This window comes from Thalassolituus sp. (assembly GCF_984348125.1).
Genome location: NZ_CFHJLR010000018.1, coordinates 1 through 53,883, shown reverse-complemented (window position 1 = coordinate 53,883; position 53,883 = coordinate 1). Strand labels below are relative to the sequence as shown.

66 protein-coding genes and 1 riboswitch (1 of these 67 only partly in view) are annotated in these 53,883 nt (G+C 52.7%); of the genes, 39 read left to right on the top strand and 27 right to left on the bottom strand.

Annotated features, from left to right (window positions below; all coding sequences use genetic code 11):
- The 3 genes in view from AC5E51_RS12855 to trxC are tightly spaced (at most 46 nt apart) and all read left to right on the top strand, a layout consistent with a single transcriptional unit that may run on beyond the window.
- On the top strand, window positions 1–792 hold the 3' portion of the coding sequence (locus AC5E51_RS12855) for a polyprenyl synthetase family protein (RefSeq protein ID WP_297533118.1). Its footprint begins 177 nt before the window's first position; 792 of the gene's 969 nt are visible here — the last part of the coding sequence; its start codon lies beyond the left edge, outside the window; it ends in the stop codon at window positions 790–792.
- 16 nt (window positions 793–808) lie between these two features.
- Window positions 809–2,566: a protein-disulfide reductase DsbD gene (dsbD, locus tag AC5E51_RS12850; protein WP_491778669.1), complete on the top strand. Its 1,758-nt coding sequence runs from the start codon at window positions 809–811 to the stop codon at window positions 2,564–2,566.
- 46 nt (window positions 2,567–2,612) lie between these two features.
- Window positions 2,613–3,047 (top strand): thioredoxin TrxC, encoded by a 435-nt coding sequence (trxC, locus tag AC5E51_RS12845; protein ID WP_068444444.1) that lies wholly within the window; start codon window positions 2,613–2,615, stop codon window positions 3,045–3,047.
- 23 nt (window positions 3,048–3,070) lie between these two features.
- Here the strand turns inward: trxC and AC5E51_RS12840 are convergent, their stop codons facing one another.
- A complete protein-coding gene (locus tag AC5E51_RS12840; RefSeq protein WP_491778668.1) occupies window positions 3,071–3,775 on the bottom strand; it encodes a hypothetical protein in 705 nt (234 codons plus the stop codon).
- Between the two features lie 211 nt (window positions 3,776–3,986).
- Between AC5E51_RS12840 and AC5E51_RS12835 the strand changes: the two genes are divergently transcribed.
- On the top strand, window positions 3,987–4,226 hold the full coding sequence (locus AC5E51_RS12835; RefSeq protein ID WP_297533122.1) for an HP1242/YdcH family protein: 240 nt from the start codon (window positions 3,987–3,989) through the stop codon (window positions 4,224–4,226).
- A 49-nt stretch (window positions 4,227–4,275) separates the two neighbouring features.
- On the opposite strand, the gene lipA is transcribed toward AC5E51_RS12835, so the two are convergent.
- The 5 genes from lipA to AC5E51_RS12810 form a co-directional block, all read right to left on the bottom strand.
- On the bottom strand, window positions 4,276–5,247 hold the full coding sequence (gene lipA, locus AC5E51_RS12830) for a lipoyl synthase (RefSeq protein ID WP_068444438.1): 972 nt from the start codon (window positions 5,245–5,247) through the stop codon (window positions 4,276–4,278).
- Window positions 5,248–5,250: 3 nt separating this feature from the next.
- Window positions 5,251–5,889: a lipoyl(octanoyl) transferase LipB gene (lipB, locus tag AC5E51_RS12825; RefSeq protein ID WP_068436311.1), complete on the bottom strand. Its 639-nt coding sequence runs from the start codon at window positions 5,887–5,889 to the stop codon at window positions 5,251–5,253.
- Window positions 5,889–6,161: an HP0495 family protein gene (locus AC5E51_RS12820; protein WP_068444435.1), complete on the bottom strand. Its 273-nt coding sequence runs from the start codon at window positions 6,159–6,161 to the stop codon at window positions 5,889–5,891. The genes lipB and AC5E51_RS12820 overlap by 1 nt, the downstream gene beginning before the upstream one ends.
- Before the next feature lie 125 nt (window positions 6,162–6,286).
- Window positions 6,287–7,435 (bottom strand): D-alanyl-D-alanine carboxypeptidase family protein, encoded by a 1,149-nt coding sequence (locus tag AC5E51_RS12815; protein WP_301388547.1) that lies wholly within the window; start codon window positions 7,433–7,435, stop codon window positions 6,287–6,289.
- Window positions 7,436–7,582: 147 nt separating this feature from the next.
- Window positions 7,583–8,698 (bottom strand): hypothetical protein, encoded by a 1,116-nt coding sequence (locus AC5E51_RS12810; RefSeq protein WP_139325700.1) that lies wholly within the window; start codon window positions 8,696–8,698, stop codon window positions 7,583–7,585.
- A gap of 103 nt (window positions 8,699–8,801) precedes the next feature.
- Between AC5E51_RS12810 and AC5E51_RS12805 the strand changes: the two genes are divergently transcribed.
- Complete coding sequence (locus AC5E51_RS12805; RefSeq protein WP_068444427.1) at window positions 8,802–9,077, top strand: hypothetical protein; 276 nt, start codon at window positions 8,802–8,804, stop codon at window positions 9,075–9,077.
- Window positions 9,078–9,126: 49 nt separating this feature from the next.
- Here AC5E51_RS12805 and AC5E51_RS12800 read toward each other — a convergent pair whose 3' ends face one another.
- Entirely contained in the window at window positions 9,127–9,591 is a 465-nt protein-coding gene (locus AC5E51_RS12800) for a YchJ family protein (protein ID WP_076513178.1), read from the bottom strand.
- Window positions 9,588–10,610, bottom strand: a complete 1,023-nt coding sequence (locus tag AC5E51_RS12795) for a DUF3549 family protein (protein ID WP_491778667.1) — start codon at window positions 10,608–10,610, stop codon at window positions 9,588–9,590. The genes AC5E51_RS12800 and AC5E51_RS12795 overlap by 4 nt, the downstream gene beginning before the upstream one ends.
- Window positions 10,611–10,697: 87 nt before the next feature.
- Here AC5E51_RS12795 and AC5E51_RS12790 point away from each other — a divergent pair, with 87 nt between their 5' ends.
- The gene (locus tag AC5E51_RS12790) at window positions 10,698–10,958 is read left to right on the top strand and encodes a DUF1761 domain-containing protein (RefSeq protein WP_076513174.1); all 261 of its coding nucleotides are present in this window, start codon (window positions 10,698–10,700) and stop codon (window positions 10,956–10,958) included.
- Here the strand turns inward: AC5E51_RS12790 and AC5E51_RS12785 are convergent, their stop codons facing one another.
- Window positions 10,959–11,549 carry a DedA family protein gene (locus AC5E51_RS12785; protein ID WP_297533125.1) on the bottom strand — a complete coding sequence of 197 codons (591 nt, stop codon included), beginning with the start codon at window positions 11,547–11,549 and terminating at the stop codon, window positions 10,959–10,961.
- A 202-nt stretch (window positions 11,550–11,751) separates the two neighbouring features.
- On the opposite strand from AC5E51_RS12785, the gene AC5E51_RS12780 reads away from it, so the two are divergent.
- On the top strand, window positions 11,752–12,609 hold the full coding sequence (locus AC5E51_RS12780; RefSeq protein ID WP_068444418.1) for a class I SAM-dependent methyltransferase: 858 nt from the start codon (window positions 11,752–11,754) through the stop codon (window positions 12,607–12,609).
- Here the strand turns inward: AC5E51_RS12780 and AC5E51_RS12775 are convergent.
- Both AC5E51_RS12775 and AC5E51_RS12770 read right to left on the bottom strand, forming a co-directional pair.
- The gene (locus AC5E51_RS12775; protein ID WP_068439149.1) at window positions 12,599–13,591 is read right to left on the bottom strand and encodes a diguanylate cyclase domain-containing protein; all 993 of its coding nucleotides are present in this window, start codon (window positions 13,589–13,591) and stop codon (window positions 12,599–12,601) included. The two genes, AC5E51_RS12780 and AC5E51_RS12775, sit on opposite strands and share 11 nt — an antisense overlap.
- Complete coding sequence (locus tag AC5E51_RS12770; protein WP_068444416.1) at window positions 13,578–14,516, bottom strand: GGDEF domain-containing protein; 939 nt, start codon at window positions 14,514–14,516, stop codon at window positions 13,578–13,580. Before AC5E51_RS12770 ends, AC5E51_RS12775 begins: the two co-directional genes overlap by 14 nt.
- Before the next feature lie 114 nt (window positions 14,517–14,630).
- Here AC5E51_RS12770 and AC5E51_RS12765 point away from each other — a divergent pair, with 114 nt between their 5' ends.
- Genes AC5E51_RS12765 through AC5E51_RS12730 form a run of 8 tightly spaced genes read left to right on the top strand, consistent with a single transcriptional unit; the run spans window position 14,631 to window position 22,135 of the window.
- Window positions 14,631–15,887, top strand: a complete 1,257-nt coding sequence (locus tag AC5E51_RS12765) for a glutamate-5-semialdehyde dehydrogenase (RefSeq protein WP_297533144.1) — start codon at window positions 14,631–14,633, stop codon at window positions 15,885–15,887.
- Complete coding sequence (gene nadD / locus AC5E51_RS12760) at window positions 15,871–16,515, top strand: nicotinate (nicotinamide) nucleotide adenylyltransferase (protein ID WP_297533126.1); 645 nt, start codon at window positions 15,871–15,873, stop codon at window positions 16,513–16,515. The genes AC5E51_RS12765 and nadD overlap by 17 nt, the downstream gene beginning before the upstream one ends.
- Window positions 16,516–16,533: 18 nt before the next feature.
- On the top strand, window positions 16,534–16,890 hold the full coding sequence (rsfS, locus tag AC5E51_RS12755) for a ribosome silencing factor (RefSeq protein ID WP_068444159.1): 357 nt from the start codon (window positions 16,534–16,536) through the stop codon (window positions 16,888–16,890).
- Window positions 16,887–17,354 (top strand): 23S rRNA (pseudouridine(1915)-N(3))-methyltransferase RlmH, encoded by a 468-nt coding sequence (rlmH, locus tag AC5E51_RS12750; RefSeq protein WP_301378219.1) that lies wholly within the window; start codon window positions 16,887–16,889, stop codon window positions 17,352–17,354. The genes rsfS and rlmH overlap by 4 nt, the downstream gene beginning before the upstream one ends.
- Window positions 17,355–17,363: 9 nt before the next feature.
- A complete protein-coding gene (gene mrdA / locus AC5E51_RS12745) occupies window positions 17,364–19,217 on the top strand; it encodes a penicillin-binding protein 2 (RefSeq protein WP_491778666.1) in 1,854 nt (617 codons plus the stop codon).
- Complete coding sequence (rodA, locus tag AC5E51_RS12740; protein ID WP_491778665.1) at window positions 19,217–20,368, top strand: rod shape-determining protein RodA; 1,152 nt, start codon at window positions 19,217–19,219, stop codon at window positions 20,366–20,368. The genes mrdA and rodA overlap by 1 nt, the downstream gene beginning before the upstream one ends.
- A gap of 13 nt (window positions 20,369–20,381) precedes the next feature.
- Window positions 20,382–21,353, top strand: a complete 972-nt coding sequence (mltB, locus tag AC5E51_RS12735) for a lytic murein transglycosylase B (RefSeq protein ID WP_068444403.1) — start codon at window positions 20,382–20,384, stop codon at window positions 21,351–21,353.
- On the top strand, window positions 21,350–22,135 hold the full coding sequence (locus AC5E51_RS12730; RefSeq protein ID WP_301378217.1) for a septal ring lytic transglycosylase RlpA family protein: 786 nt from the start codon (window positions 21,350–21,352) through the stop codon (window positions 22,133–22,135). Before mltB ends, AC5E51_RS12730 begins: the two co-directional genes overlap by 4 nt.
- 12 nt (window positions 22,136–22,147) lie before the next feature.
- Here the strand turns inward: AC5E51_RS12730 and ccoM are convergent, their stop codons facing one another.
- The 8 genes from ccoM to AC5E51_RS12690 all read right to left on the bottom strand — a co-directional run bounded on the left by ccoM (window position 22,148) and on the right by AC5E51_RS12690 (window position 26,768).
- Window positions 22,148–22,267, bottom strand: a complete 120-nt coding sequence (gene ccoM, locus AC5E51_RS12725; RefSeq protein ID WP_281251162.1) for a cytochrome c oxidase subunit CcoM — start codon at window positions 22,265–22,267, stop codon at window positions 22,148–22,150.
- A gap of 248 nt (window positions 22,268–22,515) precedes the next feature.
- Entirely contained in the window at window positions 22,516–22,830 is a 315-nt protein-coding gene (locus AC5E51_RS12720; RefSeq protein WP_301378216.1) for a hypothetical protein, read from the bottom strand.
- Between the two features lie 27 nt (window positions 22,831–22,857).
- A complete protein-coding gene (locus AC5E51_RS12715) occupies window positions 22,858–24,024 on the bottom strand; it encodes a glycosyltransferase family 4 protein (RefSeq protein ID WP_297533131.1) in 1,167 nt (388 codons plus the stop codon).
- Between the two features lie 61 nt (window positions 24,025–24,085).
- On the bottom strand, window positions 24,086–24,790 hold the full coding sequence (locus AC5E51_RS12710) for a helix-turn-helix domain-containing protein (RefSeq protein ID WP_068436726.1): 705 nt from the start codon (window positions 24,788–24,790) through the stop codon (window positions 24,086–24,088).
- A 317-nt stretch (window positions 24,791–25,107) separates the two neighbouring features.
- Window positions 25,108–25,542 carry a CBS domain-containing protein gene (locus AC5E51_RS12705; RefSeq protein ID WP_068439412.1) on the bottom strand — a complete coding sequence of 145 codons (435 nt, stop codon included), beginning with the start codon at window positions 25,540–25,542 and terminating at the stop codon, window positions 25,108–25,110.
- A 12-nt stretch (window positions 25,543–25,554) separates the two neighbouring features.
- Window positions 25,555–25,812, bottom strand: coding sequence for a DUF4404 family protein (locus AC5E51_RS12700; protein ID WP_273090929.1), 258 nt, complete (start codon window positions 25,810–25,812; stop codon window positions 25,555–25,557).
- A gap of 130 nt (window positions 25,813–25,942) precedes the next feature.
- On the bottom strand, window positions 25,943–26,443 hold the full coding sequence (locus AC5E51_RS12695; protein WP_301388076.1) for a hypothetical protein: 501 nt from the start codon (window positions 26,441–26,443) through the stop codon (window positions 25,943–25,945).
- A gap of 124 nt (window positions 26,444–26,567) precedes the next feature.
- Window positions 26,568–26,768, bottom strand: coding sequence for a DUF2788 domain-containing protein (locus tag AC5E51_RS12690; protein ID WP_068436625.1), 201 nt, complete (start codon window positions 26,766–26,768; stop codon window positions 26,568–26,570).
- Window positions 26,769–26,982: 214 nt separating this feature from the next.
- On the opposite strand from AC5E51_RS12690, the gene AC5E51_RS12685 reads away from it, so the two are divergent.
- From AC5E51_RS12685 to AC5E51_RS12675, 3 genes are all read left to right on the top strand, one after another.
- On the top strand, window positions 26,983–27,984 hold the full coding sequence (locus tag AC5E51_RS12685) for a putative solute-binding protein (protein WP_068439428.1): 1,002 nt from the start codon (window positions 26,983–26,985) through the stop codon (window positions 27,982–27,984).
- Between the two features lie 3 nt (window positions 27,985–27,987).
- A complete protein-coding gene (locus AC5E51_RS12680; protein ID WP_068439410.1) occupies window positions 27,988–29,103 on the top strand; it encodes an NAD(P)/FAD-dependent oxidoreductase in 1,116 nt (371 codons plus the stop codon).
- Window positions 29,104–29,191: 88 nt separating this feature from the next.
- On the top strand, window positions 29,192–29,530 hold the full coding sequence (locus tag AC5E51_RS12675; RefSeq protein ID WP_139325699.1) for a hypothetical protein: 339 nt from the start codon (window positions 29,192–29,194) through the stop codon (window positions 29,528–29,530).
- A 20-nt stretch (window positions 29,531–29,550) separates the two neighbouring features.
- On the opposite strand, the gene AC5E51_RS12670 is transcribed toward AC5E51_RS12675, so the two are convergent.
- Window positions 29,551–30,261: a TetR/AcrR family transcriptional regulator gene (locus AC5E51_RS12670; protein ID WP_068439406.1), complete on the bottom strand. Its 711-nt coding sequence runs from the start codon at window positions 30,259–30,261 to the stop codon at window positions 29,551–29,553.
- A 214-nt stretch (window positions 30,262–30,475) separates the two neighbouring features.
- Between AC5E51_RS12670 and AC5E51_RS12665 the strand changes: the two genes are divergently transcribed.
- A complete protein-coding gene (locus AC5E51_RS12665; protein WP_068439405.1) occupies window positions 30,476–30,943 on the top strand; it encodes a hypothetical protein in 468 nt (155 codons plus the stop codon).
- A gap of 53 nt (window positions 30,944–30,996) precedes the next feature.
- Entirely contained in the window at window positions 30,997–31,740 is a 744-nt protein-coding gene (locus AC5E51_RS12660) for a DUF481 domain-containing protein (protein WP_273090573.1), read from the top strand.
- Between the two features lie 48 nt (window positions 31,741–31,788).
- Here AC5E51_RS12660 and AC5E51_RS12655 read toward each other — a convergent pair whose 3' ends face one another.
- Complete coding sequence (locus tag AC5E51_RS12655; RefSeq protein ID WP_076513149.1) at window positions 31,789–32,241, bottom strand: flavodoxin domain-containing protein; 453 nt, start codon at window positions 32,239–32,241, stop codon at window positions 31,789–31,791.
- A 94-nt stretch (window positions 32,242–32,335) separates the two neighbouring features.
- Between AC5E51_RS12655 and AC5E51_RS12650 the strand changes: the two genes are divergently transcribed.
- The 4 genes from AC5E51_RS12650 (at window position 32,336) to AC5E51_RS12635 (ending at window position 36,253) form a co-directional block, all read left to right on the top strand.
- On the top strand, window positions 32,336–33,193 hold the full coding sequence (locus AC5E51_RS12650; RefSeq protein ID WP_491778664.1) for a DUF6685 family protein: 858 nt from the start codon (window positions 32,336–32,338) through the stop codon (window positions 33,191–33,193).
- Window positions 33,194–33,348: 155 nt separating this feature from the next.
- Window positions 33,349–34,377 (top strand): AraC family transcriptional regulator, encoded by a 1,029-nt coding sequence (locus AC5E51_RS12645; protein ID WP_297533138.1) that lies wholly within the window; start codon window positions 33,349–33,351, stop codon window positions 34,375–34,377.
- 126 nt (window positions 34,378–34,503) lie between these two features.
- Window positions 34,504–35,733, top strand: a complete 1,230-nt coding sequence (locus tag AC5E51_RS12640) for a glycosyltransferase family 4 protein (RefSeq protein WP_488046181.1) — start codon at window positions 34,504–34,506, stop codon at window positions 35,731–35,733.
- The gene (locus tag AC5E51_RS12635; RefSeq protein WP_068439396.1) at window positions 35,669–36,253 is read left to right on the top strand and encodes a phosphatase PAP2 family protein; all 585 of its coding nucleotides are present in this window, start codon (window positions 35,669–35,671) and stop codon (window positions 36,251–36,253) included. Before AC5E51_RS12640 ends, AC5E51_RS12635 begins: the two co-directional genes overlap by 65 nt.
- Window positions 36,254–36,289: 36 nt before the next feature.
- Here the strand turns inward: AC5E51_RS12635 and AC5E51_RS12630 are convergent, their stop codons facing one another.
- The 4 genes from AC5E51_RS12630 to dinB all read right to left on the bottom strand — a co-directional run bounded on the left by AC5E51_RS12630 (window position 36,290) and on the right by dinB (window position 40,987).
- Window positions 36,290–37,555 carry a hypothetical protein gene (locus AC5E51_RS12630; protein ID WP_491778663.1) on the bottom strand — a complete coding sequence of 422 codons (1,266 nt, stop codon included), beginning with the start codon at window positions 37,553–37,555 and terminating at the stop codon, window positions 36,290–36,292.
- Window positions 37,556–37,594: 39 nt separating this feature from the next.
- Entirely contained in the window at window positions 37,595–38,749 is a 1,155-nt protein-coding gene (locus AC5E51_RS12625; RefSeq protein ID WP_491778662.1) for an MbnH family di-heme enzyme, read from the bottom strand.
- Window positions 38,750–38,781: 32 nt separating this feature from the next.
- Window positions 38,782–39,825 carry an MbnP family copper-binding protein gene (locus AC5E51_RS12620; protein WP_488046184.1) on the bottom strand — a complete coding sequence of 348 codons (1,044 nt, stop codon included), beginning with the start codon at window positions 39,823–39,825 and terminating at the stop codon, window positions 38,782–38,784.
- 118 nt (window positions 39,826–39,943) lie between these two features.
- Window positions 39,944–40,987 carry a DNA polymerase IV gene (gene dinB / locus AC5E51_RS12615; protein ID WP_068439394.1) on the bottom strand — a complete coding sequence of 348 codons (1,044 nt, stop codon included), beginning with the start codon at window positions 40,985–40,987 and terminating at the stop codon, window positions 39,944–39,946.
- 406 nt (window positions 40,988–41,393) lie between these two features.
- Between dinB and AC5E51_RS12610 the strand changes: the two genes are divergently transcribed.
- The 12 genes from AC5E51_RS12610 to AC5E51_RS12555 all read left to right on the top strand — a co-directional run bounded on the left by AC5E51_RS12610 (window position 41,394) and on the right by AC5E51_RS12555 (window position 48,970).
- Window positions 41,394–41,672, top strand: a complete 279-nt coding sequence (locus AC5E51_RS12610) for a type II toxin-antitoxin system RelE/ParE family toxin (protein WP_068436755.1) — start codon at window positions 41,394–41,396, stop codon at window positions 41,670–41,672.
- On the top strand, window positions 41,672–41,965 hold the full coding sequence (locus AC5E51_RS12605) for a HigA family addiction module antitoxin (RefSeq protein WP_068436756.1): 294 nt from the start codon (window positions 41,672–41,674) through the stop codon (window positions 41,963–41,965). Before AC5E51_RS12610 ends, AC5E51_RS12605 begins: the two co-directional genes overlap by 1 nt.
- 81 nt (window positions 41,966–42,046) lie before the next feature.
- A complete protein-coding gene (locus AC5E51_RS12600; RefSeq protein ID WP_068439392.1) occupies window positions 42,047–42,343 on the top strand; it encodes a hypothetical protein in 297 nt (98 codons plus the stop codon).
- 969 nt (window positions 42,344–43,312) lie between these two features.
- A complete protein-coding gene (locus AC5E51_RS12595) occupies window positions 43,313–43,948 on the top strand; it encodes a hypothetical protein (RefSeq protein ID WP_068439389.1) in 636 nt (211 codons plus the stop codon).
- Between the two features lie 109 nt (window positions 43,949–44,057).
- Window positions 44,058–44,213 (top strand): hypothetical protein, encoded by a 156-nt coding sequence (locus AC5E51_RS12590; protein WP_297533792.1) that lies wholly within the window; start codon window positions 44,058–44,060, stop codon window positions 44,211–44,213.
- A gap of 93 nt (window positions 44,214–44,306) precedes the next feature.
- Window positions 44,307–44,921, top strand: a complete 615-nt coding sequence (locus AC5E51_RS12585) for a MarC family protein (RefSeq protein WP_301388742.1) — start codon at window positions 44,307–44,309, stop codon at window positions 44,919–44,921.
- Between the two features lie 144 nt (window positions 44,922–45,065).
- A complete protein-coding gene (locus tag AC5E51_RS12580; protein WP_491778661.1) occupies window positions 45,066–46,424 on the top strand; it encodes an esterase in 1,359 nt (452 codons plus the stop codon).
- Window positions 46,425–46,467: 43 nt separating this feature from the next.
- Window positions 46,468–47,022 (top strand): YbhB/YbcL family Raf kinase inhibitor-like protein, encoded by a 555-nt coding sequence (locus tag AC5E51_RS12575; RefSeq protein WP_301378201.1) that lies wholly within the window; start codon window positions 46,468–46,470, stop codon window positions 47,020–47,022.
- 33 nt (window positions 47,023–47,055) lie between these two features.
- Window positions 47,056–47,514 (top strand): NlpC/P60 family protein, encoded by a 459-nt coding sequence (locus AC5E51_RS12570; protein ID WP_491778660.1) that lies wholly within the window; start codon window positions 47,056–47,058, stop codon window positions 47,512–47,514.
- A gap of 102 nt (window positions 47,515–47,616) precedes the next feature.
- Complete coding sequence (locus AC5E51_RS12565) at window positions 47,617–47,970, top strand: HopJ type III effector protein (protein WP_068439383.1); 354 nt, start codon at window positions 47,617–47,619, stop codon at window positions 47,968–47,970.
- A complete protein-coding gene (locus AC5E51_RS12560; RefSeq protein WP_297533800.1) occupies window positions 47,967–48,479 on the top strand; it encodes a paraquat-inducible protein A in 513 nt (170 codons plus the stop codon). The genes AC5E51_RS12565 and AC5E51_RS12560 overlap by 4 nt, the downstream gene beginning before the upstream one ends.
- A gap of 89 nt (window positions 48,480–48,568) precedes the next feature.
- A complete protein-coding gene (locus AC5E51_RS12555; protein WP_488046185.1) occupies window positions 48,569–48,970 on the top strand; it encodes a peptidylprolyl isomerase in 402 nt (133 codons plus the stop codon).
- Here AC5E51_RS12555 and AC5E51_RS12550 read toward each other — a convergent pair.
- Window positions 48,967–49,314 carry a hypothetical protein gene (locus AC5E51_RS12550; protein WP_488046186.1) on the bottom strand — a complete coding sequence of 116 codons (348 nt, stop codon included), beginning with the start codon at window positions 49,312–49,314 and terminating at the stop codon, window positions 48,967–48,969. The genes AC5E51_RS12555 and AC5E51_RS12550 overlap by 4 nt on opposite strands.
- 32 nt (window positions 49,315–49,346) lie before the next feature.
- Window positions 49,347–50,408: a zinc-binding metallopeptidase family protein gene (locus tag AC5E51_RS12545; RefSeq protein WP_297533803.1), complete on the bottom strand. Its 1,062-nt coding sequence runs from the start codon at window positions 50,406–50,408 to the stop codon at window positions 49,347–49,349.
- Between the two features lie 117 nt (window positions 50,409–50,525).
- Window positions 50,526–50,641: riboswitch (yybP-ykoY riboswitch) on the top strand.
- 81 nt (window positions 50,642–50,722) lie between these two features.
- Here AC5E51_RS12545 and AC5E51_RS12540 point away from each other — a divergent pair.
- The 3 genes from AC5E51_RS12540 to AC5E51_RS12530 all read left to right on the top strand — a co-directional run bounded on the left by AC5E51_RS12540 (window position 50,723) and on the right by AC5E51_RS12530 (window position 53,791).
- Complete coding sequence (locus AC5E51_RS12540; protein ID WP_301378199.1) at window positions 50,723–51,316, top strand: TMEM165/GDT1 family protein; 594 nt, start codon at window positions 50,723–50,725, stop codon at window positions 51,314–51,316.
- 88 nt (window positions 51,317–51,404) lie between these two features.
- Entirely contained in the window at window positions 51,405–52,064 is a 660-nt protein-coding gene (locus tag AC5E51_RS12535; protein ID WP_301378198.1) for a 2OG-Fe(II) oxygenase, read from the top strand.
- 98 nt (window positions 52,065–52,162) lie between these two features.
- The gene (locus tag AC5E51_RS12530) at window positions 52,163–53,791 is read left to right on the top strand and encodes a methyl-accepting chemotaxis protein (RefSeq protein ID WP_488046188.1); all 1,629 of its coding nucleotides are present in this window, start codon (window positions 52,163–52,165) and stop codon (window positions 53,789–53,791) included.
- Window positions 53,792–53,883: the final 92 nt, after the last annotated feature.

The following is a 53,883-nucleotide window of genomic DNA, read 5'->3' as shown; positions in this document are numbered from 1 at the left end:
GATCGTGCCGATGCTGACGCAGTGAAACTCGCCACTGTGATTGAGTTCCTGCATACCGCGACATTGCTTCATGATGACGTCGTTGACACGTCTGATATGCGCCGTGGAAACCCAACTGCCAATGCCCGCTGGGGCAACGCTCCCAGCGTTCTGGTCGGTGACTTTCTATACAGCCGCGCTTTCGAAATGATGGTCGAGCTACGCTCTATGCCCGTCATGAAGATACTTTCTAACGCCACCTGCGTCATTGCAGAAGGCGAAGTTATGCAGCTCACCAACGTCAAAAACCCCGACACTACCGAAGCTCAGTACATGGAAGTCATCCACGGCAAAACCGCCATGTTGTTCGAAGCTTCTACCCATTCAGCGGCGGCACTGCTCGAATTAAGTGACGCGGATCGCACTGCCCTTAAAGAGTACGGTAAAGAACTGGGTATGGCTTTTCAGCTGGTCGATGATGTGCTCGACTACGAAGGTGATGCTGAAGAGATGGGTAAGAACGTCGGTGACGATCTCGCCGAGGGGAAAGCCACTCTGCCTCTGATTCATGCCATGGCACATGCGAATGAAGACGACCGACAGCTTATCCGCAACGCTATCCGTAAGGGCGGACTGGATGACATGAACGAAGTCCTGCGTGTTGTGAAAAGCTGTGGATCTCTCGACTATACGCGCCAGCAGGCTAATGCATGTCGCGACCGTGCTCAGAAGCACCTGGAAAACTTACCAGCATCAGTCGCACGCGATGCTCTCGCAGCACTGGCAGCCATCGCAGTAGAACGAACCACCTGACGGAGTAACAGATCACATGATGCGCGCAGGACTTTGGCTCTTGTTGTTTATTACCAGCATCCCGGCGCATTCCGGTCTGCTGGACGGCCTTGGCGGTTCGGATGATTTCCTGCCTGTCGAACAGGCTTTTCCGCTAGAAACATATACAGAGCCCGGCCAGATTACTGCACACTGGCAGAATGCCGACGGCTACTACCTTTATGAGCACCGTATCTATCTGACTCAGGGGGCGGTAAGAATTGACCCTGCCACCTGGTCTAAAGACGGCAAAGAAAAATACGATGAAGCCTTTGGTGACATCGTCGCCTATTACGGTCAACTGGAAGTCTCTTTTGACACCGCCAGCCTGACACCCGGAACCGCGACTCTCCATTATCAGGGCTGCGCCGATGCGGGCTTGTGTTACCCACCTCAGACCAGTGAAGTCGTCATTACTGAACCCGTCGCCAACCCAATCACTGATGCAGCCAGCACCGGCGATAGTGCGATTTCCAGCAGCCAGTCATCCGCCAGCAGCGACGACTCTTTCTTTTCTGGCCGCTCGCTACCCACGGTCATTGGTATCTTCTTTCTGCTCGGTCTGGGCCTGACATTCACCCCCTGTGTATTGCCTATGGTTCCCATCCTGACCAGTGTTGTACTGGGTGGAGGCCAGACCAGCGCAGGCCGGGGCTTCTGGCTCTCGTTTCTATACGTCACCGGCATGGCCATTACGTATGCCGCAGCAGGCCTGACCGTTGGTCTGCTTGGCGCTGGTGCCAACGTACAGGCTATGATGCAGAGTCCACCTGTATTAATCGGTTTTGCGATCTTTTTTATCGTGCTCTCGATGTCCATGTTTGGTGTGTATGAGCTGCAATTACCTTCGGGCATACGTAATCGCCTGAATGCGGCCAGCCAGAAACAGAGCGGTGGTCAGGCTGGTAGCGTTTTTATTATCGGCGTTCTGTCAGCACTGGTTGCCTCGCCTTGCGTCTCTGCACCTTTAGCCGGTGCACTCGCCTATCTGAGTACCACAGGTGACGCCACAAGCGGAGCGCTTGCCCTGTTGGCGCTCGGCTTCGGCATGGGAACGCCATTGATTGTCCTGGGCACTACCGGAGCCAGCGTTTTACCAAAAGCCGGAATGTGGATGGAGCGTATTAAGTATCTGTTCGGCATCATGCTGATTGGTGTGGCGATCTGGTTGGTCAGCCGATTATTACCCGGATATATCGTACTGGGCTTATGGGGTGCGCTCGCCGTCGGCGCAGGTGTTTCCGCTGGTGCACTGAATACCGCCAATGAAGGACCACAGCGCCTGATAAAGCCGGTTGCAGTGGGTGTTTTTGCTTACGGTATCATCGCGCTTGCAGGTGCTGTCAGCGGCCGTTCAGACCCTCTGAATCCACTCGGTCACGCTGAAGACGTTCATGTCAGCCCGTTTTACCAGACAGAGTCAGTTGCAGAAGTAAAAGGTCTGATCGCCGATGCAAACACACCCGTCATGCTCGATCTGTACGCAGACTGGTGCATTTCATGCAAAATTATTGACAAAGAAATCTTCGCGACTGACGAAGCGCAACAACGTCTGAGCCATGTACAGTGGATACAGCTGGATGTCACCGACAACACTGACGAGCATCAGACCTTTATGAAAGCTCAGGCAGTCTTTGGCCCGCCCACAGTGTTGTTTTTCGAGCCCGGTGCTGACAACGCCAGCGGCCGGATTATTGGTGAACGTGAAAAAGATGACTTCCTGCAGGAAGCACTCAATATTTCACCGGCCCCTTGAAATACATAACTGTCGCCTCATATAGGTAAAACAACAGGAGACAGTTATGCATATTACTTGCCCGGACTGCGGAGCCATCAACCGCATCCCAGACGAAAAACAGAATCAGCCCGGACAGTGCGGCAAATGTAAAAGTCCGCTATTCACGGGCTCAGTCACAGACCTGAGTGACGCGAGCTTCCAACGCTTTATTACAAAGAATGATTTGCCCGTTGTCGTCGACTTCTGGGCAAGTTGGTGTGGCCCTTGCCAGATGATGGCACCGATATTCAAGGATGTTGCCGCGGCTATGCCTTATCAGGCCCGCTTCGCTAAGGTGAATACGGAACACGCGCAGCTGACCGCTGGCCAGTTTTCGATACGCAGCATTCCCACACTGATGGTGTTCAAAAACGGTAAGGTGATCGACCAGATGGCAGGCGCCCTACCTGCTCAGCAGTTGAAGCAATGGATACATCAGGCTCTGGTTAAAGCCAGCTGATTCTGTGGCTGACGCGGTGAGTATCAGGCTGATTGCTCACCGCCACTGACAACAAACTCAATCGCCTGCATGACCGGCTCGAGATCTTCCTGCCAATCCATAGCCTCGTTGTAGAGACCCTCGAGGCTCTTCAGAAAATCCATCACCAGACTCAACATGCGCTCTTCATGCAGACCGAGAGTCAGGAGCTCCTCGCGCAGCTCAAGCTTAACGTCGTCCCGCTCATTCGCTGCACGAATCTTCATTTCATCCTGACGCTTCTGAACATCCAGCAGCGTGTGTTTAACATCAGACACAACATCAAGAAGACGATCTTTCTGACGCAGACGCTCTTCCATATTCAGGCTGCTCACGCGAGCGTCGGTAGCGCTAAGCACCACGGCCAGATGGTCTTTAATGCGCCCAAACCGCGCTTCGTCTTCATAGGGTACGTTTTTTATAAGAAGTGCCGTGCGCGGATAATTCACCAACATCCGGCGGCCGAACTCCATGATACGACCACCACCGTGACCGGACTGCATCAGATCTTGTTCAAGTGGAGAAGCCGCTCCCGAATGCGAAAAATAGTGAGGCCATTCATCACCTTCGAGCCAGCACGAAAAAACGGCATTCAGACCAAAACGCGAGAGCAGATTCAGTAGTGCCTGTGCCAGCTCATCAAGTTTCTGGCACATAGAGATCTGCTCCATGTAGCGCACGATTTCGCCCTGTTCCGCAGAGTGCGTCATGGCTTCAAAAGCGGCTTGCTTGGCATTTTCTTCCTCGTGGCTGAATAAACTACTTACTAATTGAGTTACCTATAAATAATGACCACAACCTGAAATTAGTCCAGACACAATGTATGGAATAGTACATCTGAGGAACTCATCTACCTGACACAGGTCAATGCCGTTACGTGCAACAGGGGTAATCTGAGATTATCCCAACAGGAGGAAACTTATGAACGTCGAACATCATGATTTACACCACGACTTCCCAGACATGGCTGACCAGATCCACGAGCTGAAAATGAAGGACCGGCATTTCGCCCGCCTCTTCGATGAGTACCACGAGCTGGACAAAGAAGTACGTAAGATTGAAGAAGACACCACACCCGCTTCGGATGACACCCTCGACGCTTTACGACTGAAGCGTGTACACCTGAAAGATGACTTGTACTCGATGCTGAAACAGGCCTGAATATAAGCGGAGCCTGTCGTGCCCCGCTTATAACGTGCCGGTCAGTTATTCAGCTGACGGGCACGCCGCTGACATCGATGCCTTCGGCCTGCTGATCAGCGTGATAGGAAGAGCGCACAAGCGGCCCGCTGGTCACACGAATAAAGCCCATCTCTTTTGCGATATCACCTAATTCTTTGAACTCTTCCGGTGTAACGAAGCGCTTCACTGGTGAGTGATCGCGACTTGGCTGAAGGTATTGGCCAAGGGTGATGTGATCGATGTTGTGCGCGCGCATGTCACGCATCACATCAACCACTTCTTCATTCGTCTCACCCAATCCAAGCATCAGACCTGACTTGGTGATGATCTCAGGATTACGGGCTTTGTATTCCTTCAGCAACGTCAGAGACCACTCATAGTTGGAACCCGGACGACACTCCTTGTACAAACGCGGTACCGTCTCAAGATTGTGGTTAAACACGTCAGGTTGAGTTTCCGTCAGGATATCGAGTGCGACCTCCATGCGACCACGGAAATCAGGCACCAGAACCTCCAACTGAATACCCGGACTATGCTCACGGGTCAGGCGAATGCAGTCGGCAAAATGCTGGGCGCCACCATCACGCAGATCATCACGGTCGACCGAGGTGATCACCACATACTTCAGGCCCATATCAGCAATCGCGGTCGCCAGGTTGACTGGCTCTTCGGTATCCAGAGGATTAGGACGGCCGTGGCCAACGTCACAGAACGGGCAGCGACGTGTACAGATGTCGCCCATGATCATAAAGGTTGCGGTACCGCCGCCGAAACACTCTCCCAGATTAGGACAACTGGCTTCCTCGCAAACGGTATGCAGCTTATGCTTACGCAGTTTCTGCTTAATCTCATTGATCTTCGGAGTCGCTGGAATGCGCACGCGGATCCAGTCTGGTTTACGCGGTATTTCTTCGGTCGGAATGACTTTAATCGGGATGCGGGCGACTTTATCTGCACCTCGCAGTTTTTCGCCCTGCACTACTTTGCGTCGTTCTGACATCAATTACTCCGGAGTCGTTTCATCAGTACCTGAACCGTCATTGGCTAGCAGGCGCTGTAAATGATAGTCGAGACGGTCGGTCACTGCGTCGAAACTCACTGCGCTGTCAGTTTCGGCAGTCATCTGCGTCATCTCCATCCCCGCATACCCACAGGGGTTAATCCGGCGGAAGGGTTCAAGATCCATGTCTATATTCAACGCCAGCCCATGAAATGAGCGCCCATGGCGTATTCTTAAGCCCAGCGAGGCAATTTTCCGTTCGCCCGTGTAAACACCTGGCGCGTCGCTGCGCGGCGAGGCTTCGATATTCCACTCTGCCAGAGTATCAACGATGGCCTGTTCAATAGCACTGACTAACTGTCGAGGCCCCCAACCGCGGCGGGCGATGTCGATCATCAGATACACCACCAGCTGACCAGGACCATGGTAAGTTACCTGACCACCACGATCGGTCTGCACGACCGGGATATCACCGGGAAACAGAACGTGCTCAGCTTTACCGGCCTGCCCCTGAGTAAACACAGGAGGATGCTGAAGGTACCAGAGCTCATCTGGAGTTTCGTCATTGCGTCCTTCGGTGAAGGCCGTCATGTCATCATAGACCGTCTGATAATCTGCCAACCCCAGCATGCGGGTCTGCATCAGATCACCATGCGTACGTTAGCGTGGGCCATCAGGTCTTTGTGGATATTAACCAACTGATCTTTACCCGTCGCGGTGATATAGAGGGTCACGGAACGGAAACGTCCATTCGAACTCTCCTGAATGCGGATTCGCTCCATGTCACAGTCTTCCGCATGAACACGGACAATTTCGACGATCACCTCTTCGTAGTTTTCCATCGCCTCGCCGACCACTTTGATCGGATAGTTCTCACAGGGAAACTCAATTTTAGGGGCTTCAGGTTGGCTCACGGCGGTATCTCAGAAGATAAACAGAACAATGGTTACATTTATGGATGCTGCCGCCTGAATTTTCAAGCGGCAGACATGAAAAGTGTGCTGCCAGTACGGTCAGCGGCAGCCTAGTGGCACCAGCTTCAGGCGAAGAGGCGCACGAAGAAAAGTTTGATGGATCCGATCAGACGTCCAAAGAAGCCCGACTCTTCAATATCCGTCGCTGCAACAAGATCATGCTTGCCCAGTTCTTCCTCACCCATCTTCAGCGTCAGCGTGCCAACACCCTGCCCGGCCGACAGCGGAGCTTCTGGATAATCAGGGCTAACGACTTCTGCGACTAACTCATCCCGCGAGCCACGCGGCAGGGTCATGTAAATGTCTTCAGCAACCACCAGGTCGATGGTGTCCTGCTTCGCCAGCCAGACTTTCTCAGTCGCCAGCACATCGCCCTTGCTGTAGAGCTTGTGCGTTTCAAAATAGCGGAAACCGTAGCCCAGAAGTTTCTGAGTCTCACGTGCACGCGCTTCTTCGCTGCGTGTCCCCATCACAACGGCAATAAGGCGAGTGTCATCACGCTTAGCTGATGCCGCGAGACAGTATCCAGCTTCTTCCGTATGGCCGGTTTTCAGGCCATCCACGCTCGGATCACGCCACAGCAGTTTATTGCGGTTTGGCTGGCGGATGTCGTTGTATTCGAAATACTTTTCAGCGTAAAGACTGTAATAAGTCGGGTGGTCTTTAATAATGTGCTTCGCCAACAAAGCAAGATCACGTGCCGTTGTCAGGTGGCCTTCAGCGGGCCAGCCTGTCGCATTCTCGAAGTTGGTGTCGAACATACCAAACTCCTGCGCGTACTGGTTCATCCACCCTGCAAACGCACTCTCAGACCCGGCAAAATACTCAGCGACTGCGATGGACGCGTCGTTACCTGACTGCACAATAATACCGCGCAGCAAGTCGATCATTTTCACTTCAGTGCCTTCACGGACCCACATCTTAGAGCCGCCTTTTTTCCAGGCGGTCACACTGATCGGCACCATGGTGTCTTCGGTCACATTGCCTTCAACCATTTCGTGAACAGCAATGTAGCTGGTCATCATCTTGGTCATACTCGCAGGCGGCAAACGCTCACCCGAGTTGTGCTCAACCAGAACTTCGCCGCTATCTGCATCCATCAGGATATAGGCTGTGGCGTCCAGGACAGGAGGTTTAGGGATAATGACAGCAGCAAGAGTCAGAGAAGAAAAGGAAAAGAGTAACGCAGAAATAAACAGACGGAATAAGTACATGGTTCGCTATCAGTATTGGCTGAATTAAAACAATAATGGCCCGGATTGTATCACGGCTGACGCGCTTGTCAGCGCTATCCGCTCATACGACCCGAGCCACAGGTATTGGTTCCACCCGAGGGAACCACGACCGGCATTTCCGACGGCTTACTGACCGACCTGCTTAAGCAGAGAAGAATCGCGCGGTGGGTGCAGCGCCACGATCGCAGACTCCCCAACGGCAACTGGCTGATAGCTGTGGCGCAGGCGGTATCCACGGTCAATGCGACGTGCGCAGAGAGTCAGGCGTACAGCCAACCAACGATAATCCGACTTACTGGCCGAATGAACAACCACCGAAGCGTCTTCGTCCACCATCTTCTGGCAGATATCGCCCATTTTTTCGGCAATAGCACGGTCTTTAGACTGGAGTGCCTGAGGTGGCACCGTATATTCAGCAATAGCGTCGCTCTCTTCTTTCGCCTGGGCCCAGAGTCGCGTGGACTGAGCCGTCGGTGTCTTCGCAGCGGCCTTCGGCGCCGCCAGACGTGGCTTAGGCGCAGGTGCCGGAGCAACAGGGTCCAAAGCAATATCATCGAGATCGATCGGTGAATTCAATACTGGCGACGAACTTGAGGCCTTCTGCTTGGCCGCGGCTGCAGCGGCAATCTGGCGCTGACGCTCCTGTTCTGCGCGACGCTGACGTTCCTGCTCTGCTCTACGCGCCTTTTCGGCGGCTTCGCGACGTCGTTTTTCTGCGGCTTCGGCAGCGGCTATCTTGCGTTGCTTCTCAGCTTCAATACGTAAACGTTCTTTTTCTTTCTCAGCTGCCGCAGCCAGCTCACGCTGACGGGCCTGTTCTTCGGCGTCGGCTTTTTCTTTCGCGGCGACGGCGCGGGTATCGACGCCAGAGCTTGCCTTAGCCTGATCCAGAGCACGCTGCTCATCTTCAAGGCCCGGCGTCAAAGCGGCTACTTTCCAGACGTTATCCAGATACCCCTGAGCTTTGCTCAACTGGCCCTTCTCACGCGCCTGCGCAGACAAGGCCACGTACGCCTCACCCCAGTCATAAGCGAGCGGCACCACGCGATAATCGAAAGGCGCTTCACTGCGGAACTGAGTTATTTTTTCCAGCGCATTGTTGCCTTCCGGTGACGAAAGACGTTTCGCTGATATGTCGTTTTTGATCTGCTGCAGCAGCTGATCCAATTGCTCAGGCGTTGCAGACCAGGCATTCGACACCGCGAGAAATGCGGACAAAACAAGCAAAGAAATCTTTTTCATGAAACACTTATTATCGTTGTGGTGAACCAGCAGTGAGGGGTAAGATGCAGACTTCTTATAACTTCTGTCAAGTTTCCTTTCTGCGTTTAGAGAGATTGCGCACATGCTGACGCGTTACGGCTCCCTGTTATTCGCCCTTCCTGCGATTACCCTGATTGTTGCCTTCGGCTTTGAATTAATGTCAGCCGGTCAATGTACCGATGCCGGGCTGCACTATGACTATACCAGTGGTGCCTGTTCAGAAGAAGCAGTTCCCCAGCTAAGCTACTACCAGCGCAACACCGTCTTTATTAACGTGATGTTATTGCTTTCTATGGCCGGTGCATTAGCCATGACCTGGGGCATGCTACTCAAAGGCATGCAGCCCTCAGATAAATAAGCAGCCCTCAAATCTTCAGAAAAGGCTGCTGTCAAAAATCAGAAGCGACTCAGCCGCAGCACTTTTTCCACTTTTTCCCCGAGCCGCACAGGCAGGGGTCATTCCGGCCGACATCGGGCGAGCGAAAATCGGTTTCTCCGGCAAGGTAATACCATCGCCCACCCAGCCGTTCAAAACGCGACTTTTCTTCAAGCAGAAGCCACTCACCATCTTCGTTAAAGGTGGCAATAAAATGAACCGTGCCTGTGTCTCCGTCGCTGCCTTCCTCCAGAATATCGAGCCCTGTCCACCGGGTATCGGCGGCGAACTCCAGGGTTTGCGGGCGATAGTCCTTATGCCAGGTAGCTAACAGATAATCGGCATTTTCCAGAGCGAAGGCCGAGTAGCGAGAGCGCATCAGTGCCGTAGGCGTCGGTGCGACTTCACCCTCATGGTACAAACCACAACAAACTCTGTAGTCTTTACCACTGTTGCAGGGGCACAAGGTTCCCGGTTGGGCCTCATTCAGACTCATTGCACACCACTGCGGGCTGCGCTCATCAGCACACCAATAGCAGCTCCCAGCTCATCGCTGCGCTGCGGATTACGGAAGGCTTCTAAAATCTGTTTACGCTTGCCCGGTAAAGTCATCAGATCGGCCACCAGAGCAAGGAATACATCCTGTCCTGCCTGAGCAAGTTTCTCGAGATACAGGCTCAGCGTGTCTCCTTCGAGGTCATTCCAGCAGCGACTTCCGACAGCACTGAGAATCTCGACTTCACTCGCCAATGGATGCTGCAACACCAGCTGCAAAACCTCCCGACGGTGGTTAACGCTGACACTCTGCGACATCGCGCGGCAATAGAGCGCGAGTGCTGTGGCGTCGGGCTGGCCTTTCATAGCTTCAGCCAGCGAGTCTATCAGGGCAATGGTCAGATTCACATCAGGTTCGGCATTCTCAAGAAAGCCCAACAGAACATTGCGCGGAACACTCGCACCAGCGTTATCCATTTCGGGTAGTGCCTTCTGCAACAGCTCGCTGTTATTACTTTCATCCAACCTGGCGACAACTTCAGCAATCCCTTGCAGCCCCAACTGCTGCCAGTTCTGCCAGCCAGTATCGCCGCTGAAATAAGCGCGTGCCGTCGCGTAGTACTGCGTCTCTGGCTGCTTCAGGGTTTTCAGAGCAATAGAGTGGAAGTAAGACATACGGTTGCCATCGGGCTTAAACGCACAAGGCGCCTCACCGTGATCTTTATCCGGATGCTGTACGACACGGAGCCAGTGCTGCAGAAACTGATCACGCGGTCCCGGCTGCAGGATATTCTGCTCATCCAACGGCAACTTCAGAAACCAGATATTGTGTTGCCCCGGTTCATCCGGGTTCCAGCTGAGAATACCGACCCAGGCATGACGTAGATAAGGTGTTGGATAAGGTCGGGCCAGATCCTCAATCGCTTCAAACTCGCTCAGGCCGATTTTTGCTATTCGACGTCCAAGATCAAACACGCGCATACGGGCGCCTGTGCTGGCAACAAACTGAGTGATAGACACAACCTTCTCCTACAGTAATTCAGGTGCGCATGGTATCAGGTTTTCGTTATCATTGAGTCTCAATCAAGACACCCTGAGGACCATAAAATGATGTTAATTGCAGCCATTATTGCCAGCTTCGTATTAGGAGCCGCGCTGACTGCATCCGTTCTGGGTAAGCGCTGGAAAAGCGCCGTCAATGAAGCACAGCAGGAACTGGAAGGTATGGCTGAGCGTTACAAAGCCCATGAGCAGGAGAACCGCGAACTACGCCAGAAGAACGCCGACCTCGAATACCAGATGGGTTCGCTTAAGAAAGACCTCGCGTATGAGCGCAGCCGCCATTCCGACGACTCTGCCAGTCATTGATCAGCGATGACGCTGATTAACCAGCACACTGACCACCAGTGCAATCAGGGTGGCAAAAGCGAGCAGTGAAGCAATAACGGGGAGGTCAAACGTATCGCGGAATGCCTCACCCAACCAGTACATGGTCGCCAGATACGCCATGCCCCAGGCAGGCGAGGAGATGGCATTGGCAAACCAGAACTGACGCGGTGACATACGCATAGCACCCGCTACCAGCGGCACCACAGGACGAATAGGCCCGATAAAGCGACCTGTCATAATGCTCCATATGCCCCAACGCTGAAAGAAAGCTTCACCGCGTGTCAGCCAGTGCGGGTGACGCTGAAAGAACCGCCAGCGGTGAACAGCAGGACCGGCGCGCTGCCCGAGCAGGAAGCTGACGCCGTCCCCGAGAAAAGCCCCAGCAGTGCCACATGCGACCCATAACCAGAGAGGGATATCCCCCGCGGCCGCGGCCAGAGTCAGGGCCAGCAACAGGCCGATTCCCGGCACCAGTAAACCCACCACAGCCAGTGACTCCACCATTGAAATACTGAAGACGGCGAGTAACAGCAGACCCGCGCCCCACTCAGAAACATTTATTTCGCCCAAAAATCCTCCAACGCGTACTTTCCGGCCAACACCTGTCCATTACGCAGGCTTTCGTCGATTTTGCATAGCATTTGCACGATTATTGACAGGTAAATGCATTGCGCCCCACGTAGATATACAGTTAACCTTCGTCCCACCAATATAAACAATAAGGAATGGCGTGCGATGAGCCCCGGCTCACGACACTCCCCCGGATACTACAATGAAGTCAGCGTCTACAGACACCTCGCGAATCAGCGTCAGTGCCCATTACACCGGTTACATCTGGTACAAACACGGCCTCTCAGCACGAGGGTTTGTCACCCGAGCCGGACAGTTTGCAAACGCGACTCTGGCTCCCGTCAATGCTCTGTTACGAGCACTCGCTGGCGCCGACATTGATATCTTCCTGCTACAACGCCACTCGGTCATTGATCATCAGGTCAAAGAACTGATTGAAAAAGAGGGCGTGACCCAGGTGGTCGAACTCGCGTGTGGCCTTTCGCCCCGTGGCTACCGTCTGAAACAAGCCTACCCGCAATTGCGCTACATTGAAGGTGACCTTCCTGGTATGGCAGCTCGCAAAAAAGCGCTTCTTGAAGAAGTAGGACTGGTCGAAGGACATGAAGTTCGCGAGTGCAACATCCTCAATGCAGACGGCCCCGCTTCGATCGGCGCCCTCCTGAGCGACCTGGATCCTACGCAGCCAACATTGATCATCACCGAAGGGCTGGTGAACTACTTTGAGCTGGATGAAATCCGTGAAGTCTGGTCGCGTATGGCGAGCGGATTGAAAGCTTTTCCGAAGGGATGGTACGTAACGGATTTATACCCTGACTTTGCCGAACATCCGTCTTATCGCTACGTAAAATTTGCGCAGAAGCTCGTCGGTCTTTTTACTCGTGGGCAATGGCCATTGCACTACCCTTCCGATACCGCCATCAAAGAAGGCTTTCAGGAAGACGGTTTTGACGACGTTGAGGTCCACGACCCGGCAAGCTTTTACGGCAAGCTGAGTCACTTGCCGGAAGTAAAAATTCAGACGCTGGTGCGCATCATTAAAGCGGGCATCAGTCGCTGAAAGCCGCCAACTGAAGACTGGTTTTCTGCTGTTTATTGAGCCGCTTAAGTAAGCGTTTTTCAATGGATTCGCTGTCTTCATCAGCATTGCGCGTTACCGCAGCGATGCTGATGGATACTTCAGCAAATGGTTTCCAGGATTGCTCCTGCACTTTGCGCTTAATCCGTTCCATCAGAACGATTGCGCCCTCTTCACCGCAATTGGGCAGAACCAACATAATCAGGTCATCTTCGAGCCTGAATATATCGTCTTCGCCACGAATCAACTGACGGATCTTTTTTACGAACTGCGGCATAAACTGAACCACAGAACGATTACCGTGCAAGTCTATTAACTGGCGATAATCATCAAGCACAATGCCGATCATGCTGACGCTCTGCCGCGTCGCTTCGCCCCGCGCCAACTCCCGCTCAAGAAGATGATAAAAGTGCTCCCGGTTATAGGCGCCTGACACCTGATCGGTCAGCGCCAGCCGCTGCAGAGACGCACCCTTCAACAGCGTCAGATAGGAAAAACACCAGGTCGAGAGCACCAGCAGAGAAAAATTAGTGGTGTAACGCACGGCGGTCTGGACATCCACCTTACCCCAGAGAATCACCCCCATCGCGCTGGCAACGAGAACATTCACCACAGTGGCATGCTGCATGGGTAAGCAGAAGTACGTAAACATCGGCATCGCGAACAGGTAGTGGATCATAAGATCGGGATACCTTGGTAATTGCAGCAGAGCTAACCCAGCAAGCGCTGCCACTAAGGGATAGTTCACCCACAGAAAAGAATCGCGATCACGATTGATATAGATGTACGCCGCACTGAACAGAAACGCCGGAATCGAAATCGCATTCGCCAGTACCAAAGAATACAGCCCCTGACGGTACTGATCGTAAATCAACAACAGCAAGGCGAAGGCCACCAGCGAATAAACGATAACCTGCAATCGGGGCAGCAGTTGCTCCTGCGGCGGCGTATTAAAGCTGATCATTGAGCTTTCTCTCTATCCGTTCTATCAGTACATCAACATCATCTTCCGGGCTGTACACATCGCGGTGCAGCCGGATATCGGCGAGCCCTTCGAAACGACCACTGCCTTCAAGATCATCCATCAGGTTCTCACACAACGCGTCTACAACGTTTTCGGTACTGTGTGGCAGCAATACAACAAAGACATCAGAATCCAGGCGGTAACAGGTATCAAAACGACGCAGGCAGCGCTTGAGGCGTTTGCTCAGATAGCCCAGGCGGCTTTCGTATTCCTCGGTTTTCAATACCTGCCAGCTGGCCGGTACCGCAATGCCAACCAGACTGAGCAGGTCAATCTGGCGGTCAGCACGGGTCATTTCCTTGGAAAGGTCGAGCCCCAATTGGTACTGGTTGTACACCTGCGTCACCGGATCGGTATTCACAATGGCGCTCAGACCATGATTGTGGCGATCATTGATCAGCGCATACATAACTGCGAAGGCGTAGCAGGCGCCGTAGGTGAACAGAATCTGCAGACGCAGATAACTGTCGAACTCGCTGATTACCATAAGCACCATGGCGGTGCTGTAAATCAGGGCAAAGTAGCTGGCAACATGAAAGGGAAATAAGAAGTAAATATAGCCGGGGACGAAGTAGACCCAGTGCACCACATCTTCGCTGCGCTGCATGCCGAACAAAGTAAACAGACACAACCCAAAAATCATCAACCATTCGGTCACGGGCGATGATCGCTGCTGACCTCGTAACAGAAGAATCAGTGCATACAACAACAGAGCAAGAGCAAATCCAGCAGCAACCGCCGCGAAGACAGTACGTGCTTCGACCAGATCCAGCACAGCGATGATGCTCAACGCCAGTGCTGCAAACAGACAATAAATAACCTTAACCTGCAGCACTACCAGACTGTGAAAGCGTGCTTTTTCCATGAATAACGGGTTCCTGACAAACTCTGACCTCTCGGCCTCCGCTAAACAGTGTAGTAGTTCGTGTATACTATCGCACACTCTGACTTACAGACTTTCCGTTTTAAGGTATTCCAGATGAACGTTGCTGACTATATGCAGACCCTTGGCCAGCAGGCCCGGACTGCATCCCGCGCTATGGCCCGGGCGTCCACCAATGACAAAAACCGCGCATTGCTCGCCATTGCTGACGAAATCAGCAATAGCCGCGACGCTCTGCGTGCCGCAAATGCAGAAGACATGGCACGCGGCGCAGAAAACGGCCTGGATGCAGCCTTGCTGGACCGCCTTGAGCTGACTGACGCGCGCATCGACACCATGATCGAAGGCCTGCATCAAGTCGCTGCTCTGCCTGATCCCGTGGGTGAAATCACCGACATGAAGTACCGTCCGAGCGGTATTCAGATTGGTAAAATGCGCGTTCCGCTGGGCGTTATCGGTATCATTTACGAAAGCCGTCCGAACGTGACCATTGAAGCAGCCAGCCTGTGCCTGAAGTCGGGTAACGCCGCTATTCTGCGTGGCGGCTCTGAGGCCATTGCCTCGAACAAGGCGCTGGCTGAATGTATTACTTCTGCACTGAACGCTGTCGGTCTGCCAGAAGCCTGCGTTCAGGTCGTTGAAACCACCGACCGAGAAGCCGTCGGTCAACTGATCACTATGCCGGAATACGTGGATGTCATTGTACCGCGCGGTGGTAAAGGCCTGATCGAACGCATCAGCCGTGACGCACGCGTTGCTGTGATTAAGCACCTTGATGGTATCTGCCACGTTTATATCGATCGCGAAGCGGATCGCAGTAAAGCAATCAACATCGCGATCAATGCCAAAACGCACCGTTACGGCACCTGCAACACCATGGAAACTCTGCTGGTTCACGCAGACATTGCCGGGACCATTCTGCCTGAGCTGGCCGAAGCCTATGAGCAACTGGGTGTAGAACTGCGAGGCTGTGAACAGGCGCGTGTAATTGTCTCCGATATGGTTCCTGCGACAGAAGACGACTGGCACGAAGAATACCTGGCACCCATCCTGGCTGTGAAAATTGTCAAAGATATGGACGAAGCCATCGACCATATCAACACCTATGGCTCTCACCATACCGACAGCATCATCAGCGAGAACTACACACTGGCTCGTCAGTTCCTGACTGAAGTAGATAGCTCATCTGTGATGGTGAATGCATCTACGCGCTTTGCCGACGGTTTCGAGTATGGCCTGGGTGCAGAAATTGGTATCTCCACCGATAAGATCCACGCTCGTGGTCCGGTCGGCCTCGATGGTCTTACCTCTCAGAAATACATAGTGCTGGGTAACGGTGAAATCCGTAAGTAACAACGCCTCTATTGCCATACTGGGCGGGACCTTTGATCCCGTCCATATTGGTCACCTGCGGATCGCAATACGTCTGCGTGATGCAGGTTTCGATCAGGTGTTACTGATTCCTAATTGTGTCCCCCCTCATCGTGATCAGCCTCTGGCAACAGGAGAACAACGCCTGCGTATGCTGGAGCTCGCGGTCGCAGAACTGAACGGTATTGCACCCAGTGATATCGAGTTGAGTCAGGGTGACACCAGCTATTCAGCTCGCACGGTCGCCCTGCTCAAGGAACAATACCCTCAAGCCAACCTCACCTGGGTTATGGGCACCGATGCCTGGAATGGTTTTGATCGCTGGAAAACACCCGAAGACATTCTGGCCCGGGCCAATGTACTGGTGATTTCGCGCCCCGGAGACCAGGCTCGCACTGATGGCTGGCTTGGGCAGATTCTCGACAAAAACCGCTGCCAGCTCAGTGAGTTACACGAGACTCAGCACGGAGGCGTCTGCCATCAGGCCTGGCCAGAGCTGGATATATCTGCATCCGACTTGCGTCAGGCACTCAAGCAAGGCGACAATATCGCCTTTCTGACACCCCAGCCGGTGTTGGACTACATAAAAGAACACCAACTGTACCGATAACTTTACCGACAGGTCTGCATGCAAACTGAGCAAATCAAAGAGCTCGTCATCGACGCTCTGGAAGACATGAAAGCACATAACATCACTGTGCTGGACGTACGTGGGCGCACGTCCGTCACCGATTGGATGATCATCGCCAACGGTACCTCTAACCGCCACGTCACTGCCGTTGCAGGCAATGTCGAAGAAAAAGCAAAACACGCAGGCCTGAAACCGAACGGCACAGAAGGCCGTGCTGCTGCTGACTGGGTACTCATCGACCTGATCGATGTGGTTGTGCATGTTATGACTGAACAAGCCCGCCACTTCTATGATCTCGAACGTCTCTGGGGAGAAACACCCGACGCTGGGCAGGCAGGACAGAAGGACGCATGAAGATACGGCTGCTGGCCGTTGGCAATAAAATGCCTGCGTGGGTAGAACAGGGTTATCAGGAATACGCGAAGCGCCTGCCACGTGATTGCAGCCTTGAGCTGGTCGAAATTTCTCCCGGCCACCGCGGAAAAAACGCCAGCTCCGACAAAGCCATGCAACAGGAAGCTGATGCACTCAAAAAAGCGATCCGACCGGGCGAGCATGTCGTCGCATTAGCTGTCGAAGGCAAACCCTGGTCGACCGAGCGTTTAGCAAAAGAGCTGGAAGGCTGGCGCAACCAGGGTGGCGATGTTGCCCTGTTAGTCGGCGGTCCTGACGGTATGACGGACGACGTACTGAGGCTGGCCAAGCAACGCTGGTCTTTATCCCCCCTGACACTGCCCCACCCGCTGGTCAGGGTGTTATTGTCAGAACAGATTTATCGCGCCTGGACGATTCTCCAGGGTCACCCGTACCACAAGTAAGGCTGGAGTATGTGGGAACAGTCGATCAGGGATAAGGCCTACGAGCGCAGACTCTTCCGCGCACGAGCCATCGTCGCTGCTGTTCTTGTCGTATCGGCGCTACTGACCCTCGCCTGGCGCATGACCTACCTGCAGGTCACACTGCACGAAAAATATCAGGACCTTTCTGAAAACAACCGGGTAAAAATACGCCCTATCGCACCTAATCGCGGACTGATCTACGACCGCAACGGTGTGCTTCTCGCTGAAAACATTCCTGCCTACAGCCTGACTCTGGTGCCCGAGAAAGTAGATAACCTCCAGGAGACTCTCGCCTTTCTTGATGAGCTGGTTGGCGTGTCTGAGCGGGATCTGGAACAGTTTGAGAAACGCTCGAGTTACCGGCGCCGTCCATACGAACCTGTGGTACTGCGTCAGCGGCTGAGCGAAGAAGAAATTGCCGCCATCATGGTTAACCGTTTCTATCTGCCCGGCGTTGATGTTGAGGCGCAGCTTATTCGTCACTATCCGCACGGCGATGCCTTTGCACACGTGCTGGGTTACGTCGGCCGGATTAACCAGCGGGATCAGGAACGCATTGAGGACGATGAAGAAAGCCAGCGCCGCTACAGCGCGACCTCCCATATAGGTAAAACCGGTATCGAAAGACGCTACGAAGATATTCTCCATGGTGACGTAGGTTATGAGCGTATTGAGACTAACGCCCGCGGACGCCTGCTCAGAACCATGCAGCGGGAAAACCCGAAACCGGGCACCGATCTGACGTTGCATCTCGACAGCCGGCTCCAGTTGCTTGCCGCAGAATTACTTGAAGGGCGCCGCGGTGCCGTTGTTGCTATCGAAGTGGAAACCGGCGGCATTCTCACGCTATACAGTAACCCCGGTTACGACCCGAACGCCTTTGTTACAGGGATTTCCTTCGATGATTACGAAGCGCTGACCAGCAGTCTCGACAAGCCACTCTTCGATCGGGCGACGCGTGGTACTTACCCACCCGCCTCGACCCTGAAACCTTTTGTCGGTCTTGCCGCTCTGGAAGCTGGCAGTACCACCTGGAACTATAAAGTGCGCGATCCGGGCTGGTTCCAGCTTGAAAATGATGACCGCTTTTATCGGGACTGGAAGCGCGAAGGACACGGCGTCGTCGATCTTGAAATGGCCGTGGTGGAATCCTGCGATACCTACTTCTACGACGTTGCCGTCAAAACAGGCATCGATGATCTCACGCCATTCCTCGGCCAGTTTGGCTTCGGCCGGGATATGTCGATTGATGTCATCTCGGCAGTATCCGGGATTCTGCCAGACCGTGAATGGAAGCGAGCCACCGGTCGTGGCCCATGGTATCCGGGGGATACAGTCAATCTCGGCATTGGTCAGGGCTTTATGGCCGTGACGCCATTACAGCTCGCAACAGCGACCGCTGTTCTGGCCAATAAAGGCAAATGGGAAGTTCCAAGACTGCTGGCTGCCGAAGACAATGTCCCGACGGAGTTTCCTCACGGCGATATTCCCGACATCACACTCAAAGATCCGTCCGACTGGGATCGCATGTTCACAGCCATGGATCACGTGATTACGGGTCGCCACGGTACTGCCCGCGCGTTGCGCGCCAACCTGGACTTCCCGATTGCTGGCAAAACCGGGACAGCACAGGTTGTGGGTATTGAACAGGATGCCGAATACGATTCGGAAGCCCTTCAGGAGCGTCTACGCGACCATGCCTGGTTTATGGCGTTCTCTCCGATAGAGAAACCACAGATCGCCATTGCCGTCATCGTTGAAAATGGCGAATCGTCCGGGCGCACGGCGGCTCCGATCGCACAGTCCATCATCAATGAATACCTGGGAGGCGCAGAGGGCTGATGGCCAGTACAGATTTCAGTCGCACGGTCTCCACGCCGTCACAGCATCATACCTTCGACCGCAGCGGTGCCTTTTTCGCGCGATTGCACATCGACCTGATACTTCTACTGCTACTTATTGCACTCGCCACCACCGGGCTGGCTATCCTTTACAGTGGCAGCGGTCAGGAAATCGGCATGGTGAAACGTCAGGCTGTGCACTTTGGTATCGGCACCTTACTGCTATTCATTACTGCCCAGATTCCACCGCGCCTCTACCAACTTATCGCGCCTTGGGCGTTAGCCGTAGGTACTTTACTATTGGTCGGCGTATTGGTTGCGGGGGTCGGCGCAAAAGGCGCTCAGCGCTGGCTGGACTTACCCGGGCCATTACCCCGCTTTCAGCCGTCTGAGCTGGTGAAGCTGGCGCTACCATTAGCGGTCGCCTGGTTTATGGCCAAACGGCCCGTACCGCCTCGCTTCCGGGATCTGCTTCAGGCTCTGGTGATTATTTTTATTCCGACGGTACTGATTCTTAAACAACCGGATCTGGGTACCTCGATCCTCATCAGCACGTCTGGCCTGCTGGTATTATTTTTCGCTGGCATGTCATGGCTGCTGATTTTTTCCATGATCGGCATAGTCGCGGCGATGGCGCCGGTTATGTGGTTCTTCGTAATGCACGCTTATCAGAAGCAACGTGTTCTTACGTTCCTGAACCCCGAGTCCGATCCGCTCGGCTCAGGCTGGAATATAATTCAATCGAAAACGGCGATCGGCTCGGGCGGTATTCATGGCAAGGGTTACCTTCAGGGGACTCAATCCCAGCTCGAATTTCTACCAGAGAGCCATACCGACTTCATCATTGCCGTCCTGGCAGAGGAGCATGGATTAATTGGCGTCTGCCTGCTATTAGCACTCTACGCCTTAATTATTCTGCGCTGCCTTTACATTTCCAGCCGGTGCGAAACTCTTTTCGGTCGACTGCTGTCTGGTAGCATGTCAGTCACGTTTTTTATCTATGTCTTCGTGAATATAGGCATGGTCAGCGGCATTCTTCCGGTCGTAGGCGTACCCCTACCACTGGTGAGTTACGGCGGAACGTCTGTCGTCAGTCTGCTTCTGGGCTTTGGCCTGATTATGTCGATGTACACTCATCGGCAAAGGAAATAACAGGGTTATTACTATGTTGAAACATGTGTTAGCTGCAATCACCTTGGCAGCTTCTGCGCCCTTCGCAGGCGCAGCCTACGACCAGCACGAACGTACCGACGAGTTCGTCGCCGAAGTGGAAAAGGAATACGGCATTCCGGCAGAAGAAGTACGCAACTGGCTGAAACAGGCTGAAAAGATGGATTCAGTGCTCGAAGCCATTCAGCGTCCTGCCGAACGCACCATGAACTGGGCGCGGTATCAGGATATTTTTCTGACAGAAAAACGGATCAGTGCAGGTAAGAACTTTCTCGAAAGCCAGGCTGATATTCTCGCCGAAGCTGAAAAGAAATACGGCGTACCGCCGGAAATTATTGCAGCTATCATTGGCGTAGAAACCTTTTACGGCACCCGCCAGGGTGGATACAGAGTGTTGGACTCGCTCTCAACACTCGCTTTCGATTACCCGAAACGTCCACTGTTCTGGCGCGAGCTGAAAGCCATGTTCGCCCTCGCCCGTGAAGAAGGCGTCGACCCGGGTACCATCAAGGGCTCTTATGCGGGCGCCATGGGCTATGGGCAATTTATCCCCACCAGCTATCTGCACTACGCTGTCGACGGTGATGGCGATGGCAAACGTGATCTGTGGGGCAACCCAGTGGATGCCATCCACAGTGTGGCTAACTATTTCTCAGAGCACGGCTGGAAAACAGACGAGCCTGTGACGCACAGAGTCACCGTCAGTGGCGATAAGTACGAACCGCTGGTCAATGTCAGCCGCAAACCACAGCACACGGTTGCAGACCTGACAGCCGCAGGTGTTGAGTTGCCAGTCGATATCGAGAGCGAGAAGCCAGCCAACCTGATGCGCCTCGAAGGTAAAGAAGGCGATGAATACTGGCTTGGTGAATATAACTTCTACGTTATAACTCAATACAACCACAGTAAGCTGTACGCCATGGCGGTGTATCAGCTCAGCCAGGCTCTGAGTGAGGACAAGCAATGATGCGTGGGCTGGCCGTTCTGGTCAGTCTTGTTCTGCTTCATGGCTGCGCAACGTCCCGTTATCAGCACGCGAACGATTTTACGCCGGCGCCAATCGCTGACATCAAGGCAATTGCTGATCCCGTACCGGTATCCGAACCGCGCAGCAGTCTGGGCAATCCGTCGCGCTATCGCGTGCTGGGTAAGGACTATAACGTTATGAAGGATGCGGAGGGCTTCACGCAGGAAGGCATCGCTTCATGGTACGGAATGAAATTTCACGGTCACGACACCTCAAACGGCGAAACCTTCGATGTCTACAAAATGACCGCAGCACACAAAACGCTCCCACTGCCGTCGTATGTAAAAGTTACCCGCAAAGATACCGGCCAGTCGGTCATCGTCCGGGTGAACGACCGAGGGCCATTTCACGAAGGCAGGATTATTGATCTGTCGTACGCAGCGGCCGTAAAACTGAATATTCATAACGACGGCACGGCACCAGTAAAGATCGAAGTATTAAAAGCACCATTATCTGAAGCCGTGCTATGGATTCAGGCGGGTGCGCTAAGTAACCCGAACTCAGCAGAGCGTCTGCGTAAGAAATTATCCGGGATTACTGCCAACGTAGGAGCAGGCGACTGGACAGTCGGTATCTACCCGAAAGAAAAAGACGACATCACCCTTCACAGGGTGCGCATAGGGCCTGTTCCTGAATCGGAAGTCCCCGCGTTAATCGAAGCCCTCAACGATGAAGGCATCACTCAGCCGGTTCTGCTCTCTCAGCATCAACTGGAACGCTGAGAGATCAGTTTTTTATTCGCCCGTACCGTGCTTTTTAATGTCTTTCTTCACCGCAATATAGACGCCGACAAAAAAAGCACAGGTAAGACCGACAATCGCAAGACCAGAGAATACAACTTCGTCCATAAACATAATAAGCACCTCGCATTGAGAAGAGACATCAGTGTTGTTTCAGTCTCAATATAGCGAGGCTGGTATAACCAGAATTGACCTGTATCAAATATGCTTACACAGGAATAGAGGACTCTCCAGCAGCTTGACCCAAGTCAGTATTCTTATCAGAACACCCGACTGAGCCCGTTACTTAATTGACGGAAATGCGGCAACCTTTGCACCGTTTTATGACACAAAAGCTGCCTTCGCACTATTACGGAACAGATTTAGGCTTCAACGAGTTGCCCACGATACATTTTCTGTTTCGCCTGTCGCACCCGTGACGAGTCGTCCATAAGAATTTCACTGCCACGATACACCTTCCGGCTTTCCTGCATCTGTGGCTCAACCGGTGGTGCCTGACTGGGCAAAAAGTCTTCGACCAACGCGAGAAGCTCAGCACTGACGCCGCTTCGCACCAGTACCCGCAAATCATTTTCGAGAGTATTTGAATCAAAGTGAATTTCGCAACCCACTTCGTCTTTAGCGATTTTTTTTATTTTTCGGAGTAACGCAATACTACGGCGGTTGAATTCCACCATAACTTCTTCCCCCTACAGATATACTTATCAAGAAGTCATTTGCAAGGGGTGTACCACTCCACGTGATTCGCAATGAGTCGCTAATAAAGCTTCTACGCGGCGCTCAAATTGCCGCGCAACCATATCCCAGGAAAGCTGTTCGGCCTGACTCCGGGCATCCAGCCCCATCAGGGTAGAATCAAAGCGTAAGGCAACACGAAGCGCATCAGTAAATGCCTCATCCGTTTCATCAGACGCAAGAGAGCCATCGACACCTGTCCGAACAAATTCTCTGGCTGCGGCCATGTCATACGCGACCACAGGTAACCCACTGGCCATCGCCTCGAGAGTCACCAGACCAAAGGTCTCCGTCTGACTGGGCATTAAAAAGAGATCAGCAGACGCGAAGCACTCAGACAACGCCTGACCGGTTTTCACGCCAGTGAACACCGCTTCAGAAAACTCCTCGGACAGAGTTTCACGTAGTGGGCCATCACCGACAATCACAGGTCGTATCTGGCGTCCTTCCCGACGCATTTGTCTCACGGCTTTAAGGGCCACGATCAGATTTTTTTCCGCTGCGACGCGCCCGACACAAAGCGCCACCTGCTCACCAGATTCAACGCCCCATTCCTCTCTCAAGGTCGCAGATCGATGTGCAGGATTAAAACGACGACAGTCTACGCCGTGAGGCAACCACTCAACGCGTTGCATACCTTCACTGGTCAACTCATTCACCATAGAACGTGATGGCACCAGGGTAACGTGCGTCCGGTTATGGAAGCGGCGCATCCAGGCCATAATCATGCGACGCATAACACCGAGGCCATAATAGCCACTGTAACGATGAAAATTAGTGTGAAACGCGCTGATGACAGGCAAGTTATATTCGCGGGCCATCGCGACCGCAGAAGCACCAAGCAAACCTTCCGTTGCAACATAAACCAGATCAGGCGGGTTGGCTTTCCAGTGAGACCTCAGAGCCGTCTTTGAAGGCAGGCCTAACTGAAGGTCTGGATACTGCGGAATGCTGATACCTTTTACCCAGACTTCATTATCCGGTACTTCCATGTCGACCCTAGGAGCTGGTCGTACAATGGTGACCTGATAAAGATCAGGATTAAGGTGAGTGAACAGGTGCTGCAGAGAATTCGCAACACCATTCACTTCAGGAAGATACGTTTCTGTAACGACACATATGTGACGAATGCTCATGTCATACCCGGCAATAACTACTCATAAGAGCTAGTTTGCCGGGCAATCAATGACAGTTTAATTACGCCTCAGCAGCTTCTTCGCTGAGTTTCGAAAGGCGGTAACGCAGCTGGCGTGGCGTCAGTCCAAGTACTTTGGCCGCCATCGTCTTGTTGCCGTTGCACTTATCAATAGCCGCGTGAATATCATCCAGCTCATTTTCCTGAACCCGCTGATAAGGACGCGCATAAAGTGTTTTGAAATTCGGCACAACTTGAGTCGCAAGAATGGTCGCAATCTGAGCACCAATAAAGCGGATCTCCGCAAGGTCAAGGGTGCCCGCATCATGTCCGCGCAGATCAACCACCATAACTGCCATGACAGACTGACGAATAGTCAGCGGGACCAGCAGACAACGCATAGAGCCAGAAAGAGATTCAAGCTGTGGATCAAAGTGCTCTGGGCGCTCACTGTTATCACCAATCGTCAACCACTCACGGCTTTCAAACTGACGGCACAGAGCATGCTGAACTGCAAAGCTGTAAACGCCGTTGCTGATGCCTGTCGAACAATACTGAGCTTTAAAACGGCTCGGAGAATCCGGTACGGCGATTGAGATATTGCTAAGACCTGTCACCTGAGTCGCTAGCATCAGCAACTGCTGAATAGCTTCATCATCGTGGTAACGACTTTCCAATACATTGGCTACTTCATTCACCCACGCTGATGGGGATGACTTGATGCCGCTGTCTTTACGGTATTCCTGGATATCTGCGATTTTGTACATAGGCTGCTCCTCCTGAATGCTTATGCTGTCGCAAAACCCGTACCAGCTTAATCGGGTCGAATTAAATTAGGCAAAAGACGCATAAATGAGCCTCGATAACCACGCACTGCAGCATTGCGATAGCCGACGCTGCAGCCTAACTTGTTGATGATGAAAGAATTTTTTCAGTGATGTGACAATCAGAAAAAAAACGCGACAACCACCTATTCCGTCAAGCGTTTGTGACACCCGGATAATTACTGCTTCATCCAGATGCAAAAAAAGAGCTTAACGCCCTTTTTTAATGCAGAAAATGATTTTATTCAGCCGGACACCTGTCAGGCGCACCCCGGATCATCGGTAGGTAAATAGGTTTTCTTTAACCAGGCCGAAAAACCTTTCGCAGCATCTTCCAGAGTGAATATTCCTGCAAGACGGTCACCTTTCATAATCAACACCGCATCAAAGTCATCCTGAACCATCCGATCAAGAACAACATCGAGGCGGGTATGGAGGTCTATGGCGGGAATCTCCCGGCGGCACATATCTAAGGCCGTCAGTTCGCTGATATCACTGGCTGGGTGCCCAGGGCTTCGTGCGAGTTCGATATCAGCCCACGTAAGAAGTCCCGTGACTTCATGGTGATTCATGACAGGGACGTGATGACAATGATGGACCTCCATCACGCGGGCGGCTTCTGCCAGGCTCGTGCTCTCTTCGACATGAGCCGGAAACGCCGTCATGAGTTCGGTAATGGTCGGCATATGACGCATTTGGGATGCTCCTTAGACGCCAATGCGCCCCAGAGTGTCGGTCAGTTGCCGAAGTATAGCCGAGATCGCCGGATGTTCATGTTCAAAGCGGATGACCTGCTCCTGTACCGCATCGCTCAATTCAGGTGAGCCTGCTTCATTACTCTCCAGCTTGGCGATGTCATCAGCAATTTTGAGCAACAGCTCGTGGGTTTCAGAGTCGAGTTCTGGGCTTTCTTTGAGGGTACGATGAAGGGATTCGAGCTGCTCGTTGAGAACCTGTTTGACCATAACCTTCTCCTTTTACTGGAAATGACAATGCTTTGATAATTTCAGCATTACTCAGTTCCAGTCTACTCCGTGAAAATAGTTTTCACACTATATAAGAAGTAAGGTAATGGCGCTGGTGGACGGACTCAGATCAATAAAACGCCTGAAAGCAGAACTTCATTCCGCATTTCTCGGCGAGCTGCTGCAGCACTTCCCTCAGCCCAGCATCGCCCACGTAGAGAAGCGTCATATCCCTGAGGCGACTGTCAGACTTAGACGGTAACACCTGTTTCAGGGCACTGATCAAAAGACTGGCATTCGCGGCAACAGGCATCCAGACAAGGCGTTCTCCTTCATGCTGCTGCAGAAAGTCCGTCAGTTGAGCATCGTCATTGGCTTTTTTATCTGCGAAATCGCAATGCAACATGAAGAGAGGGCTGGATTCGTATTCGGGATAGCGACTCAGAGCGTGCAATGCCAGAGGAAGTAAATCTGACACCTGTTCTTCTACACATTGCACTGTTTTGGCGCCGGGGTACTGCAACACAGAGACTGGCCGACCTTTTAGTGTGCGTTCAGAAATCGCTCCGTGCGTCGCTGTTTCTGTGATTCCGTTGTCTGCGCCCGGCAGAGTCGCGCTGTATGCGGTCATTCTCTTGGCTCCTGCAGGGAAACTGTGTCCCTTGCAAATGTAGTGATACATAAGCGTTACAAGGACTGTGCCACTTCAGACCAGACTGGACACTTCCAGCCAGAATACAGGAAAAGACGTTAAATCAGTTCTCCAGCACGTACTGCAGAATCACCTTAATCAGGTATCCCGCCATGCCTACGCCCAGACCCAGAAGGAGAATCATGGTTCCAAATTTACCAGCACCCGAGCGCCGACCAAGATCAAAAATGATAAAGAACATAAACGCAATCAGACCACCCACACCCAGGGTCATACCAATCTGCTCAAGTAACGCTGTGTCCATCCGGCAATCCCGACAAAAATAAAATTGGGCCCAATGGTACTTAAACTACGCCAGTAATGCAGCCCAGGCGTGCATGCTTGGCGGCATCAGGCCTTTTTTTTGCCCCGCAGATATGCGTATCATTGGCCGCAACAATCACACAGCTCTGATTACTTCGGTGAATATCCTGAAACTAAGCAGAGCGAATAACAATAAAATCATTGGGGATACTAAGATGCGCTTGATCGCAGTCGCACTGACGCTGTTCAGTTTTGCCTTCGCTGCGGAGGGAAAGGAGCTTCCAGAAAAAACGTTTTGTATTTTTGATCCGGTGGGTGCGAATGGCCCTATTTTTACCCGGATGCAGGACTTCCGCACAGCAGCTCTTGAATGGGGCATTGAAGCTGAACTCAAAGCGTACACCAACGAAGCCGTTGCTCTGGCGGACTTCCAGTCTGGTGTTTGCGACGGCTCACTGATCACCGGCACACGTATTCGCCCGTTCAACGTTTTCACTGGTAGCCTGGAGGCCGTCGGCGGTCTGACCAGTTATCAGCAGCTGCGAGAACTGATCAATATGCTGGCCCGCCCTCAGGCAGCCAAATATATGGTGGATGGCCGTTACGAAGTGTCTGGAATTATTCCGGGTGGTTCGGTTTATGTCTTCGTTCGCGACCGCGCCATCGATTCTGTTGAAGCAGCGGCTGGCCGCAAAGTAGCAACACTGGATTACGACCTCGCGTCTAAAAAGGTCGTCGAACACATCGGCGCTACCATGGTCCCGGCTACGGTCGCCACCTTCGCTCCGCGCTTTAACAATGGCGACGTAGACATCGCCTATGCGCCAGCTGTCGCCTATGAGCCGTTCGAAATGTACAAAGGTCTGGGACAGGCGGGCGGTATCTACCGCTTCTCTTTCGCACAGATGAATTTCCAGTTAATTACCTACAAAGACCGTCTGCCTGACGGCTTTGGCCAGGCTTCGCGGGAGTTTTTCGCCGAGCACTTTGACCAGGGGATGGAACACATCCTCACGGCGGAGCGCGGCATTCAGGAGAATTACTGGATCGACCTTCCTGACGAACAGGAGCTCGAATACCTCGATATGCTGGCCGGTATCCGTGACGAGCTGGCCGCTCAGGGCGTGTACGACACACAAATGATGAAGCTGATGAAGAAGCTTCGTTGCCGTGCAAACCCAATGCACCACGAGTGCGCTACCGACCTGCTCTTCTGAGCTATGCCCGCCGACTTTGACGTAACTATCATTGGCGGCGGGGTTATCGGGCTGGCGTGCGCACACGCGCTGTCTGCCGAACGTTCAGTACTCTTAGTCGAACAACACGACCTGTTTGGCAGCGAAACCAGTAGTCGTAATAGCGAAGTCATACACGCAGGGCTCTACTACCCTCCCGGGTCGCTCAAAGAATCACTATGCATTGCCGGTCGAAAGCAACTCTATGCATTCTGTGAGCAACACGACGTGCCTTATCGTAGAACCGGTAAGCTTATTGTCGCTCCTTCCCCTGATCACCCTGAACTGAATCGGCTGGAACAGAAAGCTCAATCGCTCAATATTCCGACAGAACGCCTGACACGGCAGGAAATTAACGAGCGTGAACCCCATGTGCGTGCCGAAGCGGCTCTGTTCTCACCGGAGACCGGCATCCTCGATAGCCACACCTACATGCTGCGTCTCCAACAGGAAGCAGAACGTCAGGGTGCGTTGTTAATGAAGCGTACCCGCTATCTTTCGGGTAAAGCAGAAAACGGCCTGTGGAATATCAGTTTACAGACCAGCGACGGTGAATTCAGAGTCACGTCAGAGCGAATGATAAATGCGGCCGGACTTCACTCCCATGATGTGGCCGCCCGCTCTGGCACAGATACATCACTGTTACCGACACTGCATTATTGTCGCGGCCACTACTTTTCGTATCAGGGGTCAGCCCCCTTCCGTCACCTTATATACCCGTTACCAGAGAAAGACCTCGCTGGGCTCGGTATACACGCGACTCTGGACCTCGGAGGGCAAGTACGATTTGGTCCGGACACCGAGTTTATGAGTGACCACAGCAGGGTTTATGAGGTCTCCCCCACCCTTAAAACCAAGTTCTGCCGAGCAATTTCATCGTATTTTCCAAATGTTGACGTTTCTCAGTTACAGCCCGCTTACGCAGGTATTCGCCCAAAACTCAGCGGTCCGGGCGAACCAGCCCAGGATTTTGTCATATTTCGTGACAATCGGGCGGAAGCCGCGTCATTACTGCATTTGCTTGGGATAGAGAGTCCGGGTTTAACCAGTTCTCTGGCGCTGGCCGATAAAATCACCGCCAGACTTTCAACGGAAACATGACTTTTGTGTAACATTGTGTGGCGAGTTCTTACATTGCGACTACACTCTTATTAATCGCAGCGAAATGCCGACGGTATGGGGTTTACATTTGTTCACCATAAATGACATGGCGGACACCGGAAGCCAGGGAGTAGCTGCTAATCTGAAAGTACGTTCAGAAAACGAAACCAATAAAGGGCGAACCATGACTCAAGCGATGCGAGTGACTGCAGACAACAATAACGATATCAGCACTATCCTATCGGAACGTGTACTGATTCCTGTTGGTTGTGATCACTGCGACAAGGAAACGGAAGTCAGTCTGGAGACTCTCAAGAGCACCAGTACTGTGATGTGTGAACACTGCTGCCATGTACGGCCATTCAGCAACGCTGAAATGAACATGCTCCTGGCGGTACTCGGTCGTGCGGGATACCGGGTACCCTAACGAATCTGAGCTCTGAGAGATCAGAGCTCTGGCTGCACCAGCATAGGAAGCAGCATACTCAGATAGCGCCGGAGAATCCTCTCTGGTGCATCACTGTCCCCCTCATCAAGCAATAACTGATACTCAACAGAATGCAGGATGGCCATCACGATGGCGGTGTCTTCCTCAACCATCTGAGATCCCATCAGCATGGTGATTTCCCGAACGGCCTCTGTCAGAGCCTTACGATGCATCAAGGCGAGACGTCGCACTCTGTCTTCGACAAATACCTCATAACGGAACGCCTGCTCGCTGATCAACATTCGCGTGTCCTCGGCAAGCTTACCCCTCGAGAAGCCGCTGAGGCTGGTCACTAAGCGCTCAATCGCCTCAAGCTGCTGTCGCGGGTCCGTCATGTCGTATCCGCGGATATCTCTCGCGGTGTCACGGAATTCCGAAGCAAACTTCTGCACGTACGCAAGCGCCCACTCGGTATACAGAGTAAAGGCATCCGCAATCAGCTCATGAATGTCTTTGAAATAGTAGGTCGTCGCAGCCAGTGGAACTTCTGCTTCAGCGGCTACTGCTCTGTGCCGGACACCCCTGACGCCATCACGAACAATGATGCGCATCGTCGCTTCAAGAATCTGCCGACGTCGCTGTTCGCTTTTTTCGCGACTGGTTCGTCGCCCCCGATATTTAAGCTCGGCCTTCCCATCTGGGGCAGGGCGGCTGTCATTATTATTATTCATTATTGTCCCTCGCTGAGGGCTATTATGGGGAATTACCAAGGGCGAATGAAGCACCGAAGCGGCAAGACATACGCTAAATTTCCGTCAGTAGCGGCAAGATTCGACGAAAACCACTCTTAGAGTCATCCACGATAGCGCTAAAAGTCTATATTTATCAGGCAGTTACATTCTTGGCACAGCCCATGCTATCTCCTATCAGAACAGGAGAATTAACATGTTGCTTAACGCGCTCACTAACTATCTGCAGAACCAGCCCGCCAGTTCCGACCTGCAAAGCCAGCAGGCCCAGGCGCCTTCCGGTGTATCCGAGCGCGCAGAAACCGGCTCTGACGATACCTCTCCTGCGCTATACACCGTCTCTGACCGCGCTGTGATGATGAGCGCTGTCGCTATGGAGTTTGATATCCACGCGCTGGCACCAGAGCAACTCGGGCAGTTTCAGAACCGCCTGCAGGAATACGGCCTGATTGATAACCAGGGTATTCAGGCACTGAGTATTGTGCACACTGCCCGCCTCAACAGTGAAGACGACGGCGCTGTTGATGCAAAAGCCATCATAGATAAGGCGTACCAGCAGACTCAGGAACCGGGAACGACCTACAGCCAACGCAAGCAGATTCACCAACTGCACACGCTCTTCAGTAACCTCGATTCGGCAACTCCGCAGCAAAAAGCTTCATAATTCATCAAGGATGGTACACTGGATCTCCCATTTTTAACGGAGACCCGTAACGTATGTTTCGTCCGCTTCTCGTGCTGACCCTGATTCCCCTCCAGACTTTTGCTATCACCAATATTGAAGAAAAACGCCGCGCCGCGGATGCCGACGGCTGGCAAAGCAGTGCCACTGTAGGGCTGGATGCACAATCAGGAAACACCAAAGAACGGGAATGGAATCTCGGACTGAACACCAGCTGGCAGAATGCAGAGCACCGCGCCTTTGGCTGGTATACCAGAACCTATGAGTCTGTTAATGACGAACGTACCAGCGACAATACCTTCGCGCACCTACGTTACGTACATGACTTCCGTGCGACAGTCGGTCAGGAAACCTTCCTGCAATACGAGCGCGATCCGTTCGCTGAACTGCAATATCGTTTTCTCGCCGGTGCCGGCGTACGCTTTCAGAAAACCTGGAAAGAAGACCAGCTGATTCGTCAGGGCGTTGGGGCTTTCCATGAGTCGATTAAAGAAGATAACGGCGCAGGCGATGAAGAAGCTCAGCTTACGCGTCTGAACCTATACACCCATGGTGAAACACCGCTGGGCTACAGCCATATACTGGGTACCGTGTACTTCCAACCGTCTGTTGACGATACCGATGATGTTCGAGCGCTGGCGCGCTTTAAAATGCGTTTGCCGTTAGCCAGCAACACCGATCTCAACTGGCAGTGGCAGACCCGCTGGGACAGCCGTCCGCCGGAAGGCGCTGAAGAACTGAACCATCAGACTCAGCTATCGGTCGCTGTGCGCTTCTGATCCTCACGCATGAAGGCCCGTGACGTTTATACGACGGGCCTTCATTCATCAGAGCGCTTCTTCCATCCACTCTTTCAGCCAGAACAGTGCATCGTCGTCTGGCGTCTGAGTTTCTGTCGCATCAATGGTCACACGCGGTACAGGCGCCTTGCCCTGCAACTCAATGAAACGTGCTTCCATCAAAGCGCCCGCCTGACAGAAGGTCATATCATAAGAGCTGTCTCCCAGGCAGATCACACCAAACGGACGACCATTCTGACCTGGAGCCTGTTCTTCCAGAGCAATATAGAATGGTGACAGGTTGCTTGGGATATCCCCCCGACCTGTCGTTGCAGTAACCACCAGAACCGCATCCCAATCACCACTATTTAATGCACCAATACTCGCTTCTGTATCGACCTGGGCCTGATGCCCTTCTGTACGCAATGCGGCAGCACATGCCTCGGCCACCGCTTTTGCTGTACCGCTGACCGTACCCACAGGAATATAAACTCTGGCCATAACACCTCCCGAAAAGCGCGGAGTATACCAGCTCCTGCAGATCTCTCAGTCGTCTGCTTTACTTATATAAGTGGCATGTCTTGAGTGAGGCACTATGCAGGATACATTAATCAACCGCATCGAATCGGCAGTCAACTCGCTGCTGGTACGCTTCGCGCCCGTCTGGTACGCAACCCAGTCGGTCCAGAACATGACACTGCCAGACTATGCGCCGCTCAATCCACTCAGCACGGACGCAAAGACCTGGTTTGACCTGCCTCCGGCACTGATGCAAACAAGTATTCTGCTGGTTGATGAAGCCCATGGCTGGCAAGGCCTGGGGAAAGAACTGGAGCACCTGGCCGTCCAGAAGCAGGTTCACCGGCCACTCTCAATTACCCGATTAACTGGCGCCAGAGAGCTGCCTTCCAGCGACGCTATCACCCAGGCACAGACACTACGGGACGCTGCACTGACTGATCAGGAGCTGGAAGCGCCAGAAAACGAAGAAACCTTTGATCAGCAGATGCGTGAATTGCCACGCACACTGACGGCCACTCACCGTGAGTGGGACGGACGCCTGCTGCTCACTTCTCACGAGCTGCTACCTCAACTGCTGCCGCTGATTCGCTATGCCGGCGCACGACAGCGGGATGCCATGGTGCCAGCGACGGTCACCATCGAAGGCATACGCCAGGAAGCCCTCGAACGCATAAGAAACAAGTATTGGTGGTTTCTGATGCACCCGCAGAGCGCCGAGGCGCTGGTTGTACTGTTGAGGCAATGTGGCTTCTCTGCAATCTCATCCGGGCCATTGGGTAAAGACGGAAAACACGCCTTCTTTTTCTGCAACAAGTCCTCACAAGGCCTGAATAAGGTCATCCTGCACCTGATGTCGTCCAAGCGCAGCGCCCAGCTGTCAGAGTTTGGGCGATTTCTGAGCAAGCACCGCCACCGCTTCCGCACGCCGTGATAAATTTGGTTACATTGCCGTATGGCGTTAAATGCCCTCTTTATAGTAAGGTATGGCGTCATCGAACACGTTAAAATTCGGCCAGTGATTAAAAACCACCGAATCGAACAACGTAACGCCCTGTGCGACAGGCATAACAATAAGACGGATATCCCATGATCAGAGGCACCTGGAGTCTGACGGACCCACTGGTACCGGTGAACATTCCGGCCACCATGCTGAAAGTCGGCGAAGATAAAGGCGTCAGCCGTGACGACCTTCTTAAAAATACAGGCATCAGCGCTGAAGTGCTGGATGACCCATCTGCACGCCTGACCTATCAGCAGCTGTTATTTCTGGCTGAGAACCTGATCCGTAACTATCCGGACGACAGTGTCGGCCTTGATCTCGGTGCAGCCATTAACATCAACCAGTTCGGTATGCTGGGCTACGCCATTCTCAGCTGTGCTGATCTGCGCAGTGCACTGCAACTGGGTATTAAGTACCACACTCTGGTCGACCCGGCGTTCACGTTTGAAGTAATGAACCTCGGCGATACTTCGGCTGTACGCCTCACCAGTCACATTCCATTCGATCATATCTACCGCATGATCTGTGATGTGTTTGTGGCGTCGTTCTCGACGCTGGCCCGCTTCCTCACCGGACGCTACGACGCTCAGCCGATTGAGGTACACCTCAACCACCCAGAGCCTGAGTACGCCGCACGTTACAGAGAATTCTTCGACTGCACGGTAAAGTTTGATCAACCTCGTACTGAGTTCATCATTGATAACACGGTACTCGACTTCAAACTGGTCATGGCCGACAAGGCAACAGCCGCCATGGCTGAAAGCCAGTGCGAAGAGATCCTTGCACGTATGGGCCCGAAAGAAGGCGTCATTGCCAAAGTACGCCGCATACTGCTGAGCAACCCCGGGCACTTCCCACCGGTCGACGACGTCGCCAGCCAGCTTGCTACTTCAACCCGGACACTCAGCCGTAGCCTGCAGGATGTAGGTACGTCGTATCAGCGTATTCTCGATGAAGTGCGTAAAGAGATGGCGATTGAATACCTGCGCAGCTCTAACCTGCCGATTGAAGAGATCGCAGCCTTGGTAGGTTACAGTGATCCATCCAACTTCCGTAAAGCGTTCCGCCGTTGGACACAGAACGCACCTTCGTATTATCGCGAAGGTAAATCCTGATATTTCAGTGCCCCTTCACCGGGGCACAAACCTTTTTAATCCCCGATAAAACAACCTTTCCTTTCGTCATCATAGCTTCACCGAGCTGAAACCTTTCTGTCATATCGCAATTGCAAAGTAGTGTATATGCACGAAGAACAGGCAAATGCGATGACACCAGAGCTATCAAGAATCACCATTGTGACCGAAACTTACGCCCCGGAAGTGAACGGCGTAGCGCACACACTGGCGACTCTGGTAACCGGCATGCGAGCGCGCGGGATTGAAGTTCAGATCATTCGTCCACGCCAGAATAAACACGACCACGGCGACGAGTATTCACTGACTCTGCCGGGCCTGCCAATCCCGGGTTATCCGGAACTGAAGTTCGGTCTGCCATACTACCGCCGTGTTCTTTCAGCGCTGCAGAAATTTAATCCTCAGGCCATTTACGTGGCGACCGAAGGGCCTCTCGGCTGGGCCGCCTGTAAGGCAGCAGAGAAGCTGGGTACAGGCGTTGTCAGCGGCTTCCATACGAACTTCCACCAGTATGGCAAACACTACCGCCTCGGCCTGATAGAAAACCTTGGCTACCGCTACATGCGCTGGTTTCACAACAATACAGCCGCCACTCTGGTACCCACACAGGCACAGGCCGATGAATTAAACAGCCACGGCTTCGAGCGTGTCAGTGTGATGGCACGCGGGGTAAACAGCGAACAATTCTCGCCTGAACATCGCAGCCAGGAATTGCGGGCCAGCTGGGGCGTTAACGATGACACGCCGGTACTTTTATACGTGGGTCGTATCGCTGCCGAGAAAAATCTTCAGCTTGTCGTGCGTACCTACGAAGAACTGAAAAATCAGGACAACAGCATTCGTCTGGTACTGGTCGGCGATGGCCCTGAATTAGAGAGCATTCGTCAGCGCCACCCAGAAATTATCTGTGCAGGCATCCGTCGCGGAGAAGAACTCTCCCGCTATTACGCCAGTGGCGATATTTTCCTGTTTCCTAGCCTTACCGACACCTTTGGCAACGTCGTCACCGAAGCACTCGCCAGCCAGCTTGGCGTCGTGAGCTTCGATTACGCCGCCGCCCACGAGCATACAAAGGACGAAGACAGCGCAATGCTGGCTCCGTTTGGCGATGAACAGGCATTTATCCGCGCCGCCCTATCGCTCAGTGAGCGTCCGAACCTGCTCAAACATATTCGTAAAAACGCCCGTGATATTGCTCAAGGCATTTCATGGGACAGCATTATCAGTGAGTTTCTGCAGCAACTGACTGCAGCTCAGAAAGAGGTAACATCGAATGGACATTATCAAGCAACGCGAAGCAAGAGCCGAGTTTCTGTTCCGCAGAGCGGATCACTTTGAACTGAGCCTCTGCCAGCGCCTCAATCGAATGGGGCACATGCGGGCAATCCGGCTGTTTTTTAAAGGCGTCAGTCGCCTCGGCGATGGAGTGTTCTGGTATTCACTGGCATTAGCACTGCCACTGCTGGCGGGCATGGAAGGCCTCGCAAAACTTGGCCATATTACCGTCGCTGGGCTGGTGTGCATTCTGGTCTACAGTCAGCTTAAAAATCGCCTGGTTCGTAAGCGCCCGTTTATTTCATTTCCGGACATTCACGCACACACAGCGCCGCTGGATAAATACAGCTTTCCATCTGGCCATACCATGAATGCTGTGAATTTTGCGGTACTGTTTACCTGGGCGTATCCACCACTCGCCTATATCGTTATTCCGTTCGCATTTCTGGTTGCACTGTCTCGCGTTATCCTGGGTATGCACTACCCCACTGACGTTGTTGTCGGTGCCGCACTGGGGATTATCCTGAGCTGGACATCACTGCTGCTGTTTCCGCTGGGGATGTTTGCGAACGTTCTTAATTAAGAGAAATAACACGAGAAGATCAGTCAGCTCGATGTACTATTCAGAGCTGACTGAATTAAAGAAACTTCCCTGCCATACCACACCTACCGCATAACGATTCTGACCATCAGCAAACGTCTGGTCTGAGATATATTCAGTACGGAACTGCACCTGAGGCCGCAACTGATACAACCAGGCCGCAGTAAAACGCTCGGGCGTATGACCCTCTTCACTTAACGCGCCCGCACCTTCACCAAGAGTCTCCGCAGCCGCACCGGTAAGCGTATTGTCCGTGACGAAACGTTCAGCCCGCAGAGCAATCGTGTGTTTGTTTAATGTCAGATACGGCTGTACCCAGACGGCATACTGATCGGCCGTGACGTCAGCTTCGCGGCTACCTGAATCGTGGAGAATACCTTCCATGTTCAACTGCGCCCAGGCGCCTTTTATGCCAACACGAGCAGAGGCTCCAACGCCGATACTGGCCCCTGCATGAACGCCCGTCAGATCGAGATCACCGGTGTAACGCACATCCGGAAATTGCACCGCCTGCTCACCCGGCGCCGCCACCGGTGTATGTTGATGCCCACCACCGTAACGGTGGTCTGCCCGCGAACTGGCCTGCGCCCGGTAATGCCAGGCGCCGATATTGGCATCGACAGAACCAACAGAAAACGAGTAGCGCGCAAAGGCATCCCACGCGCCGCCATCAGTACCATCAGTTGCAGGGAAGGCTTTTCCCTGCCAGATCTCTGCTCCAGCAGACCAGCCAGCCGTTTCGTGCAGCCAGATACGTATTCCCTGATCGTGAAAATGACGGCCAAAAAATACATCGGCAATTAACGAAGGTTCAGTAAATTTCGACGTCGACCTGTGCGCCAGCAGTTCGGGCGAAAATGCTGCCGACATCCGGCCGACTTCAACGACCCAGGGGCCTTTCACATCGCAGCAGACAAATCCAATACTTGCGTGTTCGATACCCACACTCTGATGACCATCGCTGCCATCGTGTGTGCTGACTCCCAGCTTAACGAAGGTATTTTCGTCGAGGCGTTTCGCTGCCATCACGGATACTTCATCCAGGCTTACACCCTGTGATACTGGCCATGCATCGCCGCCCATAAAGGCGCCCGGAATTTGCCAGAACTCATACTGATCGACCGGTGACGCAGAACGCCATGTCGTCATCACCGTGCCATGCACCTGCGTGGGCTCGCCCTCCGCTGGAATGTAATGGGCATACACCTGAGACGGTAAAGCCAACACGAGAGACACCCCCGCCGCACTGGCCAGACGCTTAGCAGGAGTCTTGGTTATCTTCATACAATATAATTCCAGCGAATCATTAACATTATCTGGCGCTTAGTCAGCGCGCCACGGATTGGAAAATCGAGGATCTGTGAGAAAGGCGTCGTCGGTCAGAGATTCAAGAAATGCCACCAGATCGCTGACCTCTGCATCTGTAATCTGAAAGGATACCAACACGCCATCTTTATACGGGCTGATACGTCCATCACCCGCATTATCACCTGAGGCAATCACCCGGCCGCCTGCGGCATAATTGCGGATAACGTCTTCCAGCGTCGCCACTGACCCATCGTGATTATAAGGTGCTGTGACCGCGACATTTCGCAAGGATGGCGTACGGAACTGCCCTATATGATCCGGGTTACCCGTGACTTCGTGGCGCCCGGTATTCGGGTCTGGGTAAGCGCCCATACCGTCAATGTTATAGAGGCCGGTATTGTGAAACAGCGGTTCGAGGAAAGTGACACCACGGTCTATGGTGGCATCACTGAAGTTATAGCCATCGTGGCAATGAAAGCACTCAAGACGCTCGCTATTAAACAGGGCTTCGCCGCGCTTCGCAGATTCGCTCATTTCGCCGCGATCAAATACGCTGTCGAACGACGTCATCCCTCGTACAAATGACGCAATGGCTTTGACAGAATTATCCCAGGCCAGCTCACCCAGTAACGGCTCCTCCTGCTCAGGAAAAGCTGCGGCATACATACGCAGGTAGGTTTCGTCTGCCTGAATCGACATCAGAATCTGTTCGAAATTACTCTCGTTAATGCCATGCTCAATGGGCGATTCGCCAAACAAGGGCAGCATGACCTGCTGCTCGATTGTGGCCAGAGCTGGGTTGCCCCACGTAAGATTATTAAAATACGCCGCGTTGGTCAGCGACTGGCTGTTGCGCGGATGCACCTCGCCAGTTGCGCCCAGCGGGTGCTGAACACCATCGCTGAACGCACGCGCTTGCTCGTGACAACTGGAGCAACTGATTTCACCATTAACCGATAAACGCGCATCGTAAAAAAGATGACGCCCGAGCTGGAATTTTTCTTCCGTCATCGGGTTATCGTCGGGCTCGTAAGGGAGCGGAACAGACGCTGGTACGCGCCAGTCAAACGCCGATTCACGCGCACCGGCATCATCGACGAATGTCTGGCTCTCTGTCTGGCAACCACTCAGAAACAGAGCGGCTGAAACAAGAGCGAATAACCTGGTCACGTTAATTCTGAACACAGCAAACACAGATCTGATCACTCAGCGGATTCTTTCTCACGTACGGAAAATACCGATTGTTCAGACTCTGCATTTTCACCCGTTCCCAAATCCAGGCCCAAGCCCAGATTAGCGAATACAGCCTCACACTCAGGGTCGGTCGTGCCCGACATACACCCCGGTGCACCACCCTCGTCCTGTGCCACACTGACGCCACTCACCAGCGCCGCGTAATCGATCACGATCTCAGCCTGCTCGACATCAATAGCACCAAGCTCAATCGTGATTTCAGGGCGGTTAGGATTTTCACAGGTTTCTGGCTCGGTGCCCGACTCCAGATCGGATACCGACACTGGGCAACCCGTGCTACCCAGGTGCATATTCCAACGATTGCCTGTGCGTTCGCCGTCTTGCGGGTCAGTCCAACCACCGACTGGAGCCACATCAATGCCCGTGAACTTATATCCGCCCTGCCAGTTCCAGCCCGCGCCAGATGCCCGCCCAGGATTACGCAAAGGCTCATCGGCCGCTGCCTGATCCTTGTGGTTCAGATCAAAGGGTACCCCCAAGGTGAAACGAATGGCCGCGACCGTTACGCCCTCTTCGACTGTTGCGATGACTTGCACACCATCATTAAAGTTCGGGTTAACATCGGCCTCTGCTTCGCACCCGAGAGTGTCACGAAAATCGAGTTGAGCTACCCGGCTGTTCTGTGACGGACTGGTTTCAGAAGCATCACTCTCACCTGAAGCGGTTGTCGATACATCATCAAGGCTCAGTTCAATCTCAGCGCCTGTGTCTGTCACCAACTTAAAATCGTGAACATAAAAACGGAAATCAACAAAACTGACGGTCGACGCATCGCTACCCACATTCAGATAATCTTCACCGCAAACAACATCAGCATCGCCCACCACGGCCGCAAACGGGATAGTCGCGGCAATCTCACGAGGGCCTACAATTTCAGTCGACGAGCTGCTGTCACCACCACATGCGGTCAAAAGCGCGGAAGAAGAGAGCACGGCTGAAGCAATCAGCGCAGTCGAGAAAAAAGACGTCGGAGCAGTAAACAAGGGGCGCACAGTGTCATCCTGTCGGTAGGTTACAAGTGCGACGGATTATAGAGACGGCGCCGGGATTGAGAATGCGACAGGTTGTCGCAGTTGGCCAGAGCCAGCTCTCAGAGGGAGTTATGAGAACTCAGAACAGATTCAGCTGCTTTTCACTGATCTGAGGAAAGCGCCCACCGATACCTAACAGGCGTACAGGCTTGTCTTCTCGCTTCAGAGCCTGAAGCAACAACCGCTGAAAACCCTCGGGCGTCGCCGATTCCTGAATATCGGCCATGGTGGTCTGAGTGAAATCAGCGAACTTCACTTTTACGAAAGGCGCCAGCGCTTCTGGCTTCCAGGGGGTTCGGCTTACCCTCTCCTGCCACTTCTCGTATAGAGCCGAGACCTCAGCCACGCACTCTTCATGGCGGGTCTTATCCTGAGCATAGGTACGCTCGACACTGACGGACTTGCGCTCACGATCCATACTCAACGGTCGGTTATCCTGTCCCCGACAACGCTGATATAAATGGACACCTGAGCGGCCAAAACGACGTACCAGTTCATTGAGATCCCAGCTTCGGGCGTCGTCGCAGGTTTCGATACCCAATACCTTTAAGCGCGCCTGAAACGCCGGGCCAATGCCGGGAATACGGCCAACAGGTAACGCCTTCACGAATTCATCCACTTCTTGAGGCGGAATCATCTTCTGGCCATCGGGCTTATTCCAGTCACTCGCGACCTTCGCCAGAAACTTATTCGGTGCACCGCCCACCGACACACTGATACCTAACTCGTGCCTGACGCGCTCACGAATCTCAGCCGCCACCTGACTCGCCTGCTGATCCGGGTCTAACTCAAGATACGCCTCATCAACCGATACCTGCTCAAGCAAGGGTGAATAATCACGCAGGATATTCATCACCTGAGCAGAGACCTCACGGTACAGCTCCATACGACCACGCAACAACACCAGATCGGGGCAAAGACGACGCGCTGTCGCCGTCGCCATCGCTGAGCGAACTCCAAATGCCCGAGCCGGATAATTACAGGTCGCGATAACACCGCGCCGGTCAGACTCACCACCAATCGCAATCGGCACATCACACAGATGCGGCTGCTCGCGCATCTCAACCGCCGCGAAAAAGCAGTCACAATCGATATGCAATACCTTACGGCCAGGCTCACTCATGGGTACGTCACTCCTGCCCAAACAGACGGGCAAATGCTCATGATAAAATACTGTATACATAAACAGTGTACTTGGCAACACCGTTAAATTCAGTGCTCATTTGCAAGATCAGAACAAAACGAGCATGCACACTATGAAACCTATCAATAAGAAATAACCTATTAAAATCAATCAGTTAACAATTCTAGTGGGGTGATAGTGTGCGGAATGTAAAGCCGATAAAGGTGTGCAAACGCGCATGCTCATTTTCACACTGGCAAAAGGCGTCGCCTCAGGCACTTTTCATAGTGGTGACAGGGGGTTATGCTCGAAACATCGAAAGGAACCGGCGCGTAAAACGCGCACGCTCACAAATAAACTGTTAAGCTTGGTTGTTGCGTGATGCGCAACATGCTATTGTTCCCTCATGATTAAATCATTCCGTCACAAAGGACTGAAACGGTTCTACTCGACTGGCAACATATCTGGCATCCAGCCGGATCACGCCAAGAAACTGCGTATGCAGTTGACTGCTTTGGAAACTGCTACGTCGGTGGACGACATGGACATCCCAGGCTTTCGGCTTCACCCATTGAAGGGGAAAGACAAGGGTCGGTGGTCGATTCGGGTTAACGGAAATTGGCGCATGACGTTCGAATTTCAGGACGGCAACGCCTACATTCTTGATTATGAGGACTATCACTGATGACTATGCATAATCCGCCGCATCCAGGTGAGTTCATTCGGGAGGTGTACCTGGAGCCTTTCGGTATCAGTTCCCGTCAGCTGGCTTCCAGTCTGGGCGTATCACCTTCTACTTTGTCTCGGCTGCTCAAAGGGGATAGTGGTATTAGCCCGGAAATGTCGCTTCGGCTATCCAAGGTTCTCGGGCGTACACCTGAAAGCTGGTTGGCGATGCAGGATATGTACGATCTGTGGGTGGCCCGAAACACGGTCAACCTGGATGGAATCCATCCTTTGGACTTCGAAGCAGCTTAACCAGTGGCTGTTGTCGGACGCGCCTGCGCTGGCGCTCCGACACGCCGCAAAGCTTAGGCGTTAATAGTAAGGAAACTTTAGATGCCGCAATACAAACTCTATTATCTTTCAGATTGCGACGATGCAAACTGGCTTAGATGTGAAACAGAAACTGAAGTAGAAATTGGGGATATATTGCGCCTCTCATGTGGTTTCTTTCACGTGGTATGTGCAATGAAGCAGCTAAAAAAGGAGATTCGACTTGATGTATCTAAGTCGTGCCAATCGCCAGAAGAGGCACTCTTGGTTGCAGAGCAGCATGGGGATTATCCAAAGCCTGGAAGTGAGCCTAAGCTATCTCCAAATGTCTTCGGTGTAAACGAAGTTAGAAAGGTCTGATCTATGCCAATCGAACCTTATTTCTCATCTGAAGTAGAGGCCAAGCGCGAAGCACTTCGGCTTTACAACACCAAGTACCTCAACAGTACCGGCGGGTTAGACTCTAGAGACGAGATTACAGAGGGGTTGGTTTTCTTTCTGTGGCTTGAACAGAATCACCCTAATGTACTCAGCTTCCCGTACAGCGGGAATAAAGAGCAGCTTGTCAAAACATGGATAGGTTGTGCTTAGTACTATTAACAAGCGGCCGTTGAGGCCACTGAAAAACGTGGCGGGATGCGCAAAAAACGCGCGCCCAAAGGCCGGGCGTTATGTGAGTTTTGAGCATGTACGATTTATTGCAAAACGTAATCCGGATATCGCCGTTACTTGTACTGATAATTTTATTTGTTCGCTTGAATGGCAAGAAATGGTATTGGCGTTCGTTTTTCGTCGTAGTCGTGGGTTGGGTAGCCTTTGCTGTATCAACCAACGTCTATTGGTGGTATTCATTCAACTATGCACCAAATGAATATGTGCGAACGTATGTTGCTCTAAAAGATGGAGCTCCACGTATATTTGGTACTTTCTTTGGCTGGGCTATAGCGTTGGTTTTTCTTTTCGTCGCTGAGATTGTTAGAGCTATAGCAATTTTTGGTTCTAGGTTTTTTAAACTCAACGGCAAATAATTCACGTAACGATCAACAGCATTAGCCACACTACATTACTGGGTCGAATTACAGTCATGATTGAAATGGTCGAGTTTTCAGGAGCATTTAGACTGGAAGCAACTCTAGCTATGAAAGCGGGGCAACTAGAAAATATCAGTAAGAGAGTGGAGTCGGTATTCCCTCTCAAGAACCATTAACAAACCGCTGAAATTTTTTATAGCCAAAGAAAGCGTGGCCGCCAGATTTTCTTTTTACGCTCGCTTCCCACCAGGAAAGTTTGACCTACCAATACCGACTGAAAGGAAAATTTTCGAGTATTATGAAATCGATTCTTAGAATTGCTGGTTTAGTTGGGGCTATTTCGTTTGTTTTATTCTTCGCAGTCCGCTTATATGCGGGTTGTTGTGGCGAAGTGCCTACTTCAGCTCAATGGTACGCCGCCAGCTTTGAAAGCATGCTCATGTCATTTCTGGATTCATACTGGTTACTAGTTTTTTTTCTGTGTGCCTGGCTCGGAATCTTAGCAAAATTAAGCTCAAACAGCGGCTGGAAGACCCTTTCTGAGAAGTACGGTATCAAAAGGCTGACAGGGGATCGCTCACAATTCCGAGCGATTAGTGGATATGTTGGGGAGGTCCGCTGCGATGGGTCATTGAAAATCGCGGTCACTACTCAAGGCCTTTACCTTAAAGTTCTCTTCCTATTCAAATTCGGTCACAAGGATCTTTTTATACCGTGGAGTGACATTACTATAAGTGTCGAAAAGAGAGGGCTGCTACCTGCAAAAGCACCTTTATTTCTGAGTCGTTTGATGGGGAGGCTTTTGCACAGCACTTATCTGAGAGTTCACCTTCAACACTTTCCTAACCAGAAACTCATACTAGAAGTACCAGATAGTCTCTTAACCCATATCCCTTCAGAGATCATGGAATCAACCGCAAAGCAGCTTTCGTAAGCCCACCACTGCAACACTGAGTGCCATCTTAAGCCAGTGTTTGACCTGAGATGTGATTCAGGCATTCTTTAGGCTGAGTTTTACAGCAACGTTTTTATGCGAGGCCATCATGAGCGAACCCGTAGCAGAGCCAAAGAAAGCCGAAGAATCCACCGACTGGGATGAGCTGTCATTCCTGGATGATATGGAGTTAGGTGAGATCGATCCTGAGTCCTATCAGGAGCAGGAAGACGATGGCTGCGAAGGCGGCGCCTGTAAGATCTGACGTAGCTTTGCACTTCTCCGTCTGCCCTGCGGTACAGACGGTCTGCTATAGTCGGCGTTCTGTTCTGGGACGCCACTATGCTTGATACCACCCATGCTTGATAAAGCCGTACAGGATGCCCTGATTCTTTGGGCAACCATTGATCCTATTGGCACGCTTGCCATATTTTCTGCCTTAACTGCGGGCATGTCTGTCACCCAGCGTCGTAAAACCGCGACCCGTGCTGTGCTGTATGCTGGCGGCGTTCTGATTGGTTCGTTGGTGATTGGTCAGGTACTTCTGACAGCCATGGGCATCAGTTTGCTGTCGTTCCAGTTGGGGGGTGGCATTATCCTCTTCCTGTTCGGTTTGCAGATGATCTTTACCGACAACGATCAGAGTTCGGGTAAAGAGCCTGACCATAATGTGGCCATTTTCCCGATTGCGATCCCAGCCACGGCAACCCCCGGCGCTATTCTTGCGGTGATTCTGCTAACCGATAACCAGATCTACCCGATTGCTCAGCAATTGGTGACGGGGCTTATTGTCGTAGCAACGCTGGCTATTACCTGGGTGATGATGTTTTTCTCAGACCGTATTCTTGCAGTGATTGGCAGTGGTGGTGCGTCTCTGCTGACGAAGATCATGGGCATGATTCTGGCGGCCTTATCCGTTCAGTTGGTGATGAACGCCATTGGTGTCGAGCAATGGGCAAATGTCGGCCCCTGATACGAGCCACTGTATCTGAACGAATAGACTCATAGCGCCATTCGTTGGCATTGTTAACCAGTAACAGGCCAGCATGCGTTTGCTGCGATTCAGAATATTGTAAGCTGGTTTTCAGTTTATTTTCTGATCAGCAGGGACGCCGCTATGACATCAAGAACAATCCATAAGATGCGCACCTTTATCGGTGTGTTGACTACTACCCTACTCCTTTCTGCCTGCAGCCATAACGGTATCTACCGTGGCAATTATTCGGACGAGTGTACCTTCAAGAAGGAAGGCGACTGCGCCGGGAACGCGCTTCAGATTGGCGGAACCGGCACAGACTATGAGTATCGCCTTGGCTTTATTGAGTACGATGATCAGGGCCAGCTATGGGCCCGCGAACAACAGGATTCGGTACTCGACCGCTACCTGAGGCTAGCAGGGATGCAGGATGTCATTGTGCTGACCTTTATCCATGGCTGGCATCATAGTGCCGAACCCGGCGATACCAATGTGGCTGAGTTCCGCGACATGCTGGCCTCGGTGTCGGCACAGGAAGCCGCCTCCAGCGCTCAGCACAATCGCGACCGCAGACCCGTGTTGGGGGTTTATATTGGTTGGCGTGGCGATTCTCTGGCGATCCCATTTGTGAATCACACGACCTTCTGGGACCGGAAAGCCACCGCTCACGAAGTCGGCCGTAAAGGCGTGACCGAAGCCTTGCTCCGCTTAGAAGAGCTGGTAAACGTAAGAAACACGTTTAAAGATGGCGAGCCACCGTCCACCAGCCGGCTTGTCGTCATAGGACACAGCTTCGGCGGTGCCGTGGTCTACAGCTCTTTGCAGAAAATCCTCAACGACCGCTTTATTAATTCGCGCAAGGGGAAAAACTTTGGAGGCAACGCAGAGGGCTTCGGCGATATGGTGATTCTGATGAACCCAGCATTTGAAGCATTGCGGTTTTCGTCGTTGCTGGAATTATCACAAGAACGATGCCGGGGTTATTTCCCCGGTCAGCTGCCTAAGCTCGCCGTGTTGACGTCTGAGACAGATCTGGCAACAAAATGGGCGTTTCCGGCGGGTCGGTTTTTCTCAACCCTGAACGAGCGGCACCGTGATATGGAGCGCTACGAGTGCCCGAAACCCGGCATGGTGAATCATAAGCCGGTAACCATTCCACAATGGAGCGCCGATAAGAACACCATCGGCCACTTTGAGCCTTACCACACGCATTATTTAAAGCCGCCGAAAGAGAACGCACCCACGACCTTTGATCTGGAGCGCGCGTATTTCGAGTGGTCAGCGCATGATCCGGAGCAGCAGGATATCTACACCACGGTGGATCTGTACAGTAAGCAGCGCACCACAGCCCGGAACCCTTATATGAATATCATTGTCGATGAAGCGCTGATGGACGGGCACAACGATATCTGGGGTGATCAGATCATTGGTTTTATCAGTGAGTTGATTACCGTCTCGACCACTCCGCAAGAAGTTTATGAAAAATTATTAAAAGACTGATAGGTTAGAAACCGGCTTATCTGTAACTCAACAGGAGACTTTTATGCGTCGTACCGCAACCCTTCTGGGCACCACTCTGGCACTGATGTCAGGTACTGCTCTGGCTGACGATTTTGCTGTTTCAAGTGACACCTTTGCCGACGGCAGCACCCTGGCGAATACTCAGGTGTTTAAAGGCTTTGGCTGTGAAGGGGAAAATATCTCTCCCGACCTGAGCTGGACCGCAGGCCCTGAGGGCACCAAAAGTTATGTTGTGAATGTGTATGACCCGGATGCACCGACGGGCTCGGGTTGGTGGCACTGGATTGTTTATAACATCCCGGCGGATGTTACGACTCTGCCAACCAACGCAGGCGTGACCGGTGGTGAAAACCTGCCTGATGGTGCCGTGCATGGTCGCTCAGATTTTGGTACTTACGGTTTTGGTGGCGCATGTCCGCCCGTGGGTGATGACCCTCATCGCTACATCTTCACCGTTCACGCCCTGTCTGTTGAGAAGCTGGACCTGCCCAAAGACGCCAGCGCCGCTCTGATCGGCTATATGGTGAACGCCAACACCATCGAGAAAACCTCGATCACGGGTATGTACGGCCGTTAATCCGTGAGTGCCAGACTCTATTGCAGCCTGCTAATGGCCTCTGCGTTACTGGCCGGCTGCTCGGGTTTTCAGGCATTACCTGGCCCGGGCAATCAAAGCAGCGCACAGTTCGAAAATCCGGATGTGCGCTCTCGTCTCTACGATGAATACCAGCAATGGCAGGGTACGCCCCATCGCCTTGGTGGTTTATCAGAGCGTGGGATTGATTGCTCAGGGCTGGTGTACGTTACGTTTCGTGATGAATTTAATACCCAACTGCCGCGCAGCACCCGCCAACAATCCAGTCAGGGTGTTCCGGTTTCGCGACTCTCGTTGCGCTCCGGGGATCTGGTATTTTTTGATACGGGCGTGAACTCCCGACATGTCGGCATCTATATTGAGCAGGATAAATTTCTTCATGTGTCGAGCAGTCGCGGGGTTATGGTCTCGTATCTGACCTCCGATTACTGGAAGAAGCGCTTTACTCACGCCCGGCGAGTGCCCATACACTAGCCTGTTCAGACATAGCAGCCCTGCGGTATTTCTGATAATTTGTCGCCTCTCGTAAATTCGTATTTATTCTTACTTTTATAAGCCTATATTTTAAGGACGCTCATGACCGATTTCGCCAAAGCCAAGTCTGAATTTCTTGATTCTCTGACCACCGATGAGCATATGTTTGCGTCGACACTGGCGTTTATCGAAGGCTGGTACGATTTCACGCCGACGGCGTTTAATAACGGTGGCGTGATCAACAGCGCAGACCAGAATCAGGGCAGCGCTAAGGTTTTTGCTCTGAGCCAGTTGCTGGAACTCGATAAAGAAACCACTCTGCGCCTGTTCGGCGAACACTACCGTGATGTGCTGGCCACGCCTGACGTGGATAACCACCACAACCTGCGTCGCGTTCTGCGCGAAGGCACCGATAACATCACCTTCGATCAGTTTCCGCTGAAGGCGAAGGCATGAACCGTCTGGTCAATAGCCTGCAACAAGCGACCTGGGCACAGCGTCTGGGCCTGCTGCTTGCCATTGCCAGCTATGTGGTGCTCTGGCCTGGGGTTACCGAGCCCATCATGACGATTAAGGCCAGCGTGAATATGTTTGGCCTCAAGGCAGAACTGTTCAACGAAACCCGTTCCATCTGGGAGACAGTGACGTCTCTGAATGAACAGGGTTATGCTCTGGTGGCGTTTCTGATTGTGACTTTCAGTGTGGTTATCCCGGTACTGAAAGGCCTGACTATTCTGTTCACCTGGCTGTGGCCCAGCGATCTGCGCTGGCGCATTGTCGCCGCGATCAGCAAGTGGTCGATGGTCGATGTGTTTGTGGTCGGTATTCTGGTGGCATTTTTAACCGCCAAAGCGACCGCTGAAATGCAGGCGACGCTGCTCGATGGTTTCTGGTGGTTTCTGAGCTTCTGTATTCTGTCGATTATCTCTGGCCAGCTGCTTGCGCAACATCGCTTGCCGAAATAGCCGGGCTTATATAAACCCGCCTGCCCCGCTAACGTTATTCAGATAACGTCTATACTGGAAGCCAACGATATAAATCCCAGAGGCTTCCAGTGACCATTATTCCGCTGAACCATATTCTTCTTAAAAGCCCGTTGCTGGCTGACGACATTCTGAAAGAGCTGACACTGGGCGCTCCCTTTGAAGATCTGGCCGCTGAGCATTCTGCGTGCCCATCGGGTTCAAACAAAGGGTTTGCCGGGAATCACGATGTGGACGATCTCCCCGAAGAAATGATTCAGGCCATGCAGGAATACGATGGTAGCAGCCCATGGATTGGACCGGTGAAGACGCATTACGGATTTCATATCATCCGCCCTGCCGACCAGATTGGGGAACTGCGCGAGCGCATCGATGACCTTCAGGCCACCGATGCTGCCTACGAAGAAAACAAAACCGAAGAAAATAAAGTCGAAGAAGACAAGCCGGAAAACGACCCGCAGGAAGAAGATTAATCCGGAGTCAACGCCCGTACTAACGCTTCCGACGCCGAGGCCGCGCCATAACAGGTCTGCACAAACTCCAGCTCCCCCCAGCATTCGAAACGCAGCCGTGGAAGGCTGATACGCCAATGCTGATCTGAGCTGCTCAGGCAGGTCAGGCCTTCGGTAAATTCATCGCCCAGCCAGTCGAAGTCGTACTCCGTCCATAAACGGAACACCGCAAAGGTGCGCGGCGCCGACAGAAAATCCCGATGCACTTCGTACACCAGCCAGTGCGGCGATACTTCATCACCGCGGGCAATCAGCAGGCAATTATCGGCCTGATCGTTAAGATCAGGCGTTGGTAATTTACTCATAGTCTCTCACAGGTACCTACTGTCATTCGGTATCACTCGTCAGGCTGGATGCCAGCCAGATCACACAGCACATCAATAAAGGCCTCACAGGCTACCACAGACGCGCTCTCATCCATGGTGTGGTACCCAGTTGTCGGTATCTGCAGAGTCGTACCGTCTACCAGGCCGCCAGATGCCGAAATAATGCGGCCCATTTCAGTCGAACCCAGTGACTTCGGCGATTCGCCCTGCGCTTCCAGTGCTGCGTTCTGCGCCTGAATGTAGCTGTCTTTATACTGGTAACTGATGCCCATGCGCTCACAGGTGTCGGCCAGTTGCTGAGTCAGCTCTTCATTGAAGGGCGCGTTAGCATCCCGGTGACGCAGCGTCAGAGTGTGCTCACGCGCAGTAGGCACATCCGGAAACGGGCTGGTGTCGACCACCACCAGCTGGTTGGTTGAGCCACCAAAGCGACGGAACCATTCCAGCAGATATCGCCAGCTACGACCGGCCTCTTCCTGCGCGGTAAAGAAGGCAGTGCCTTCAAACCCCAGTTCAAACAGGTACACCAGAATGGCCGCCGTCAGGACGTTATCCATCTGACCGGTGACACTGTCATCGGTAATGCGCAGGTCATCCTGAAACGCGACCGGCGTACCAGCAACCACATGCTCCAGGCCTTCAAGTTCGAAGATCAGGTTATTGCGGTGCGGGCACACGTACGTCTGGCGAATGCTGCCACGGCCACGGTACATGCCCGACCAGGGCTCGTAAGCAAAAACCTTCTCGTCACCCATGCGATCAACAATCAGCTGCATCAGTTCTTCAGAAACAGAATTACCCAACAGGTCAGAGCGACCGCCTGACACAAAGGCCGCGTACTGAAACTCGTTCGGGCCTGTACAGATCAGGCCATGACGGTCGATGTGGGCCGACAGCATTAAAGAATGCGGGCGCTTACCCTGCGCCACCAGTACGCCCTCGTACCATTTAACGTCGGCTCCGCGTTCTTCCAGCGCTCGCTGCAATACCCGGAAAAACGAATGCTCTGCCCCCACCACAGACGGCGCACGCGCAAGGATGGTCAGAAGATCACGAAATGATTGAGATAACACGGCAGTCCGCCTCTGTAGGTACTGGTTGGTATGGTTAAGGTGCGCAGATAGTTGCACCTGTGCCGTTCGAGGTAAAACGAGATTTATTTATCGTGCAGATAAGAAAATGTTACTATGAGCGCTCTCTTAGGGGAGTAATCTGCCGTCACGGCCATTCTGGCTGCTGATTCTGGTGTCTGTATCAACATAATTGAGCCTCAAGCTCATGGTGCAGACGTCCCGTCATCGGGATTGATGAGACCTGAGATAACGACACAGTCGCTGGGCGATGCTGTGGCGTTATCTTGTGCTCATCATCGCCCGGAAAATTTTTTATGTTTGATATTACAACCTTTAGCGCCTCGCCATTTCTTGCCTCTACCGTCGCTGTTGCCATCGCTGAAGTCGGCGATAAGACCCAGCTATTGTCCCTGCTACTCGTAGCCCGTTTTCGCAACAAGTGGGCGATCATTGGCGGCATTCTCCTTGCCACACTGCTGAATCATGGGCTCTCTAGTTGGGGAGGTATCTGGCTTGGCGAAAATATGGACAGCTGGCTGTCAGGTAGAGTCGCCAACTATGTTCTGGCCGGATCCTTTGCTTTGATGGCACTGTGGGTGCTGATTCCGGATAAAGAAGATGACGACGACGATAACTTCGCTAAATACGGTGCCTTTATCGCCACCACGCTGCTGTTCTTTATTGCCGAAGTCGGGGATAAAACTCAGATAGCTACGGTGATTCTCGCCGCTGAATTTCAAAGTTTTTTCTGGGTTACCGCGGGCACCACGCTGGGCATGTTAATCGCGAATGCACCAGTAGTAATCTGGGGGCAGTGGTTAATGGACCGATTACCGTTAGACCTGGCGCGTCGCCTCACTGCTGTCGTATTCCTCAGTCTGGCGGCCTATACGCTTTTCAGTAGCTGACTCACTGATCGTTACGACAAAGTTTTCTCGTTGTACGCCGTGATTTCCGGCGGGTATAAACGCGCCTCGCTTATTTGGATACCCGCCCGTGAACGCCGTTATTAACAGTGCTGTGCCTGCTCGTTGCCTTCCTCTGCTGAACACCATCATGGATGCACTTCGCAGCGATGGTTATGTTGTCATCGACGACGCCCTCCCCGCTGCACTTGCAAACGCATTGCAGCAACGGGTTGCTGAGATAAAGAGAATCGGGGACCTCAAGCAGGCAGGCATCGGACGGCGTGACGATCACACAATTGCGCGCAGCATCCGTCAGGATTCGATTCACTGGCTGGACAGATCCGAAGCGTCAGAAACAGCTTGGCTCACGGCTATGGAGCATCTGCGTGGCTACGCTAATCGAGAGCTGCTGCTCGGGCTGTTTGAGTACGAGAGTCACTTTGCTCACTATCCACCAGGCGCGGGTTATAGAAAGCATTACGACGCGTTCAAAGGGCAGTCAAACCGTGTACTGAGTACTGTGTTTTATCTCAACGAGAACTGGCAACCCGGGGACGGCGGTGAACTCGCTATTTATGATGCTGAGGATCAGCTAATAACCAGGGTTCAGCCCGTGTTAAATCGTCTGGTGATTTTTCTGTCTGAAGAATTTCCACATGAAGTGCTGCCCGCAAAGAATCATCGTTACAGCATTGCCGGTTGGTTCCGCGTCAATAATAGCCGGGACATTCTCAGCCTACCCGCATGAACACGGCACTCAGCGGGTAAGCCGGTTACATAATTCTCTGGCGGCTGGCCCGACTTGAACTATCCTCAATGGATAGTCCCTGTTTCGTGGAGAAACGTATGAATTGGCGCGATCTGAGCCTCACACTGAAGTTACGTATACCTTTAGCCGTTATTGGGGTTCTTCTGGTCATCCTCAGTGTGCTGCAACTAAATACTCTGAGCGGAGTAACCACCACATCTGAGCTGATTAACGGTACCTATACCCCAGCTCTGGATAAGGTACTTAACGCTGACCGCGACCTGTATCAGGCTCAGATCGCCGAGCGCACTCTGGCATTAGGCGGAAACTACGAAGGCCTCAAGGCGTCTCATAAAGAGAACCTGGACCAGGTCTATGATCGCCTCAATGCTGTCATCGACATGCAAGTGAATGACAAAACGCGGGTTCAGGCCGAAGCGTTTCTTGCCGCCTTCGCGAAGTGGCGTCCTAAATCAGAAAAAATGGTAGAGGACGTTACCTCGGGGCGAATTTCGTATGAACAGGCAGAGGCACTCAGTACAGGCGCGCTGGAAAAAGAATTTGAGGCCACCCGTGATATTCTGGATACCGTTGGTGAAAACCTGGCTGAATCTGCGGCGTCACTGCATGCTGAAGGCGTATCCTTGAATGAGGCCGCTCGCCGGAACCTACTGATTCTCACGCTTCTCTCGGTCGCGATTATCGTTGCTGTTATCGTATTCCTGCCGCCACTACTCACTCGTCCAATAAAACGAACCACCTCAGCGCTGGATAAGCTTGCCCGAGGCGAAGGCGATCTGACCCGTCGGCTCACGGTTGAAAGTAACGACGAAATTGGTGAAATGGCGAAGACCTTCAATAAATTCCTTGAGGGAATGCAAAGCCTGGTCACCAACGTGCAGACAGTATCGACCCAGGTACGCGGAACCACAGAGCAGCTCGAACAAGGTGCTCAGAAAAGTCAGGAAACCACGGCTCAGTTTGTTGCTGAGCTTGAACATGTGACTCACGCTAACCGTGAAATGGAACAAGCCATTGGCGAGGTCAGCCAGTCATCGACCCGTGTCGCCGAAGAAGCGACCAACGCTGAGAAACACGTCCGTGAAATCGCCGAACAATTCCGCAGTGCGGTTACTGATATTGCCGCCCTCGCCAGCAGCGTCAGTGAATCCGCCGGCGTTATCCGGGAACTGGAACAGGAAACCACAGGCATCGCCTCACTGCTTGATGTCATTAAGGGCATTGCTGAACAAACGAACTTGCTGGCTCTCAACGCTGCTATTGAGGCAGCCCGCGCGGGTGAGCAAGGTCGTGGTTTTGCGGTGGTTGCTGATGAAGTCCGGAGTCTGGCCAGCAAGACCCAGCAGGCGACCGAAGACATTAACAGCATGATCGATAAGCTACAGAGTGGTGTGAACCGCGCGGTTAACAGTATGCAGGGTGGCGAAGAAACCGCTGAGCGCTCTGTTGAAACTGCACGGGCCTCAGAATCGAACATTGGCGAAGTATCGGGCTCTTTAGTACGGATTAAAGATCAGGTATTACAAGTGGCATCAGCCATTGAAGAGCAGACGTCGGTCATTAATAACATCAACCAGAACCTGGCAGAAGCACGTAATATGAGCCAGGAGAATCAGGCGAGTACACGCCAGCTGGTCGATTCTGTCAATGTGCTTGAACAGAACACCTCTGATATGCGCAAGAGCGTATCGAATTTCACCGTCTGATATTTTAAGAACGGTGACAAAAAAGGCAGCCATGGCTCACTGCTGTCCCACAGTTTTGGGATCATATAACGAGCCTCATCTGAGGCTCGTTT

What these genes read in the sequence shown, in the direction of transcription:
- dsbD (WP_491778669.1), top strand. Translation starts at nt 809, where the DNA reads ATGATGCGCGCAGGACTTTGGCTCTTGTTGTTTATTACCAGCATCCCG.
- trxC (WP_068444444.1), top strand. Translation starts at nt 2,613, where the DNA reads ATGCATATTACTTGCCCGGACTGCGGAGCCATCAACCGCATCCCAGAC.
- AC5E51_RS12840 (WP_491778668.1), bottom strand. Translation starts at nt 3,775, where the DNA reads ATGACGCACTCTGCGGAACAGGGCGAAATCGTGCGCTACATGGAGCAG.
- AC5E51_RS12835 (WP_297533122.1), top strand. Translation starts at nt 3,987, where the DNA reads ATGAACGTCGAACATCATGATTTACACCACGACTTCCCAGACATGGCT.
- lipA (WP_068444438.1), bottom strand. Translation starts at nt 5,247, where the DNA reads ATGTCAGAACGACGCAAAGTAGTGCAGGGCGAAAAACTGCGAGGTGCA.
- lipB (WP_068436311.1), bottom strand. Translation starts at nt 5,889, where the DNA reads ATGCAGACCCGCATGCTGGGGTTGGCAGATTATCAGACGGTCTATGAT.
- AC5E51_RS12815 (WP_301388547.1), bottom strand. Translation starts at nt 7,435, where the DNA reads ATGTACTTATTCCGTCTGTTTATTTCTGCGTTACTCTTTTCCTTTTCT.
- AC5E51_RS12810 (WP_139325700.1), bottom strand. Translation starts at nt 8,698, where the DNA reads ATGAAAAAGATTTCTTTGCTTGTTTTGTCCGCATTTCTCGCGGTGTCG.
- AC5E51_RS12805 (WP_068444427.1), top strand. Translation starts at nt 8,802, where the DNA reads ATGCTGACGCGTTACGGCTCCCTGTTATTCGCCCTTCCTGCGATTACC.
- AC5E51_RS12800 (WP_076513178.1), bottom strand. Translation starts at nt 9,591, where the DNA reads ATGAGTCTGAATGAGGCCCAACCGGGAACCTTGTGCCCCTGCAACAGT.
- AC5E51_RS12790 (WP_076513174.1), top strand. Translation starts at nt 10,698, where the DNA reads ATGATGTTAATTGCAGCCATTATTGCCAGCTTCGTATTAGGAGCCGCG.
- AC5E51_RS12780 (WP_068444418.1), top strand. Translation starts at nt 11,752, where the DNA reads ATGAAGTCAGCGTCTACAGACACCTCGCGAATCAGCGTCAGTGCCCAT.
- AC5E51_RS12775 (WP_068439149.1), bottom strand. Translation starts at nt 13,591, where the DNA reads ATGATCAGCTTTAATACGCCGCCGCAGGAGCAACTGCTGCCCCGATTG.
- AC5E51_RS12770 (WP_068444416.1), bottom strand. Translation starts at nt 14,516, where the DNA reads ATGGAAAAAGCACGCTTTCACAGTCTGGTAGTGCTGCAGGTTAAGGTT.
- AC5E51_RS12765 (WP_297533144.1), top strand. Translation starts at nt 14,631, where the DNA reads ATGAACGTTGCTGACTATATGCAGACCCTTGGCCAGCAGGCCCGGACT.
- rsfS (WP_068444159.1), top strand. Translation starts at nt 16,534, where the DNA reads ATGCAAACTGAGCAAATCAAAGAGCTCGTCATCGACGCTCTGGAAGAC.
- rlmH (WP_301378219.1), top strand. Translation starts at nt 16,887, where the DNA reads ATGAAGATACGGCTGCTGGCCGTTGGCAATAAAATGCCTGCGTGGGTA.
- mrdA (WP_491778666.1), top strand. Translation starts at nt 17,364, where the DNA reads ATGTGGGAACAGTCGATCAGGGATAAGGCCTACGAGCGCAGACTCTTC.
- rodA (WP_491778665.1), top strand. Translation starts at nt 19,217, where the DNA reads ATGGCCAGTACAGATTTCAGTCGCACGGTCTCCACGCCGTCACAGCAT.
- mltB (WP_068444403.1), top strand. Translation starts at nt 20,382, where the DNA reads ATGTTGAAACATGTGTTAGCTGCAATCACCTTGGCAGCTTCTGCGCCC.
- AC5E51_RS12730 (WP_301378217.1), top strand. Translation starts at nt 21,350, where the DNA reads ATGATGCGTGGGCTGGCCGTTCTGGTCAGTCTTGTTCTGCTTCATGGC.
- ccoM (WP_281251162.1), bottom strand. Translation starts at nt 22,267, where the DNA reads ATGTTTATGGACGAAGTTGTATTCTCTGGTCTTGCGATTGTCGGTCTT.
- AC5E51_RS12720 (WP_301378216.1), bottom strand. Translation starts at nt 22,830, where the DNA reads ATGGTGGAATTCAACCGCCGTAGTATTGCGTTACTCCGAAAAATAAAA.
- AC5E51_RS12715 (WP_297533131.1), bottom strand. Translation starts at nt 24,024, where the DNA reads ATGAGCATTCGTCACATATGTGTCGTTACAGAAACGTATCTTCCTGAA.
- AC5E51_RS12710 (WP_068436726.1), bottom strand. Translation starts at nt 24,790, where the DNA reads ATGTACAAAATCGCAGATATCCAGGAATACCGTAAAGACAGCGGCATC.
- AC5E51_RS12705 (WP_068439412.1), bottom strand. Translation starts at nt 25,542, where the DNA reads ATGCGTCATATGCCGACCATTACCGAACTCATGACGGCGTTTCCGGCT.
- AC5E51_RS12700 (WP_273090929.1), bottom strand. Translation starts at nt 25,812, where the DNA reads ATGGTCAAACAGGTTCTCAACGAGCAGCTCGAATCCCTTCATCGTACC.
- AC5E51_RS12695 (WP_301388076.1), bottom strand. Translation starts at nt 26,443, where the DNA reads ATGACCGCATACAGCGCGACTCTGCCGGGCGCAGACAACGGAATCACA.
- AC5E51_RS12690 (WP_068436625.1), bottom strand. Translation starts at nt 26,768, where the DNA reads ATGGACACAGCGTTACTTGAGCAGATTGGTATGACCCTGGGTGTGGGT.
- AC5E51_RS12685 (WP_068439428.1), top strand. Translation starts at nt 26,983, where the DNA reads ATGCGCTTGATCGCAGTCGCACTGACGCTGTTCAGTTTTGCCTTCGCT.
- AC5E51_RS12680 (WP_068439410.1), top strand. Translation starts at nt 27,988, where the DNA reads ATGCCCGCCGACTTTGACGTAACTATCATTGGCGGCGGGGTTATCGGG.
- AC5E51_RS12670 (WP_068439406.1), bottom strand. Translation starts at nt 30,261, where the DNA reads ATGAATAATAATAATGACAGCCGCCCTGCCCCAGATGGGAAGGCCGAG.
- AC5E51_RS12665 (WP_068439405.1), top strand. Translation starts at nt 30,476, where the DNA reads ATGTTGCTTAACGCGCTCACTAACTATCTGCAGAACCAGCCCGCCAGT.
- AC5E51_RS12660 (WP_273090573.1), top strand. Translation starts at nt 30,997, where the DNA reads ATGTTTCGTCCGCTTCTCGTGCTGACCCTGATTCCCCTCCAGACTTTT.
- AC5E51_RS12655 (WP_076513149.1), bottom strand. Translation starts at nt 32,241, where the DNA reads ATGGCCAGAGTTTATATTCCTGTGGGTACGGTCAGCGGTACAGCAAAA.
- AC5E51_RS12650 (WP_491778664.1), top strand. Translation starts at nt 32,336, where the DNA reads ATGCAGGATACATTAATCAACCGCATCGAATCGGCAGTCAACTCGCTG.
- AC5E51_RS12645 (WP_297533138.1), top strand. Translation starts at nt 33,349, where the DNA reads ATGATCAGAGGCACCTGGAGTCTGACGGACCCACTGGTACCGGTGAAC.
- AC5E51_RS12640 (WP_488046181.1), top strand. Translation starts at nt 34,504, where the DNA reads ATGCACGAAGAACAGGCAAATGCGATGACACCAGAGCTATCAAGAATC.
- AC5E51_RS12635 (WP_068439396.1), top strand. Translation starts at nt 35,669, where the DNA reads ATGGACATTATCAAGCAACGCGAAGCAAGAGCCGAGTTTCTGTTCCGC.
- AC5E51_RS12630 (WP_491778663.1), bottom strand. Translation starts at nt 37,555, where the DNA reads ATGAAGATAACCAAGACTCCTGCTAAGCGTCTGGCCAGTGCGGCGGGG.
- dinB (WP_068439394.1), bottom strand. Translation starts at nt 40,987, where the DNA reads ATGAGTGAGCCTGGCCGTAAGGTATTGCATATCGATTGTGACTGCTTT.
- AC5E51_RS12610 (WP_068436755.1), top strand. Translation starts at nt 41,394, where the DNA reads ATGATTAAATCATTCCGTCACAAAGGACTGAAACGGTTCTACTCGACT.
- AC5E51_RS12605 (WP_068436756.1), top strand. Translation starts at nt 41,672, where the DNA reads ATGACTATGCATAATCCGCCGCATCCAGGTGAGTTCATTCGGGAGGTG.
- AC5E51_RS12600 (WP_068439392.1), top strand. Translation starts at nt 42,047, where the DNA reads ATGCCGCAATACAAACTCTATTATCTTTCAGATTGCGACGATGCAAAC.
- AC5E51_RS12595 (WP_068439389.1), top strand. Translation starts at nt 43,313, where the DNA reads ATGAAATCGATTCTTAGAATTGCTGGTTTAGTTGGGGCTATTTCGTTT.
- AC5E51_RS12590 (WP_297533792.1), top strand. Translation starts at nt 44,058, where the DNA reads ATGAGCGAACCCGTAGCAGAGCCAAAGAAAGCCGAAGAATCCACCGAC.
- AC5E51_RS12585 (WP_301388742.1), top strand. Translation starts at nt 44,307, where the DNA reads ATGCTTGATAAAGCCGTACAGGATGCCCTGATTCTTTGGGCAACCATT.
- AC5E51_RS12580 (WP_491778661.1), top strand. Translation starts at nt 45,066, where the DNA reads ATGACATCAAGAACAATCCATAAGATGCGCACCTTTATCGGTGTGTTG.
- AC5E51_RS12575 (WP_301378201.1), top strand. Translation starts at nt 46,468, where the DNA reads ATGCGTCGTACCGCAACCCTTCTGGGCACCACTCTGGCACTGATGTCA.
- AC5E51_RS12570 (WP_491778660.1), top strand. Translation starts at nt 47,056, where the DNA reads ATGGCCTCTGCGTTACTGGCCGGCTGCTCGGGTTTTCAGGCATTACCT.
- AC5E51_RS12565 (WP_068439383.1), top strand. Translation starts at nt 47,617, where the DNA reads ATGACCGATTTCGCCAAAGCCAAGTCTGAATTTCTTGATTCTCTGACC.
- AC5E51_RS12560 (WP_297533800.1), top strand. Translation starts at nt 47,967, where the DNA reads ATGAACCGTCTGGTCAATAGCCTGCAACAAGCGACCTGGGCACAGCGT.
- AC5E51_RS12550 (WP_488046186.1), bottom strand. Translation starts at nt 49,314, where the DNA reads ATGAGTAAATTACCAACGCCTGATCTTAACGATCAGGCCGATAATTGC.
- AC5E51_RS12540 (WP_301378199.1), top strand. Translation starts at nt 50,723, where the DNA reads ATGTTTGATATTACAACCTTTAGCGCCTCGCCATTTCTTGCCTCTACC.
- AC5E51_RS12530 (WP_488046188.1), top strand. Translation starts at nt 52,163, where the DNA reads ATGAATTGGCGCGATCTGAGCCTCACACTGAAGTTACGTATACCTTTA.